Genomic DNA, 56,503 nt, shown 5'->3' with positions numbered 1-56,503 from the left:
TCTGCTCAGGCGGCCTGTACGTGGCGCAGCCAGCAACCATACCGGCCAGCGTCAATGGGACTACCCATTCGAGTGCTTTCTTTAACATGTTGCGCTCCTTTGTTTTAGGGTTGTCGTTTTAATGCAGAAACATCTCTGCAAACACTTGATTTCCAAGGGGATATAAGCGTCATTGGACATAACGCGGGACGGTCCCGCAGAACTATAAACCGAAGCAGGAGACGCCCCATGAAACAGGTAAAAAACAGCGACGACGCCAGAACGGCCTACAAAAAGCGCCAGGACAACATTGCCGAGTACATCCAGCGGATTCAGCAGAAGCTGGCCGCAGATGCCGGGCAATCGAATATCAACTGGGCGCACGTCGGGTCGCTCGGGCATGTCGAAGAGCTGCTCCAGCAGATCGATGAGTTTCTGGGTTAAGCCACCGGCTTCACAAACAAAGGAGTTAATGCCATGACAGAAATGACCATTCATGAAACCACAGCCGCCTTCATCAACCATCTTCGGGAGAACGGCAAAAAGGAGCGGACGCTCTACACCTACCGGAAGGACCTCGATCTCATCGAGGGATATATCGGCAAGGACAAGAAGCTTCAGGAGCTGCGTATCACGCAGGTTGGAAAGTTTCTCAAATGCGATGCGCTGCTGAAGCTCGGAAACGGCAATGCCCGGGCCGAAAGAACCGTCGCCAAGACCATCCGAGTGTTCCGGATGATGCTGGTATGGGCCAAGGATTCCGGATTTATCGATGAGCTGCCGCTGCCCAAGAGCACCCCGATGGGACACAGCAAGCAGACGGAGGTGACCGATGCCGAACAGCAGTGATCGACTGGAAACGGCCATAGAGCGGTTCTGTGCCCACCTGTCGGCCGAAAACAAAGCAGCCGGGACTGTGACCGCATACCGTCGTGATCTGCGACTGGTGGCCTGTGTGGCCGAATCCTTCCAGCCCGGGCTCTGCTGCCAAGATGTGACACCCGGCCTGCTGGACCGGGCTTTATCCTCGCCAGAGCTTTTGACCACGGATTCGGGAGCAAGGTCACCGGCATCGGTGCATCGGTTGAAAGCGGCGGTCCGTTCCTTCTTCACATGGACTACCGATGCCGGGCTTACAACTGAAAACCCGGCCCGGTCGGTTCGCATGAAAAGGCTGGCACAGAAGCCGCCGGTGTTTCTTACAGCTTCAGAAAAGAAGGCATTGCTGAAAGAGGTAAAAGGCCGCACGGGCTTTGCCGGAATGCGGGACCGGGTCATGATCGAAGTCCTGCTCGGCACCGGCATCCGCATCGGTGAGCTCGAGGCGCTGGACACGGACGATATCGATCTCGATGCAAAGCACCTGAGAGTCAGAGCCAAAGGGAATGTGGTGCAGGTCAAGTTCATAAAAACCGACCTCCGCATCCTGCTGAAAAGATATTTGAAAGAACGATCCCGGCAAAGCACAGCGCCATGCAACGCACTGTTTCTATCCAATAGAGGAACACGTCTTTGCCAGCGGCAGATAGCCAACCGAATAGCCTTGTGGCTGAACAAAGCCGGTATTGAAAAGAACCTGACTCCGCATGGTCTGCGGCATACCTTTGCAACCCACCTTTACGGGGCCACCAGCGACCTGCTTGTCGTGCAGAGGGCGCTGGGGCACCGGGATATTTCAACGACCCAGATTTACACTCACCTTGTCGATGGTCAGCTCGAGGATGCTCTTGAAAGGCTGTAGCACCAGCGTTGACCTGAACATCCGGAGCGGCTCCTGCTGCTCCTTTTTCGTTCCCGGGCCGCATATTAAAATTGCGGCATATGCCGTTATGCGCGAACAAGGCCATACAGGCCACTTTGGGATTTATGGCGTTATGTGCGCATAAGCCAATAAAGTTGATTTTCTTATGTATGGTCTTATGCGCATAGGATTGGAGGGAACCGATGCTGAACCGATGGTTCGCACCTTTCATTTGAGAAATTTTACTTAACTGAAATTTCCGGGAACACGTCTTATCTGAAATTCCTGTCATCTTGAGCCTCCATAACTGCCTAATCCTTCGCGCTCTTTCTTTTTGAGGCTCTGGTGTTATCTGAACTTTTTTTCGGCTTTTTCACGGAAGCGGTCTTCTGGGCGGCGGCTTCACTCACTTTTTCAAGAAGAGCGGAGGCCCATTCGGCAGGAGACGTCTGCGGACCTTTCGGCTCCTCACCCTCACGGGCAATCTTGGTGGTCTTGAGATCCTTCATGTGGCAGCGGATCATCCGGTCGAGACTTTCGGCTGCCTGTGTGTTTCCTTCGATCTGTGCCCGGACCAGCTTTACCGAGTAGATGCCCACAAGCTCGACCTGCAGGAAATCGCTGGATTTGTTGAACTGAAAGTCCTCATGTAGCTTTTCGATGATGCTGTCGAACATGACCTTTTCTTCCGGAGTCAGGCAGCGGTCGGCAAAGATGCCATGCTTGAGCGTGCGAAGGTTTCCTTCTTTAGCTCCCGCTTTGCTCTTTGCCTGATCATGGTCCGTCCGGCCCTCATTCCGATGCCAGCGATCCAGATTCTGTTCGTCTTTTTTTGTAACGCCCAAGGCTCATCTCCGGTTTATCAATTTTGTTTCCAAATTTCGGGGTTCGGGGCGGAAGGCAGATTTAGCCCGTTTTCCCGCACCTCAAGCCTTACATACCGGAAGAGTCCTCAACCTGTCGGGCGTCGGTTTCTTTTCTGTGGTCCGCGAGGATCTGATTGACCCGGCGACGTGTGATACCGGCGAGGCTGGCAATTTCATCGGTTTCTATTCCCTGACTTTTCAGGGCGATAACCAGCTGCCTGCGTTCCTTGTAAAAACTGCCCGGCGCTGGAATCCAAAGAATGCCGGAATGGTACTTCTGCACCTCCTTGAGCATCTCTCTCGGCAGGATGTGTTCGGCATTGGCGTATTTCTTAATGCTCATGGTTACTCTCCACTTTCTTCAACCACGGCTGCGAAACATCCGGGTTGTGAAACCTGAGCGTGCTGGGACGCGGTGTATCCGGGCTGTGGATGATTTCGATATATCTTTCCGTCACGGCACCGATCTTCCGGTCACCGCCGACAAAGCAGACCAGCCCGTAGTCCTGACCACAGGGGAAGCGGTATCGTCCCTGATTCTGGTATAGCCTGGCTTCAGACCATTTCTGGGACATGGCTTCCTCCTTGATGGCATCAACTTTGGCCAATGCGTCGGAGCAGACCTGCTCTATACAATTCCAAGCTTCGTTTGGCGGATAAATCCAGTTGTTCTTGGGAGGTTCTGCAGGTTTCTCGGGGTTTGCCGGAACATGACGGGGAGGCTGGTAATTCTGTGGGCTGAGTTGACGGGATGCCTGCTGTAAATCTTCCTTGCCGAATTTCTGAACCGCGTATTCCTGAAGCGGGTTGAACCTGCTTTTCAGGCTTTCCCATGTTGATTCAGAAAGCTTACCGGCTTTGAAAGCGGACTGGGCTGCCAGCATCCGTGAACGGAGCCATGCAAAATACTCCGGCTCGAGACGTCGATAAATTTTGCCATTGTATTCAACGTCGCTGGCGGACGTGACGGCCCACTCGAATTGTGCGGTGTCCAGATCGGTGGATACAAAAAGATCGGGCTCCGGTGTGCTGCTGTCATTTTCAGCAGGCGGAGCAGCTTGTTGGGAAGGCTCACACACAGGGGAATCAAGATGCGTGAGCATGGTTTGTAAAAGACTCATGGGTGACCTCCGGAAGTTCGGGTTTATTTTTCTTCCCGTTACTTACCGGAGCCGGAGCCTGAGTGTCGGATGGTAGAAAGCGTAGAAAGGGGTTTCTACGCCCAGAGACCTTTCTACACCCCCTTTCTACATCTCTTAACAGTAGTAATAACAGTTAGTTATATATTTTTTTGTAGAAAGTGTAGAAAGGTATAGAAATATTACTCACACATAGCCCGTTTTTTTCAGGTATGCCTTCATCCCATGATTTGAAAAAATGAACAGTAAGGGGGAGTAACCTCTGAAACCTTTCTACACTTTCTACGCTTGCCTCGTAACGCTATAAATATCAGCGACTTGCGCTGTAGAAAGGTGCTCTTTGGACATTCTACATTGTAGAAAGGTCTTTCTACACCGGCGGCCTTTGTAACGATTTTTGCAGCAAACCACCGGTTTCTAATCGTTTTTGCATCGGGATAATGATTTTTGCTGGAGTGACCGTGGATATAAACGAAAAAGCCCGCAGAGGTGAATCCACGGGCTTGACTGGGTGAAAGTATGAAGGGCGAAGTCTATTCGAATGTTTGGATGGTATAGAGCTTGGTTCCGTATCGTTTCTGGCTGATGACAACATCGAATCCGGCCTCGCGGATGGTTTCAAGGTCGTTGGCAAAGCGCTGGGCAAACTGCCTCGATGAATCCATTTCAAAGCGCAGACCGAAATCTCTGGCCACACGTTTGAGCGCCACGAACAGCTCCCGGGACAATACCTCCTTGAGGCAGCCGTCTTCTTCGAGCTGCACCTGATAGCGGGCAACAAACTCCTGAATGTGGTCCACCCGGCGATCGTTGTACATATCTTTCCGGTCGGACTCCACGGCTGTTCGCCATGCTTTGAACAATGTCGAGAGCGCCGTTGCGGTGTGATTGGAATCCCGGGCGGTTTCACGACTGGTCTGGTTGATGGTCTGGATCTGCTGCTTGAAAGCCGGTGCCAGCGTCGACATTCCCTGTTCGATCTGATCCTGAGATGATCCGGCCAGCAGCATCAGATACATCAGGCTGAGATATTCGTTGCAGCGTCGTTTGTCATGGTTGCCAAGGGCCTCGTGCAATAGCTTCATCGCCTGTGTCCGCATGCCGTCCTTCATCATCGCCAGCACCTCGCTGGTCCGTTTCATCAGAGCGGAAATGATCAGGTCCCGGTTGCGCTGCAGGGCGGCAATCACATCCGACTCAATGAAACAGTCGTTGCCCTGATTGCCAATATCGAAATTGATCACAAAGCTGCGGGACTGGATTTCGGACAGCTCTCCGCACAACGGCTCGATGCCGGTGGTATTGAGCAGGCATTTGGTCCGCTCGGTCACGGTTTCACTGTCGGTGCCGCTCTTGCGTTTCTCTTTGGCAATGCCGGTAATACTGGTCAGCATGAAAGTGGTCAGGTCCTCAGTCATCTGCTTGACTTCGATGTTGTCGAGAACGATGAGCGGATTCTGGGAACCGTCGGTGTAGTTGGCAGCATCGGTGGCTTTCTTGTGCTGGGGCTCACCGTAAAGCAGCGCCGAAATCAGCTTACTGGCCGTGGTCTTACCCGAACCGGCCGATCCTTCAAAACGGGTCATAGGTCGGGTTCCGGAAAAATCGATCAGCAGAAAACAGGTCAGCCAGGACAGAATCAGAAAGCGGTCACCCTGCGAACAGGTCATATTGTTGATCAGGAGATCGACCAGCAGCTTGTCGGCTTCCTCCGGTGCGGCGTCTTTCAGAAACTTCAACGGCTTCATCTTGCGGGAACCGTCGAGAATGATTCCGTCGGCGTTCCCACCATTTTTCAGGATCTCGATGCCGTCGGGTGTGATTCGGGCAATCTCATGATCCTGATTGTTCAGGTTGAAGTAGACCGTAAAATTGGAAATATCCGTATGCAGCCACGAGAAATGGTCGCGGACCTGACCACGAATCATCGCCAGACTCGGCAATACCTCGAAAAAGGTGCGGCCGCCGTTGGATGTCGGAACCATGCCAGTGTGCTTGTAGAGCATGGCTGCATACTGCCTTTTGCGTCCGCGATCGGGTGAATCCATCCAGTAGATGGAGTTGTCGAAATACATAAACGGCTCGCCGGTCTGGGTGTGAAAAAACTGGGCACCGTTGGCGGTAAACCAGTCATAGGCCGCTTCGGCTGCGGCGGTATAATCCGGAGCACCGTTTTCCAGCTCCGTATCGATCAGCACTTCATCGACCCGGGCGCGACAGGAACCGGGCGGTGATCCGCTGAGACGTTTGGCTTTCTTCTTTTCCTTTTTGGCGTTGTCCCGTCGGTTCTGCTGAACAGATCGCACCTGTTCCTTGAGGGTCGCCATTGAAACCGCTTTACCCAGCCGCTCCTGAACCAGTTTCAGCAGACGGCTTTGCTCCAGCGGTGAATGCGCCGAAATTTCGGCCAGAACCGGCTCGAGCTGGCGGTTTCTCTCTTCCTCCGGGGCATCCTCGGGCAGACTTTGAATGCCGAACTCAACCGGCGTACAGGCCGCAGAAAGCAGCTCCTCAAACTCGGCCTTGCCATTACCGGATGCAAAGAAATCGTTCACATCGATCTTGGCGTTGGCCAGCAATGTTTCAGCTTCCCGGATCTCCTCGGAAGAGTGGCCTTCGAGTAATTTGGCCAGCTCCCGGGGACCAACGGCCGTCGTCAGGTTGAACCGTTCCTGCAGTTCCTGACGTGCCTGCTGCTGGGGGTCATTCAGAGGAATGGTAACCAGCTTCGTATCAATCTTGTGTTCGGCCAGCGTGCGAGCAGTCTGCAAGGCTCCCTTAAGCCCGGCCTCCGAGATTTCATTGTCCTGACAGATATAGACGGTCTTGAGCCCGCGCATCTTCGGGACCAGACGCTCCCAGTCTGCGGCCCTGATTCTTACCGTCACAGGAGAGAGCGCCGGGAAACCCTGTTGCATCAGAGCGATGCAATCGGTCACGCCTTCGGTAATGATGATGTGGTCGGGCTTACCCAGCAGGCAGTCCTCATTGAACAGCACCGCATTATTGATGAACCGGGCGACATAAGGACGCTGATGTTCATCGTGAACCGGCAGCTTCTTGTACTTTCCCTGTTCCCAGTTTACGTCCGGAGTCCACGGAGTCTTGCGGCCGATCATGAACACCACGCGGCCACGACTCCAGTATGGAAAGATGATTCGTTTTTCAAAAAACGGATTCAATCCATCCTGACTGGTCGGGCGAAAAGCTCCTGTGGCGGAAAGCTCCCGTTTGCTGAAGCCATGCTCGCCGGATCGGAGGGCTGCAATGACACCGGACTCATTGTCGGCAAAACCGATCAACAGGTCGTCGATGGTCTCATCGCTGATGGCGTATTTTTCTTTCAGCCAGGTCAGCGCCTCCTGATTTTCTTTGAGCCGCTGGTGATAGAAGCGGGCCAGCTCGGTCAGGGCATCTTTGACCCGGATCTCAAACGAGCGATCATTCTCCGTCTGCTCCAAGCGTTCCTGCGTGAGGCCGTAACGCGACAACGGCGGCATCCCGGCTTTCCCTGCAAGAAAATCACGGGCCTGCCGATGGCTGTCGGGCATGGGACCGGATTGCCCGGCGGTGACCGTACCCGATTGAATAAACTCAACGAGCTGGAGGACATCACCACCCACACCGCAGCCGAAACAATACCAGCCCTGTTTGTCGAGCATCACATGAAGTGAGCGATGGGACTGACTCTGGTGATGCGGGCAATCGCACTGGAGCCGCTGCCGGGATTCCTGTGTGATCCTTCCGGCCAGAAGATCCCTTGCCACATCTCCGATATCGAGCTCGGTTATCAGGCGGTAGTATTCTCTGACATTATCTGAACCGCCCATGCTCATAATGCCCCCGCACAAGCTGACTGCTCTTCAGGGCAATTCACATTGTTCAACAAAATGGAGAGAAAGGTCTTACGGTCATCCACCTGACATTTCCTGGCGCAATTACGGATACCCCAGCGGTCACCCAGCACAATCGCCGTCTTGCGGGCACGGGTCACGCCGGTGTACAGCAGATTGCGGTGATGCATGAAGGAGTGCGCCTTATGGACCACCACGACAGCGCAGGGAAATTCCGATCCTTGGGTTTTGTGGATCGTCAGCGCATAGGCCAGCTGGATGTCCTGAAGGTTCGGTGAGCCTTTTTCAATCTCAACCGCCACACCCTCGAAATTAATCAGAAGCGTGCCGTTGGGCAGCACATCGACCACATGACCGATGGCACCGTTCATGACGTTCAGGTCATAGTTGTTGCGGGTCTGAATGACCTTGTCGTGTTTCAAAAATGGCGACCGGCGGCCGGGCTGTGTTTCCGGAACGCTCACATTCCAGAGACGCTTTTGGATAAGCCGCTGCAAATCTTCATTGAGTGACTTGGTTCCCAGCGGCCCTTTGTGCGTCGGGGTCAACACCTGCACATCCTTGATCAGATCAAAGCCAAGGGCATCAAGCCGCTTGTCAAAGAGATCCAGCAGGAAATTGCGGGCGGCACCCGGGTCGGTGAACTGATCCGCCAGATACCAGTCCCGGCATCCCTGTGTGCTGGCGTCGCTGGTCTTTCTGACTTCACCCTTGAGGATGGCGGTGCTGTTTTCCTTTAGCACACCGGCCTGCCTGACCACCTTATCCAGAATGACCGAGGGGATGGCATTGGAGTGAATCAGATCCCGAAGGATATTTCCAGGTCCGACCGGCGGTAGCTGGTTATGGTCTCCCACAATGACAATGGCCGTTCTGGCAAAGTCGACCGCATTGAACAGGTGCCACGCCAACGGAACATCCACCATGGAAAATTCATCGATGATCAGCATGTCGGCATCGATGGGATTGTTGCTGTCCTTTGAAAAGGATTTGCCGTCATAACCAAGCAGGCGATGGATGGTGGTTCCGGTGCGACCGCTCACTTCCTCGAGCCTTTTGGCGGCTTTGCCTGTCGGAGCGGATAGAACCACCTCCAGATCGCACTCTTCACATACTGCGTTGATGACCGATACGGTGTAGCTCTTACCCGATCCGGCTCCACCGGATATGAGGCTGATGGAATGCTGCAAAGCAGAGTGAACCGCTTCGAGCTGCTTTTCATTGAGCGTTTCTGCCTGACGCAGAATCAGCTTCTGCAGGTTGCGGGTTGATTTGAAATGAGGATTCGGAGCATCCGCCTTGGTGAAAATAGCGGCGATGTCCTGTTCCATTTTCAGGATATCGGAAAGCGCCACCAGAAAACGTCCCGCATGGGATTCACAGGAGAGCAGTCCTTCACTGATCAGGTTGTCCAGCGACGCTTCGATACGAATGCGGCTGTCCAGATTATCCATCACCAAAAGCAGGTTGGACTGATCAACAAGGTCCTCGTACTCGACCCAGCAGTTTCCCTGATCCAGCGCCTCGTGCATGCAATATTGAATTCCAGCACGGATTCGTGGAGTGTGGTCTTTTGGCGTGCCCAGTTTGCGGGCAATCTTGTCGACCTTCTTGAAGCCGAATCCTCGCAATTCCCGGATGAGGATGTAAGGATCAGCTTTTAGGATCTCCAGACAGTTGCCGCCCAGCTTTTCGACCAATGTGGTTACCTGATGATGGGTCAACCCAAAGGCGGATAGCCATGCAAGGACGGCATTGACGCTGTGGTTTTTGCACCATTCATCCTTCAGGCGATTGGCGGCATCGAGGGAGATTCTGGCTTTTGATGCGATGAGCTCCGGGGATTCAATCAGAGTCTCCTCAAATGAATCGCCGAACTCTTCGACAATAAGGCGGGCTTTGGCAGGGCCAATCCCTTTGATATCCGGGTGATTGGCCAGATAGTGAATCAATCCTTCCGGGTTCAGATCAAGATCGTGCTCCATGGCATCGACCTTGAACTGACGACCATATTTCGGATGGGTGGCCCACGTCCCCAAAAGGACCACGGGCTGGTTTTCACGGGCAAACAGGTTTCCGGCAAACTGAATTTCATCTCCTGTGGAGGTGAGTAAACGGCCTGCAGAAAACTTTGGCCCGGCATAATAAACTCTCTCTATTCTTCCCCGGAGTTTTGCCGGGGAGTTTGTTTTTCTTGGCATTGAGCGAACCTCCGGTGAAAGCGCATTAAAAACTCTTCAACAAACCGGCAGGCTGCCTGACGGTCTGAACAGAAATAAACGGGCACACCGAAGTCGATGATGATGGAGGCAATGGTTCCTATGAGGGCGTTTGGATGGGCGTCGCTCTGGTAACAGGCACCGAGAACATCCCGGTAATTGGCCTCAACGACGACACAGGCCACGTCATAATGCCGGAGCTTTTCCAGCTCCTTGTGAAAACGCTTGCGGCCTCGGATGACAGTGGAAACAAAATCCGCCATGGACTTCCTTTCCACCGCCACCCGGGTCTCGAATCCCTCGATGGAGTAATCTCCCGCCGGGAGGGCCTTGCGGATTGATGCAATAGATTCCGAATCAAATCCGTAAGGCTCCTGTTCTCGGGTATCAACGACAACGGTAACCATGCCCATCCTCAAAACGGAATCATGTCGTCTACGTCGTGACCGGCCGACGGTGCTGCGGCATCTTCATCTGAAAGCACTATCCGGCGGTTGAAGTAGATGTTCTCGAATTCGTTTTTCGTGCGCTTGGTCACCTCGAGTCCGACATCCAGAAGGGTTTCCAGTTTGCCCGGGAGGTCCGAAAGCTTGTCAATCTGCAGGCCGCAGGTATAGAGATCCTGCTTGAGCCATTTCACATTGTCCTTGCTGGCAATGACGTTGTTACGCCAGAGCAGACGGCCTTTATGGGTGGGACCCAGAATCTTCAGCGCCCACTTGAGCATGGGATTACCGGAAGTTTCCGAGCGGGTCAGTTCCACGCGATCGACCTTGACCTGATATTTCCCGTCGGGAACAGCTTCAAAGTCCTTTTCTTCAACATCCGCAGAAACGAAATCATCGTCGAACTGCGCGAGGTCCATGGTGTCATCGTTATTCCAACTCATTGTCATTACTCCTTGTTTTGAGGTTTAGCCGTTGTGGCTGGCTCCGACTTAGTCCGGGCGGCACTCACCGCTGAACCGGCAGCCGTTTGATTGAAAGCTTTCAGGAAGGTCGGGAAATCCAGAGGGATCATCTCCGGAAGTCGGCCGGTTCGATCTCCAGCGTCGTAATTGGGGCTTGGCTTGGTGCGCATCACCCGCTGATACATGGGCTTGCCGTCGTCACCGGTTTTCATGTCCAGATCACAGAACAGGATCAGGTCCACCAGACCGGTGACCAGCTTGCGGGCCTTGTCCGGCAGGGTCGGCACGATGCGTGTGTGCTTCCCGGTGCGCGTTTCGATGTCACGCTCATGGGAATGGGAAATGAGGATCAGGCCGTATGGCAGAAATGCCAACTTGTTGAGAACACGCTGAAACTCATTATTGATGAGGGCATAGCCTTTGCCGTAGCCGAGGTCGGACTCGTGCTCGATCTTGAACTTCTTGCAGACATAATCCGCACACATGCGGTAGGCGTTATCCACCGTATCGATAACGATGGTCTTGAAGTCGTGTTTGCCTTCGGCAATCTCGGCACACGCCTGCAGAAGGTCGTCCCAGCAGGTAATGGGCGCTTCGAACACTTCGAGGGCATTCAGGCCCGGTTCCGTGGCGAGAAACAGGGCGTTTTCCGCGTGGGAGCACCAAGTGCTCTTGCCAATTTTGCTTGGACCGTAAACCAGTGCGGTCAGGTCATTCAGGCTTGCTTTCGGTTTGGTTTTGCTTTTCGGAAGCATGATTTATCTCCTTGTATGGTTTGGGTTAAAAAACAGGGGCAGCGTCTTCACTTGCTCCATCCCGCAGCTCTTCGTGCGGGAGCACCCGTTGGTAATGGTTTTCAATGACGTTGGGGTTCTCACCGCTCCGGCACAGCGGGAAGTAGGGACAGGCGTGTCCATACTGAAAACAGAAGGCCGTATTGCGGTAGAAGGTGTTGCGGCGGCGGGCATCCAGCATGGCTTTGGATAGTTCCCAAAGCTCACTGCGCAGCTCGTCGAATTGATCGCGGGAGATGTAGAGCACCTCCCGGTGAAACATGCCGGGTTCGAGGTATTTGTCTTTGAGGCGCTGCTGAAAGGCATCATCCTGCTCGGGCATCTTGCGTTTGGCACTGCTCTTGCCGGTTTTGGATTTTGCGATCAGCTCGGCTCGACGGGATTCAAATTCAGCTTCCGTTTCACCTTTGCTCTGGCGTAGCTTGGCCTTGACCAGCACGTTGTAGATGATGCCGGAGATGTGGATGCCGAGGGTCTGTTCCAGATACCACGCATAAATGATGATCTGAAAATCAGTCCAAAGGCGCTCCAGATAACCGGCATCGATTTGTGAGGCGGTCTTATGTTCCAGAAGGAAATACTGCCCATCCTGTTTGACCAGGCCGTCCACCTTGCCAGCCAGCACGAAGCTTCTGGAAGCCGCATTGGTATCCGGGTTGATGATGGGGCCTTCGAAGGTCTTCTCCAGAGCGACCACATCAAAGTCCTCGACCGGATAATGCTCCACGTATGAACTCATCATTGCGGTGGCGAGATGCCAGTCGGCAAGCTGGTGATCATCCTGTGCCCGGTTGGCATAGACCTGATCGATGTGTTCGAGAACTTTTTCGAGGTCCCGCTGGCCATGCCAGATTTCAAGGCAGTCGTGAATGACCGATCCGAAAGCCAGGTTGTGATCCCGCTCCAGAGGAGCAAGGTCCCTCAGGTAGCGGTATTCACAAGCCTTGCGGCAGTTGCGGAAGAGCCGCCACATGGAATAAGTGGTGGTCATCATTTCGCTCATACCGTCACCTCCATTGCTGAAGGCGCTTTTGCATTACAGGCACATCCGCCACCGGCAGGTTCACGGTCGATCATTACTGCACGCTCGCCGTATTCCTTGGTGGCGAATCCGGTAAAGATGCTCGCCAGATCACCGCCGACTTTGGTCGCGGCATCGATCTGACAGGTGCGATTCTGTTTATCCAGATTGAAGCGGGATTCCATCCTCACTCTGGAGTGTCCATACATGCTTTCCACAGCCAGCAACGCCAGCATGAAGGTGTCTTCCAAGTCCTGAGCCGGGACCGACTGATCAAAGCGATACTTGTAAGTTTCCATTGTTAATCTCCTGTTGTTTCTCAGGTTTTCTGTTTACCGAGGCCCCGGTCGTCCGCTTCATGCGGCACGATGCTTACTTACCGGAACCCCGGGCGATGCGTCGGTCGATCAGAGGTATTCTTCCAATCCGCCGTCCCGGAATGCGTCCCTCAGCTTGGTCAATTGTCCGTAGAGGGTGCTGCGCGGAACGCCCATCTCTCTTGCAATTTCAGCCATGTTGCTCGACTGCAGTTTTTCGCAGAGCTCCTGCAGATCTACAGGTAGTGCGGCAATGACCCGCTCGACATCGAAGCGGATATCGTTTTGCCGTTGCTCGATGGTTTCCTTGCCGTGGTGTCCCATCTGTCCCTCACTTGAAACCTGCTCGATGCGCTCTGCCGAATCATTGTCACCGCCCGGAATGGGGTCGTTGAGAGTGTTGAAGCATTTGCGCCAGTCTCTGCATTGAGCGAAGCGAGCTTCAAGAATGGTTGAAATCCGCCGCTCCACGATGCGAGTCATGAAGGTTGTTTTCTTCCCCTTGGCAGGGTTGAAGTGCTTCATTCTGCCCAACAGGTCGATCATCAGTTCCTGCTCAAGATCCTGCCGATCGTCTTCTGTCAGTCCGGCTTTACCCACCAGTTGTCTTGCCTTGTGCCGAATAAGGTCTGCGGCATACCCATCAATGCCTTCATAAGAATTTCGATAAAACATTTGGTCCTCCTCGGAGCGAGGAGGAGCACCGCGTGGGTGTCGGCACGGGCCGGAAACAGAGGACGGAACTGATCCAACAAGCGGAGTGTCGCAGGTTCGCCTTTTCTGCCACCTGCCGTGCTGTTAAACACACGGTCAGGTTTGGCTCGGCGACACCCACAACAGCCTCCGCCTTGCGTCCAGCTTGTTGTCGAAGTGTCTAAATTTTCAGTTTGTTATGCAGCCCGTTCCTCGATACGAATCAGGAATGGCAGCCCATGCTTAATTTCAAGATGACGGATGATTCCATCGCCCATGCCGGTAAGGTGTTCGAGTAGAGCGAGCACTTCCTGCTTCAGGGTGAAGTCATCCTTTTCCAGCTCCGGGCGGGTACCGTTCTGGCCGCCCAGTTTGATTTCACGCTCGATAATTGTGTCTGCGGTGAGTTCGGGATTGCCGCCAACAACTGGAATGTTGGAAATGCGCCCGAAGTTGATTTGCTGCATCAGCTCGATGAGCTTTTGCTGCTGTCCGTTTAGTGATGTCTTCTTTATCTGGTTCATGCCGAACCTCCTTTGCTAAGGACCTCCCGGAAGACAGGTCCGGCATGCTTAATCCGGGTGAGGTCGTGAACGTTTTTGTGTTCACCAGACCTGTCACCCTTCTTTGGCGAAATTTCGTTGGACCACTGAAATTTCACTCGATATAGATGCGCTTGGATTGGCTAATGCGTTGAGTTTGAGGGGGATTTAATTGGATGAGACGGGGAAATATTTTTTAACTTTTTTTGCCACCCCTCAGTGAAATTTCGTTGGACTCACTCGTCAGGGCATAAAAAAAGCCGACACGAAGGTCGGCTGTTTGGGATGGTGGTTTATGGGATAGCGATCAGCAGAATCCAAAGAACGTTCGCTGCTCACTCCAGTCGAGCGGGAATGTTTTCACCAGCTTTGACAGTGAGAGTCCGCTGGGCTCTTCACCGTTAATGATGGCTTCGACAATGTCCGGGGCGAGAGTGGTCAGCTTCAGGGTTCTGGCCACGTAGGATGAATCCACATCGAGATCCCTTGCCAGTTCGCTGATAGACTTTATCTCGCCGCTCTCAAGGATGTCCGCCCATGAATAGGCTCTGGCCAGTGACTGAACGATGGCTGTTTGAACCGTTTCCGGCATCCCTTCATTTTCACCGTCCAGCGTGTCCGGAGTGAACACCATTTTCCGGCCGCGCATTCTTCGTATGAACATGGGGATATGGATGTGCAGATTCCCGCTGTCAGAAAGTTTGATAGTTGGTTTAATTTTTTTCATCAGCTGTTACCCCTTTCCCTGACTTCACAGGCCAGACCGGCCAGCTCGGTGACAAGGTTTGTGAGGCCGTTGGTTTTCAGTTCCATGTCGATTCCTGTCTCCCGGATCTCGATGGTTTCCACCAGAAGCTGGATCAGCCGGTTGCGCTCGAGGGGGAACAGATCCTCCCAGAAGGTTTCTACGCTTTGAAAAGCTTCGGATACATCACCTTCGGAAATCTGCTCCGTATCGATAACCCTCAACCGTGCTGATACGTTGGTGAGCTGCTTGGTCAAATCGACGGCCTGCTGGTTGACCAAGGGCAGTCGGTTATTCCGGTCGGGATCATCATTGTCGGGCGACATCAGCTTCAGGGCTTCCTGCCTGATGCTCTGCAGTGATTGTTCGAGTTCCTTTTTCTGGCTCTGCAGGCGCTCGCGCTCTTCCGCCTCGATTTCTCTGGCGGCAAAGTAGGTCTTAGCCACCAAGGTCGGTGTCCTGAATACCGCTCCCAGCTGACCAAGCACCACCGATTCGATGTCTCCGGCAGGAACCCGCTTCAAGGGGCACCGGCTGACAGCGCGTTTGGTATCCTTTTCACATATATAATAGGAGTAGCGCCGGTCGCCTTTGTTGGTATAGGTGATGCCCATGGCACTGTCGCAGTGGCCACACCGGATCACTCCGCTCAGGGGCGAGACCATTTTCACCCGGGCCTTGCTCATCTTGGTTCGATTGTTTTCCGAGAGGAGCGCCTGAACCTTGTCCCAAGTGTTCTGGTCAATCAGGGCATCATGCTCCGCCGGATAGTTTTTGCCTTTGTAGGCAATCTCCCCGATATAGAGCCTGTTGTTGAGAAGGCGGTAGACCTGAGCCGTGTTCCATTCGGTACCGATCCGCTCCTTGCCCTTTTTGGTAGTCCATGACTTGGTTTTGTATCCTTGCTCGTTGAGCTCCTGCGCCACCTTCTTTGCCGATCCCACCTGCGTGTATCGCCTGAAGATGAGTTTCACCAGCGGAGCCTCGCTCTGGTTGATCAGCAGTTTTTTGTTTTCCCGGTCCACGTCGTAACCGAGTACCGCAGGTCCACCACAGTATTTGCCCCGGCGTTTTGCAGCGGCCACCTTGTCCCGGATACGCTCGCCGATGACCTCTCGTTCGTACTGGGCAAAGGTGATCAGGATTCCCAGAAACATGCGGCCCGTCGAGTCGGTGGTGCTGAAGTGCTGGGTGACGGATACAAAGCTCACTTCCTTTTCATTGAAGAGCTCAATCATCTTCATGAAGTCCAGCAGGGAGCGGGACAATCGGTCGATCTTGTAAACGACGATGACATCGATCTTACCGGCATCGATATCCGCCAGCAGTCTCTGCAGTGCCGGACGTTCCATAGTGCCGCCGGAAAAGCCGCCGTCATCGTACCGGTAAGGGATGGCCTTCCATCCCTGCAGCTTCTGACTTTCGATGTAAGCTTCACCTGCCTCCCTCTGGGCATCGAGTGAATTGAACTCCTGATCCAGACCTTCCTCGTGGCTTTTGCGGGTATAGATGGCACAGCGGAGTGTTTTGCGCTGGCCATTTTGAGTGTTGTTATTGTTAAGCATTCGGACCACCTTCCTTTTTTCTGTGACTGTTCTTCAGGCCGAAAAAGATCTTGCCGTTCCAGCGGGTGCCTGTGATTTCCCTCGCTATGGCGCTCAGAGACCTGAAGATGCGGCCGTCGTATTCAAAGCCGCTTTCCCGGGCGATCACCTCATAGCGCTGGTCGTTCCAGATCCGGACAAATCGGGTGCCCGGCAGGATGGCCTCCTGTGATTTTCGTTCTTCCGGAATCTTGCGGATGACCGTTGCCACCGGATCTGTCTCGGCAACTTTCTTCAGGTGGGATTTGGCCTGCTCGGACAGGCCGCCGTAAAAGAGCTCCTGAATCCGGTGTGCCAGCCGTTTAACCAGAAACTGCTTTTTGTACTGGGGTGGCTCGGTTCCATAAAGGTCCAGCCATTTCTCTCTGAGCTGATCAAGGCTCATGTTCTGGAGCGTTGCCAATTGCCTCAACACCGAGGTCTTGGTCGGCTCCGTTTTTTTGTTTTTCAAGTCACTCATTTTCAACTCCTTATATTCGATTACAGGACTCGGTTGTCATGAATGACGCTCTTTCTCGCAGAAGAATCAAGTCCTTCTCTGAAGGTTCCCGAAGAATCTGCAATATTCTTTAAGTTGTTGGCATTATTGGCTTTACGATACCGACTCCTGAGTGCGGCAATGGCCAGAATGGCGGCAATGGAATCCATCCGCTGCTCCGGTGTAATACCTTCAGCATCCGGTAATTGGGCGTCGGTCAACTGGTTTGAGTAAGGGTTTTCGGGTGCTAATTCCACATCAAGCATAAGGGCCTCCGTTGGGCCGGTGCTGATGAGGGAAGCTGCGGGTGCCAAAAACAAAAGGCGGTTGGGATGCGCGTTTTTCAGCACCCACAACCGCCTCTGCCTGGCATCCGGCCAATTGTCTGGTTTCTAACTCATGTCCGAAGCGAATCTTCGGAACTATCGGAGGTTACTTACCGAGAGGGACTTCAATCCGTCGGAAATTTTATTTATAAGATTTCTTGACCTTATGGACGTAAGGTCGTATATTTGCATGTTATTCGGCCCAAACTGGGGCTCTCTGTCTTTTTATAAGGAAGGAGTACGCTATGGGCAGAAACAGAGAAGACGACATTACGCCGTTGCAGCAGGAAACACTTGATGAAATATGCCGGTACGTTTCAGCCAAAGGGTATCCGCCGACGGTTAAAGAAATGAGCGAAACATTTGAAATCAGTCACGCCAGCGTGCATGACCGGATCAACCAGCTGGTTCGCAAAGGTTATTTGAAAAGAGAGGAAGGTAAGGCTCGCGGTCTGACCGTAACCAAGCATCCTCAGACAAACGCGGTCGCCCTTGTGGCGGTTCCGATTGTCGGCACGGTTGCAGCCGGTCATCCGATTTTCGCTCAGGAAAACATTATGGGCGAGGTTCTGGTGGAAGCATCCGTTGTCGGATCAGGTAAGTGCTTTGCCTTGTACACACAGGGCGACAGTATGATCGATGCCGGAATAAATGACGGCGACCTGATCATTGTGAGGCGTCAGCCAATTGCCGAGGACGGTGATATCGTTATTGCTCTGCTTGACGATGAAGCCACGGTCAAAAGGCTGAAAATTGATAATGAGCTCATCGAGCTGGTCCCGGAGAACCCGAGACTGAAACCAATCAGGGTCAAACCTGAGGATGAATTGAGGATTCTCGGCAAAGTGGTGGGCCGTAAACGAATTTGAGAGAACACTATGTAAGGACAGCTATAAGCTAAAAAAACAGGAGAAATTAATGGCAACTTTAAACCTTCGCCGCTTTTCGAAGCCGGAAATGCTCCGGAAGATCGACCGGAGCCATCTGATCACATTTTTTGAGCCCTACACCGAATATCTATCCGGGCGAGGGATAGAGTTGCCATTGGCAGCCGCAGAAAACGGACTGGACTATACAGTCATGAGTAACGTGCTGCTGAACCCGAACACCAGCACACCACCTGAGATGTCGGAAGCCCTCTATTACATTAACGAGATGTCGACTCCTGAGGGTTTCGACCTGATACAGGAGGCCATTGCCGACACCGAGATCGATGTCAGTATCTCCGAAGATGCCGCTTACGGTGACCTGGCTCTGCAGGTCTGGGTTCAGGACCGCAATATCATCGAGCGTCTCCATGCCGAGCAGTTCCTGTTTCGCCCCCGCTCATTTGAATATTTCAAATGCACCCGAGAAACCATTCCGGACTTTGAAGAACCGAGCGAAGAAACCATCGCCGCCCTCGAAGCGGATCTGGATGAATGGTTTGCCAAGAAGCGCCGGGGCCGGGCTTCAAAGGTATTCATCTATGTGAAAGAGGATTTTGTCTGGTTCCTTGTCCGTCATGGAGAGCCCTTCGCTCGGGAATCAATCATCAAGGACGGTGAATCCAAAAGTCTGTTCTATCGGCCGGAAAAATATGACGTGATTGTTTACAACCCGGAGAATGGTGAGATCCGGATGAACGCACGCTCCAAGGGGGAAAAGGAACTGTACCGCACCAAATTTGGCCTTCATCTTTTTGGTGACAGCGAGTTTTTCGATGGCAAAAGCAAATTCACTTTGGAGCCGTTGAGGGAGTCTGGTTCAGCTTCCATCCTCTGTGATGATATTGAAGGGATCGATTGGGTGCGCCTCAAGGAGTTCCAGATCTTCCGTGGCGGAACACATAAAGAGATCGAAATCCGCAAAGCCGAGGACATCTTTGCATCACTGGAAGAACGAGATCGCAGCATCCCCAATGGCGGCCGATTGAGCAAAGCCAGCTTCCAGATCAAGTTTGCCGACTCCAAAACACCACGAACCGTCACACTCAGCTCCGGCAACCGGGCTCAATTCAAACGGGATGATGATGCTGAAGTTCTGGAAAAATGGCTGATTCGCCGTGGATTTGTCATTTCCGGCTCGGAGGATAATGGTGAGTGAAACCCGGCTCTGGCAATTTTTAGAAGAGCACCCGAAGCAGAATGCCCCGTGGTGTGAGTGGCAGGATGCGTTTGGTGGTTGGGACTCCTTCAGTGGATTTGAAACGAAGTTCCTGCAGCTAACCAATCAGCGTGCGTCTGCGGTCAATTGCAAAACCGACTGTGGACAGGGCTGCCCCAGAAAAGTTGTCGAGCATGCCGCCGATGATATTGCTGCGGTGTGCCCTGAGCGGGAAGAGAAGCCTTACGGCCTGAACAAGAGGGATGTGCTGGTCTATACATTAAACCGGTCATCGTTCCAAAAAAGCATCTGTGCCGGGCTTGGAATCACACGGAATGACAATTCGCTGGACGGCATTCCCGGTGTTTTCCGTCTCGGTGATTATACACCGACCGCCGGTTTCAATTTTCCGGTTTACCTGACCTTCAAGAGTGACCCGGACGAACTTCTCGAAAGCGTCAGGAATATCAGTCTGCTTGGACATGACCCTTATGCGCTGATCATTCCAACCCGCAAGCAGCTGACACCCCGAACCGAAGACCTGCTGAGTCGGAGTGGTTCAAAATGTATCGTACTGAGCGAGGAATTTTCCATTCAAGCCAATGGCAGCCTGAAAGCTCTCAGATCGGCAGCTGATGTATTTACAACCTTTCAGGCAGGTGTGCCTGAGCCGGATTCGGGAGGCATGGTCCATTTCGAGACACCTGCCGGTATCAGCTGGAGCGGCATCACCATCAAGTTTACTGACGGCCATACCGTTTCCATCCGCACGACCAAATCACACGGTCGATATAACTACACCCAGATGGGGTTGGCAAATTCAAGAAACGGGAACCCGACTGTTCACTGGGCGCTTTTGAAGGATTTTGCAGAAAACCGAGGCACTATTGATAGCACAAGCCCCAAGGACACACCGTTCCATCACATGCCCAAGCGGAAGCAAGATTTGTCAAAAAAGCTGCGTGAGTTTTTCCGGCTGACAGGCGACCCGATCGAATACCTGAAGGAAGAAGGCTGCTACCAATGCCTTTTCACAATCAAGCCCGAGGGGGATGACGACTCAACCTATATCAACGAGGATGCGCTCTATGAATAAAGTCAGACCGTCGGCGGAGCAGTTGTCCATGTATCTGGAGCGGTGGGATTCATTGGACAATTATGTACTGCAGGAGAGCAGCCTCAGAAAACTGTTCGCGGAGACGTATCCCCGAAATGTCGATATGGATGATGTCCTGATCAAGGTCTGCTCGTTGAACGATTTTTACAGCACGAACATTTTTTCACCATTCACCGTTGCCAAGCACATAGTTGATTTGGATATCGACCACCGCCTCGCAAATCGGGATCAGACTCTGGTGAACGATATTGCCGTGGTTAAGGTTAACGGTCAGAAGACCATCAATTTTTATTCATTTGCCACCAAGTACTGCAGCCACCATTTCCCGGAGGACTATCCGATCTATGACAGCTTTGTGGAAAAGATGCTCATGCACTTCAAGCGGGTGGATAAATTCTATAAGTTCAAGAAGGACGACCTGAAGCACTATCCGACATACCACGCAATTCTGATGGAGTTCAGCAGGTTCTATGGGCTGGAAGGCTTCACCCTCAAAGAGGTCGACAAATACCTCTGGCAGGCGGGCAAAGAATACTTTCCCAAGCAGTACTGACCGCTGGAAATCCGAATAAATATCACTTCCCGAAACCTGCGAGAGACTTTTGGTTTGTGAAAACGGGTGGTTTGACCCGACCATTTGATGTCTTAACACAACTCAAAAATACCGCCATTTGGCTAAATGCTTAATTTGAAAGGATATCTGTAACCGGACGCGTATCGGACCCTGTCCGAAGAAAACAGAGAATACCGCCCCAAACAGAGAATGAACGTGGGGAGAATGGAAAGAATCGGGTGGCTGGAGAGAGGTTCCGGAAAGATGTCAAAACGGTCGAAACCCTTTGAATACAAAGGGAAAAAGAAAACCCGTCACCCCAGAGAATCACTCTGGAGAGACGGGTTGTCATTTTTAAAATGGTGGAGGTCTCCGGAGTCGAACCGGTTGTCAGGTCGCGAAAGGTGTTGGTAAAATCCGCCCCGTGGCGCTGCATGCAGCCGAGCAGTTCCTCCGCTAGGGCGCCGTCAGCCGCTTCCGCATTCAACAATCCCAGTTTGGCCCGCATGCCCTGCAACCAGTAGCGGCGGAAGGTGTCCGAAAATCCGGAGATGGCCTCGTTGGCGATCGATAGGGCTTTCTGGGCATCATCGTGAATCAGCGGCAACAGCGTCTCGGCAAACCGGGCCAGGTTCCACTGGGCGATCTGTGGCTGGCGGCCATAGGCATAGCGGCCGTTGTGATCGATAGAGCTGAAGACGGTGTTCGGATCGTAAGCGTCCATGAACGCGCATGGGCCATAGTCGATGGTTTCGCCGCAAAGGGAAATGTTGTCCGTGTTCATGACGCCGTGGATGAAACCCACCAGCAGCCAGCGCGCCACCAGGCATGCCTGCCGTTCCATGACAGCTTCCAGCAGGGATAGATAGGGATTGTCGGCCGCGGCCAGATCCGGAAAGTGGCGACGGATGGTGTAATCGGCCAGCGTCCGAACCCCGTTGGGGATACCCCTGGCCGCAGCATACTCGAAGGTACCCACGCGGATGTGGCTGGCCGCCGTGCGGGTGAGAACCGCCCCCGGCAAGGCGGTTTCACGGAACACCTGTTCACCGGTGGTCACCACCGCAAGACTGCGGGTCGTCGGTATGCCCAGGGCGTGCAGCGCCTCGCTGATGATGTATTCCCGAAGCATCGGCCCCAACGCCGCCCGGCCGTCGCCCTGCCGCGAAAAAGGTGTCCGGCCGGATCCTTTGTACTGGATGTCGAAGCGATCCCCTTGCGGTGTCACCTGCTCGCCCAACAATATCGCGCGCCCATCGCCCAACATGGTAAAACCGCCGAATTGATGCCCCGCATAGGCCTGAGCGAGCGGCTCGGACCCCTCGGGGATCCTGTTGCCCGCAAAGACGGCCGCGCCTTCGTCCCCCTCCAGGGCAGCGGGGTTCAGCCCCAAAGATTGCGCCAGCACTGTGTTGAACACCACCATTTTCGGCATGCGTACCGCTTCAGGATTCAGCCGGACATAGAACGCCTCCGGCAATCGTGCATAGCTGTTATCGAAATTCCACCCTACGCCCGTGTGGCTTTTCTCGATCTTGGCATCCATAAATCTCCTAATCTTCGATAAGTGAATCGAATACCAAACATTGGAACAGGACACCCTCAGGTCAAGAGCAAACCCGCACAAAGGCCCCCTTCGGGATAGGCGCGGGTCCCGTCAACGCCCGCGCCCAACGTCGCAAAAACGAGACACCAACAAGTGCGGCGTCGCGATTGTGGTATGTATTTGATCCCCAACTTCCGCTGGACAAAGGTCCCGATCCGCGCAACGCCTGGAAACGCAAAGGGATTCACGCCCCCTTGCAATGGCGCGGGATTACGGCACAAGCCTTGCTCTCCTGAAAAGGCAAAGCGAGACCGTACCGATTACCACGGATAACACCGGCACCGTCCAACCCATGTCAGGTGCCGGCAAACCGGAACAAGGAACACAGCGGCATGAAAATATCCATTTGCGGCAAAGGGGGCAGCGGCAAAAGCACGGTGACCGCTCTTCTGGCAGAGCAGGCGTTACGAAAAAATCTATCGGTGCTGGTCATCGATGCCGACGATTCCAATGTCGGCCTGGCGCGGATGCTCGGCTTCGATCATCCACCCGAGCCGCTGATGGAACTGGTGGGCGGCAAAAGCAAAATCAAGGAGAAGATGGGCCAGGGAAACCTGATGACCCAAAATCAGATCCAAACAACGGACATCGCACCCGAGTTCAAGCAACACCGCGATGGCCTCACCCTGGTGGGGATCGGCAAAATTCACCAGGCCCTGGAGGGCTGCGCCTGTCCGATGGGCGTTTTGACCCGTGAATTTCTCAAAAAACTCACCCTGGGCCCCCGGGAAATCGCCCTCATCGATATGGAAGCCGGCGTGGAGCACTTCGGCCGCGGCATCGACGAGGCCATCGATCGGGTCCTGGTGATCGTCGAACCCTCCTTCGATTCACTGCAGACCGCCACCAAAATAAGAACAATGGCCACCGCCATGGGCAAAAAAGTGGCCGCCATCGTGAACAAATCACCTTCGGCGGAGTTGTCCCAAAAGATCAAAACCCAACTGGTCATGGCCGACATCGATGTCATCGGGGACCTGCCCCAGGATCCGACGGTCTTCGAGGCGTGCCTATCGGGCCGCATTCCCGACCAGGGAGAAGCCCTCGATGCAGCCAATCAGGTGCTGCAACGCGTATTGACGTTCTGACGGCTCGCGATCACCTCCGCCACCGGGACCAAGGAGCATTTTATGTGCCTGAGCACCGCCTACCTGAATTCAGACGGAACACGCCGGGAAGTCATGAAGGATGTGGCCCGCATCGAAGCCGTCGACGGCGGCGTGTGGCTGATCAATCTGTTCGACGAGCGCCAATTCGTTGAAAACAGCACCGTGCGCACCATCGACCTGGTCAACGACCACACGGTGATCCTCGAGCGCACGGAGACGAACGCCGGCACATAAAGCCACCAGGACGCCACATACCACCCCATCCGGTATCGCAGGGCATGGCGACCCACAGCAGGTGGTATCCTGGATACCATTCCACTGGGGGTGCCCGCAGCAGCCGCAAAAGGCCGGATGTCTCCCGCCGACGCAACCTTCATCCAGCCTGATCATCCGCACTGCCCCACCTGCCGTCGGCCCCATCACCACGGAAAATCATCGTTGTCCCGGCCCCACGTCTTGGCCGCATTGGGTTATGATCCGGTCTATGATATGGATTTCATAAACGGCAACGATGGACCATGGATTGCACCAGGGCGGCCGACACCGGCCGAATGAAAGGCGGCACACAATGAAAACCGGACGCAACGATCCCTGTCCCTGCGGCAGCGGAAAAAAATTCAAAAAATGCTGTATCCACAAAGCGGTCATACCGGCGGAGACAGTGCACTATCGACGCTTGTCCGAAGCCCACGATCGGCTGATTGAACGCATGTCCGATTTCGCCGAACGGAAAATCGGCGGTCCCGCGATGTCATTGGCATTGAACGAGTTCATGAACTGGCCTGAAACGGACGAAGGCTTCGACAGCGATGAGATCGAACGGATCGCGCCGATCTTCTGGCCCTGGTTCCTGTTCAACTGGGAGTATGAGGCCGATGCGGAAGATGATCCGGAATTTCAACTGGATCTGCCGGAAGAGACCACCATTGCCGAAATGTTCCGGGAGGCCCGTGGCGAAAAACTCGATTCCCTGGAACTGCGCGTGCTCGACGCCATCAATCGCGAACCCTACAGTTTCTGGGATGTGCGCCACGTCGAAAAGGGGCAGGGCATGACCCTGCACGACATGCTGCGGGACTTTCAAATCAATGTCGTGGAACGCGCGGGGTCTGAATTCCTGCGACCCGGCGATGCGATTTTCGGACGCGCGGTGGGCATCGACGGCGTGGGCATGCTGTTCGGCCTCGGCCCCTCCATGATCCCCCCGGACCGCAAGCCGCACATCATCCAGATTCGCAAATTCCTGCAACGAAGCGAATACCCGATCACCAATGAAACCCTCTGGGAGCATGACATCGAGATTCGCGATCTTTACTTCCAACTCGCACACGCTCAGCACACCCCACCACGCATGACCAACACCGACGGCGATCCCTTGGAATTTCACAAGCTGGTTTTCGAAGTGGATTCCGCCGACGAGGCCTTCACAAAGCTCCAGACCCTTTGCGTAACCCAATCTGCCGCAGAGCTGGCGGCCGACGCCGAGCGTGATGCAGCCGGCCGGGTCACACGCGCCGAAATCCCCTGGGACCGTTCCGGGCACAAGGCCAGTGCCGCATTGCCCAACACCTTGCTGGGCCACATCCGGATTCAAGGGCGCCGCATCACCGCGGAAGTCAACTCGGCCGAAAGGGCCGCGACCCTGCGCCATGAAATCGAAACCCGATTGGGCACCGCCGCGCGTTTCAAACTCGACGAAATCCAGGACATGGAGGCCATGATGGCCTCCATGAACGCCGGCGGCTCCGGAGCCCCGCAAAGCGCCGCAGAGCAGGAAGCGTTGATGCAGATGCCCGAGGTCCAGGACCAATTGAAACAATTCATCACCCAGCATTGGACCACCTGGGTGGATCATCCGTTACCGGCACTGGGCGGCCTGACACCCCGCGAAGCGGTCAAAACCAAGGAAGGACGCGAGTCGGTCGATGCCCTTTTGCAAAGCGCGGAAAGGGCCGATGGCACCGACCCCCTGACTGCCCGGGCCAACCGCGAAGGCACCCGACTAGCCAGAGAAATACTCGGATTGAAGCCGCAGGAGGAATAGAAGGATGGCATTGGCGACGATATGGGCGGGCCGCACCGGGGGCTACCCGAGCTGTTCCTTTCCAGCCGCCGCACCGTCGCCAATCCCGTTTTCAAATGGAGTGCCGGGGAGCTGAACACTGCCGGCTCAAGAAACCACCAGAAGACGAAATCCCTATCCGGCGTTCCAAAACGCTTAATCAAACCTCAAACGCCCAACCACCTCGTAACCGCCATCCCCGGTCAACGCCAGCACCACGCCCTCCCCGGACAATACCCCGATGCCGGCAATGCCGGAAATATTGACGAAGTGGGTCACCAGCACGATCAACTCGCCGTCCGGGGGCTGTCGCGCCAGAAAAGCCCGCAGATCGGCCAGGGCCGATTCAGCCGCCTCCGGCTTATTGAAAAATGAATTCAAAGCGGCCAAATCGGTCACCGGGCCAAGACCGATAAGTTGCGCGGTCTCGCGGCTGCGGCACCACTGACTTGAATACACCCGCGCCGACATGACGCCTCCGGCACGAAGCCAAGTGCCGATCCGGCGCGCTTGCGCCCTGCCCTGGTCGTCAAGATTGCGCTGGGTCGTGCAATCTCCGATCGTAAAACCGTCCGGATCTCCGGTGCCGGGCGCATGGGCGTGGCGTATCATCAACACATGCCCGCCGGTTTTGATCCTATCCATCAATTCATTACCGGCGGCGGCATCGGCGCCGGCAAAAACAGGTATTAGCAACGAAAGGCAAATCAAGGCGCAACACCATTTACGCAATTTCATTGTTCACCTCATAAAGTGAAATTCAACGCCTTCGGCATGAAGGTTGACAGAAAGGTCCGGAACCCGCCATGATTGCATCATAACATCAAAGCCCGTGAAAGGTAGCATCTCCCATGGCCTTGAGAAAACGCAGCCCATATCGTTCCTTCGTCAGCTACATCGACAAGAGCCGCACCTATTACGAAGCCCACGGATATCAACAGCCATACACCTGGGCCGTTCATGACCAGGCACCCTTCACGCCGCCCCCCAAACCCCTGTCGGAGTGCAGGGTGGGCCTTGCAACCACCGCCTCGATGGTCGATTTGGGCGAAGGCGTTGAAAGCCTGATGAGAGAGCGGGGTCTAGAAATGCGGTGTCGCCCGCTTCCTGTTCACCGATTTTCCCCTGGGCAATCCCTGCGGAAAGCACGGGGATGTGGAAATGCAACGTACCGTCTTGGGGCTCGCACTCGACATGCTGGAGCGCGCCTGGTCGCCCTGCACCACCGTGCGAGCGCCCTTCACCTGGTCGGATGATCGATGGCGGCAAAAATTCATGCGCGTCGATGACGCCAACCGGGAGGCACTGGCCCGCGCCGGAGAGGAGCGACGGCGCTTGCAGGAGCGCATGAAACCGGGAAAGCCTTAAAATAGAAAAGGAGATTACACCATGAAAGTTCTAGTGACTTATTTCAGTCAAAGTGGGAATACGGAAAAGATCGCCGAAGCCATCCGGGAAGAAGCATCCCAAGCAAATCAGGCCGATTTGAAGAAACTGGAGGATGTCGCCGTTGCTGATTTGGCGGGATATGATTTCATTTTCATCGGTTCCCCCCTGCATGCCGCAAATCTGGCCGCACCGGTCAAAGCGTTTCTAAAGGAAATACAAGGCGTACCAGGACAAAAAATGGCCGGTTTCATAACGCATTTCGCCCCCGCCTATCCGGACCAGGATATGGATGCTTTTACAGAGCCGATCAAAACGATTTGCAAAGAAAAGGGTATCGAATACAAGGGCTGTTTTGATTGCCAGGGCGCACTGATCGAATCATTGCACGCAGCAGTACAGAAAAAACTGAATGCATCGGACGAGCAGTGGGCGGATATGATTCAGCAGATGACCGGTCACCCCAACAAAGAAGACATGGAAAGCGCCAAAGCATTTGCCAGAAAAGTTTTGGCTGGCTAAATACCCCATTGAGCGCGCCGCAAAGAAAACAACTTCGCATTTCAGGCGCCCGGATGCGGGTCGGGTAGGTTTGATCAGCGGATTCAAAACCGGAGGCATAGCGTCCTGTTCCGAGGATTTTGAATCCGCTGATCGGGCCAAGACGGCCGGAAACAGGGACACATAAAATATAAGGGTGTCCCGCTTCACATAGGCTTTGTTTGGCAACAGATCAAGTGTTGAACTTTCACATGCACCTGCTATTTTCTCCGATATCTTACGGGGCGGGTTTTCTTCTCGATGATACCATCTTCAACAGCCCGTTTGAGCCAGTCTTCGATATGCCCCTTGCGCACATCCAGTTGTTCAGCCAATTCAGCAGCCGAGACCCAATCCGCCGCAGCCCTCAATATCACCGGCCGCACAATGTCATATATCATCGGCAATCCCTTGGATTCATAATCCTCCGGCGCCGGGTGCGCATCGGGCGGATGGCTTTCCGTAACCTCCGGATAGGCACGCGGTTCCTCCTTGACCATATCCACCTCAACCGGTTGGACATCACCGCCGAAGAGCGACTGCTGCACCGGCGTCCGATTCTTTTGCGACGTTCCCTTTGCCTGGGAAAGCAGACTTTTCAAATTTGTATCCCAGGGCGGCTGGGGAAATGGTCGTGCACCCAGGTCCATCAACTCGCGGTTGCCCTGGGGCACATCGTCCGCCATGCGCACAAACAAGGGCCGGACGCTTGTCCGCTTCAGCTCTTCGGTCGCCCCGGCCCAGGTTCCGCCTTTTTTGACCTCCGCACTGATGATCAAGGCGAAATCGGAAAGCGCGTAGATATACTTATTGCGGCCCATGGCATTACCCACGTTGAAACGGGAATCGGGATGAAAGGGCGATACCAACGCCAAACGTTTCTCCCGGATGCCGGTCCGATATTTACGCGCCAGTGCGGTTTTTTGGAGGCTGTCGGCCAACACCCCCACCACCTTGCCGCCCGCCTCCAGGGCGCTGAGCATGGCCGTCTGATCCACTCCCCGGGCGCCTCCGGAGACCACGGGCAGACCATCCCGGGCACAAGCCCGGGCCGCCATTCGGGTAAATGCTTCACCCTCGGCATCCACATTGCGCGACCCCACAATAGCCAAGCCCCCCAGATTGAGCAGGCCGCTATCGCCCACCCCAAACAGCACCGGCGGCGCCTGGCGTCCCAGATGCTTTTTGAGTCGCTGGGGGTACACCACATCACTGCGACAGACAATCCAGATGCCATTGTGGGTCCACTTTTCCACCACCAGCGCCATGGCTGCCCCGCGACCCAGCAAATGCTGGATGCGGTGGCCGTCGATCTGCAAAGACCCGTCCATGGCCAGGCGGTCTATCGGCGATGCCAATAGATCGGCCGGCCGCATCTTGCGGTCCACCATCCAGTCGGCCAAACGGTTGTATTCAGCCAGGCTCAGGGGCTTTTCCGCATTTACGCCCTTATCGCCGCTGAAACGGCCGCACAGCAGCAAAATGGCTTTGGCATCTTCGGTGAGATATTCCATATGCGTCACCATGAATCAGGCGCCCCCTGGCGAACTGACGGCCAAGGCCACGGGAAACACCGCCGGGCACCCGGCCCGTTTCAACAGCGCGCCGACGACCGTAAAGGTCCAGCGCGAGTCGACCAAATCATCCACCAACAGCGCCGGCCCATCCGGCATCAGGGTTTCCTCGACCTCGAACACCCCATCCAAATTCCGGGCTTGTGAAAAACTGTTTTGCATCTCTTTCTGGGGCCTATTTCCTTTTGTTTTATGAACGCAGGGCACAAAAGGTATTCCCAGCCGCGCGGCCAGGCGCTGGGCAAAATCAGGGACCAGTTGCGCGGTTTTCGGATTCAACGATGGCACACAGGCCAGCCATCGCGGCAGCGGATTGGGCCGCCATGCCTCTTCGATCATCCCGGCGCAGGCTGCCACCAGGTCATCGCTGAATCGGCCATGCTCGAACTTGCCTTGCCGAACCATCTCACCCCAACCGGCATCCCCCCACAGACACAGGGCCCGACCCTCCTCGACCCTCTGTTTTAGTGTGATGGTACCTGAAAAACCGAATTCTGGAAATGCCCCGGCACCGGGCCACCGTTTACGCGGATCGATCACCTGGTAACTGCGGCGCAGAAACAGGGCGGCCGCATTGGCCAGGTCGGCATCCACAGCTGTGGGCAAAAGAGGCTGCCCTTCGCAGTTTGCGCACTTGCCGCAAAGGCCGGCGTGGGGGTCGTCCAGCGCATTGGCCAGATAATGCATCAGGCATTCACGCGTTTGCATATACTCCAGCATCACCTGCTGCTCTGCACGCCGCAGCGCGCATAACTTCTCGATGGCCGCCTGGTCCAGAACATAGTCGATGGGGGTGGCAAACCACCTGCTACCCTGCTTGACTATCGGTGCCGGCGACTCTACCGAAAGGTACTTAATGGTCTTGGCGATCTCCCCCTTCCTGAGGTTCACGCGCTGCTCCAACATGGTCATGGTCAGACCATCCTCGGCGTCATTGAGTGCCGCCAGCACCTGGTCCACATGCACCTGGGGTGGAAAGGCATTGCGAATAAAAAAGTGGGTGATATCCGAATCCTCATGGCCGCCAAGAAGAACCCCGAAGGCCGAATCCAATCCCCGTGCGGCCCGGCCCACCTGCTGGTAATAGTGCACCACCGACCCCGGCCGCTGGAAGTGAATGACGAATCCCAGATCCGGTTTATCGAATCCCATGCCGAGGGCCACGGTAGCCACCAGGGCTTTGATTTGGTTGTCGAGCAGCCGGGTCTCCAGTTCCTCTCGATCTTCCACACCGGCATGGTAGGCCCAGGCCTCGATATGGTTCTGCCTGAGCCACAGGGCCACTCGTTCGGCATCGCGTTGGGTCAAGGTGTAAACGATGCCGCTGCCCGGAATGCGCGGTATTTGATGGGCCAGCCAGGCCATGCGGGCCGCCGGGTTAGGCATCCAGATATTTTGCAGCCGTAAGGATTCGCGGACCAAAGGACCCCGCACGACCTGCAGATTGCCCAGCTGGGCCGCCACATCACGGACCACGCGGTCATTGGCAGTGGCCGTGGTGGCCAATACAGGGATGTTGCCCGGCAAGGCCAGCAGCACGCGAACGATGCGTCGATAGTCGGGCCTGAAATCGTGCCCCCAATCCGAGATGCAGTGGGCTTCATCCACCACGAACAGACCGATCTTGTCCGCCACCGGCAGCAGGACACCTTCGCGGAAATCGTCATTGGCCAGCCGTTCGGGGGAAATCAGCAGAATATCCACGCGACCATCATGCAACTGCTGCTGCACCGTCTCCCAATCCTCGCGGTTCGATGAATTTATGGTGGCCGCCCGAATGCCGATGCGTTCAGCCGCCTGAATCTGGTTTCGCATCAAAGACAGCAAGGGAGAGATCAAAAGTGCCGCTCCGGCCCCCTGGTCCCGTAGCAAGCGGGTAGCCAAAAAATATACCATGCTCTTACCCCAGCCCGTGCGCTGCACCACCAACAGACGGCGGTGGCGCAGCAAGCCTTCAATGCACACCCATTGGCCATCCCTGAAATCGGCAGCCGGATCGGCCAAGGCCTGCTGCAGGAGTTCCTGTGCCTTTTTTTTCATTCCATCCCCGCTTCGCTGATGGCTTTCCCGTCATTTACCCTTTTGAGGTTCGGCAGCCTCGCAGATTTACTACAAGTAATGGGCTGTGGCAATGGACAGATCGGTTATGCGGGACTCTGACCCGGTCCAGCTAAATACTATATACCAAATGGGTCCAATCGTATTCGCCGGCCATAACTAGTCTCGATCCTGTTTTCGTTCAGCGGCGATGATCTGGTTGACCCGGCGGGTGGTCACACCGGCGAGGTTGGAGATCTCCTGGCTGCTGATCCCCTGCAGATGAAGGGCAAGCACCAGGTCGCGGCGCTCTCGGTAAAACCGGCTCGGTGCGGGGCCCCAGAGAATCCCGGTGTAGTGCTTTTGGATCTGCTCGAAGAGTTCCTCGGGCAGGACATCCTTGGCGTTGGCGTAGCGTTTCTTTTTCTTCACGTCTCAATCCTCCACTTTCTTCATCCACGGCTGCGGTACGTCCGGGTTGTAGAACCGCAGCGTGCTGGGACGCCCGGACTTCGGCCCGTGGACAATTTCGATAAAACGCTCGGTGACCTCGCCAATCTCCTGATCGCCATCGACGAAACAGACCAGGCCGTAGTCCTCGCCGCAGGGAAACCGGAACCGGCCCTGGTTCTGATATAGGCGTGCCTCGGACCAACCCTTGGCCATGGCCTCCTCACTGATGGCGTCGACCTTGGCGACTGCCTGGGAAGTCACCGGCTGCTTACATTTCCAAGCTTGGTTGCCGGGATAAATCCAGTCCTTTCTGGGAACTTCGACGGGTTTCTCCTGGGGCTCGGGACGAAGCGCGGGTGACCGGTAACTCTTCTGGGAAAAAGAGTGCAGGACCTCCTGCAGGCTATCCTTGCCGAACTCCCGGATGGCCAGCTCCTGCAGGGCGTTGAATCGCTGCCGCAGCGTGTTCCAGGCATCCTCGGGGAGCTTTCCGGCCTTGTGCGCGGCTTGGGCGGTAACCATGCGGGAACGCAGCCAGGCAAAGTATTCAGGCGACAGACGACGACACAGCGTGCCGTTGACCTCCCTGTCTTCAGGCCAGTCACGGGCGTCCTCGATCTCGTGGACGTCGAGCCCGGTGGAGACATAGATGGCGGGTTGCGGTGGTAATGATGGAATTTCACATCCTGCCGAGGCGTCCTGCCCTCGCAATCACCGCAAAGGCCATGAAAGCCTTGTCTGGCAAGGGTTTGGCGTGCGGTGGTCATCCACCGCAAGGGACAGCGGTGTTCACCGCACCACCGTAAAAGAAAAGGACGCCCGAGAGCAAAACCAGACGCAAAGGTATTGTCGGTTGTACGAAGGTATCCAGTTTAGTTGGTAGCGAGGAATGTGCTACCCACTCACACTTGTTGACTGTTGGCGCAGGGTCATGATGTCTCGTACCGGTGGTGCGCCATATAGGCGACTGTATTCACGACTGAACTGTGATGGACTTTCGTAGCCAACTTGAAATGCAGCGGAGGCGGCATCAATGTGTTCTGTCAACATCAGTCTCCGCGCTTCTTGTAACCGCAGTTGCTTCTGGTACTGAAGTGGGCTAAGTGCCGTCATGCTACGAAAATGGTGATGAAAGGTTGATTTACCCATATTGGCCATTTCAGATAGTTCATCGACCCGTAATGGCTGTGAGAAATTTGCTTTTAGCCACAATACGGCTCGAGCAACCTGTTGGCTTTGGGTGCCCGTTACTGCAAGCCGGCGCAATATAGCCCCCTGTTCCCCCACCAGTAATCGATAAAAAATCTCACGCTGTATGACAGGCGACAATATTGGAATATCTTGTTTTTGGTCAAGCAAGTCCACTATCCGCTGAAAAGCATTTAGTAATGGTACTGTCAATTCCCCAGTAGCCATGCCTCGGTCTGTTTTCTGTGTACGTGGTGGGGGGAGTTGGCTGTCCGCCATTAGATGAGAAATATCGCTATAATCAAAAGTCAATCTGAGGCCCAGGTATGGTTTCTCCTGGCTAGCCTCGATTACCTGTGCAATTACGGGTAAGTGTAACCCAGATAATAAATAGTGGTTTTCATCGTATACGTATGTGTCATCCCCCAGCAATACCCGTTTAGCCCCCTGAGCAATCAAGCAGACACTCGGTTCGTACATCCCTGTGAGCGGCTCGGAGGGCTCTGTTTTTCGATAGAGCGACAACCCTGGAACCGCCGTTGTACGCAACTCTCCATTTTCAGTTAAACGGGCAATGCTGTTCGCCAAACCGTTCATGGCGAAACTCAACACATTATCCTTTGTTTTCATTGATTTGCCTCCATATTTTGGCCTTGATATCCGCCTATGATACTTACCAAATCGTAATACATCAATGATTTTTTACCGGCCCTTAGAGGAATAGGCAATGATTCGACAGGATTGGTCTACCTGTTTTTTGTGCATGTTGCTAATTTAAGGCCATGAACGAAACAGCACCCTTAGCAAGGAGATGAATATGGAAAAACGTAAACTGGGAAACAGCAATCTTGAAGTCACAGTCATTGGTTTCGGTTGCATGGGGTTGAGCTATGGCTACGGTCCGGCCACGGACAAAAAAGATGGGATTGCGTTGATTCGCGCAGCCGTTGAGCGTGGGGTGACCTTCTTTGATACGGCTGAGGTCTACGGGCCGTTCACCAACGAGGAATTGGTCGGTGAGGCCCTTGCGCCGATTCGTGACCAGGTCGTGATTGCCACGAAATTCGGTTTTACCTTTGGCGACGACGGCAAGCAGCAAATCTTGAACAGTAGGCCGGAGCATATCAAACAGGTCGCCGAAGCAAGCCTAAAGCGTTTGAGGACAGACGTCATCGACCTGTATTACCAGCACCGTGTCGACCCCAATGTGCCAATTGAAGACGTTGCCGGGGCAGTGCGCGACCTGATCCAGGAAGGAAAGGTAAAGCATTTTGGATTGTCCGAAGCTGGAGCAGAAACAATTCGCCGTGCTCACCAGGTTCAACCGGTTACCGCTCTTCAGAGTGAGTATTCTCTCTGGTGGCGCGAGCCTGAGAAAGACATTTTGCCGACTCTTGAAGAACTCGGGATTGGTTTTGTGCCCTTCAGCCCTCTTGGAAAGGGCTTTCTGACCGGCGCAATCAATGAGGAAACAAAATTTTCCGAAAATGATTTTCGAAACATCGTGCCGCGTTTTTCACTTGAGGCCCGTAAGGCCAATCAGGCGTTAGTCGATTTGCTTGGGAAAATTGCAGCCAGCAAACAGGCAACCCGTGCGCAGGTTGCAATTGCTTGGATTCTTGCACAAAAGCCCTGGATTGTTCCGATTCCCGGAACCACTAAGCTTCACCGTCTGGAGGAGAACATCGGTGGTGCTGCCGTCGAGTTGACAACCGAGGACTTGCGCGAAATCGAGAGCGCGACGGCTAAAATCAAAATTCAAGGGGCTCGCTACCCAGAGGCCCTGCAAAAGCGGGTCGGTCGTTAAACGGCGGCACAGCAACAAGGAGTAGATATCATGAGCAACAACATCAAAGGAAAAGTCGTGGTCATTACTGGCGCAAGCAGCGGGCTGGGTGAGGCAACCGCCCGGTTTCTCTCGGCCCAGGGCGCAAGCGTCGTTCTGGGTGCGCGGCGTGTCGAGCGCCTCCAAGCCCTGACAGAAGAGTTGAACCAGAACGGCGGCAATGCCTTAGCCATCGCTACGAACGTTACCGACCCCGACCAGGTCAAGCGACTGGTCGATGCGGCCGTTCAGACCTACGGGCGCATCGATGTCATCATCAACAATGCCGGGCTGATGCCGCTCTCGCTGCTCGAACGGCTCAAGGTCGACGACTGGAACCAGATGATCGACGTCAATATAAAGGGGGTGCTGTACGGCATTTCTGCGGCGCTTCCGTATATTAAGGAACAGAAGAGCGGACATGTCATCAACGTCTCTTCGGTGGCCGGGCACAAGGTCAGTCCCGGCAGCGCAGTCTATTCGGCCACCAAACATGCAGTTCGGGTACTGTCTGAAGGACTCCGCCAAGAGGCAAAACCCTACACAACATCCGAACGACAGTCATCTCGCCGGGTGCCGTCGCCACCGAGCTGCCCGGTAGTGTCACCGAGTCCGACGTTGCCGACAATATTCGTAATTTCTACGACGAGTATGCAATCCCGGTCGATTCCTTTGCGCAGGCGGTCGCCTTTGCTATGTGCCAACCGGACGAGGTGGATATCAACGAGATCCTGTACCGGCCGACGGCTCAGGTATTGTAAATGGCCTGCTTGGATCAACTGAATATACATCTGGATGCCGAAGTATTACAAAAAAGCCAATATAAAAGGAGAACGAGATGTCTAGTTTGAAAATCGCAATATCACTATTGGCAACAATTATCACTCTTTCAGGAGGAGCAGCCATGGCTGCAGACTACAAAAGCAATCCATTTTCACTGACCTACGAAGGTGCGATTACCGAAAATGTCAAAGGGAAAGTCAATATCCATCCGGTCACTTACAAACTGAATGGTCTCGATATTTCCGCCAATGTTTACACCCCGGCGAACTATGACCCCAGTCACAAATATCCGGCCGTGGTGGTGGCTCACCCCAATGGTGGCGTGAAAGAGCAGGTTGCCGGGCTGTATGCACAACGTCTGACCGAACAGGGATATATCACCATCGCTGCGGATGCGGCGTATCAGGGGGCCAGCGGCGGGGTGCCGCGCAATGTGGATAAGCCAGCCAACCGAATTGAAGATATTCATGGCATGGCTGATTTTATCACTCAGTACGCCGGGGTCGATGCCAACCAGTTGGCTTTACTTGGAATCTGTGGCGGTGGTGGCTATTCCTTAAAAGCGGCCCAAACTGACAAGCGATTTAAAACGGTAGCGACTTTAAGCATGTTCAATTCTGGTCGGGTGAGACGCAACGGCTATATGGACTCGCAAATGTCCACCATCCAGGATCGTTTGCAGCAAGCATCAGACGCCCGCGCACAAGAAGCGGCCGGCGGCGAGATACTCTATGCCGGCGATGCCAAGCTGACAGATGAACAAATCGCCAAGCTGCCGTTTGATCTCTATCGTGAAGGGTTCGGGTACTACGGCAAGACGCACGCACACCCGAATTCAAAGTTTCGGTACACCATGAGCAGTCTGCTCGATCTGATGAGATTTGATGCCGCCAGCAATATGGACCTGATCAACCAGCCGTTACTGATGATGGCAGGGGCCAAGGCCGATTCCCTGTACATGACCCTGGATGCTTTCAAGGAAGCGCACAGTTCCAAAGATAAAGAGCTGTTTATGATCGCTGGTGCAACCCACATCGAAACCTATTGGAAGCCGCAATATGTGGACCAGGCCATGGGCAAATTGACCGAGTTCTTCGGCAGGACGCTGAAGTAAGGAGCTGAACCATGAAGAAGAAAACCTTTCGTAGCTTAATCGTTGCGCTCACGCTGATATTGGTCAGCTTGAGCTTCTCCGCCGGTGCCGTCGCCCAGAGTAGTGGCAAACTTGAACCGCTGGTCATTCAGCAGCAAGGCAGTTTTGCCGTTGGTGGAACGGTCATCAGCACACCAGGCACCTTTAACCCGAACAAGCCGTTTGAACCGGCCGGGCAAACCCTGCACGGCGACCATGCCTACGTGTTTTACCAGAAGCCGGTAAACGCCCGCAAATATCCCCTCACCTTCCTGCACGGAGCCGGACAGTTTTCCAAAACCTGGGAAAGCACGCCCGACGGTCGTGAGGGATTTCAAAACATCTTCCTGCGGCGCAATTTCAGCGTTTACCTGCTCGACCAGTCCCGCCGCGGTGGCGCCGGGCGCAGTACCGTGGCCATGAACCTTACACCGAATACGGATGAGCAGATGTGGTTCCAGCAATTTCGCCTTGGCGTATGGCCCGATTTCTATCCGGGAGTGCAGTTTCCGAAGGACGAGGAATCCCTGAACCAGTACTTCCGCCAGATGACGCCCAACACCGGCCCGTTCGACATGGATGTGATATCCGACGCCATCGCGGCGTTGTACGCCAGGACCGGACCGGGAATCCTGGTCACACACTCCCAGGGCGGCGGGCCAGGCTGGGCTTCCGTTATGAAAAGCCCGAACATCAAAGCCGTGGTGACCTATGAATCGGGCAGCGGCTTTCCCTTTCCTGACAACGAGGTTCCCGCGCCCATTCCCAACGGGTTCAACAAACAACTCGAAGCCTATGGCGTTCCGATGGATGACTTCAAAAAGCTGACCCGGATTCCCATCGTCGTCTACTACGGTGACAATATCCCCAACACCCGCCACGAAAATCCCGCCCTGGATTACTGGTACGCCGCTGTTCAAATGGCGGAAAAATGGGCCGAGACGGTCAACAAACACGGCGGAGACGTGACAGTCGTGCACCTGCCCAAGGTTGGGATCAAGGGCAACACGCATTTTCCGTTCTCGGATCTGAACAATGTTGAGGTCGCGGATCATTTATCCGCCTGGTTGGCAAAGAAAGGGCTGGATTAGGGCTTGCAGCGTGGAATTTAAGCCGAGCGAACAAGAGCAACCTATTTCATCCCAGCAAGAGTATGGAGCAATGAGCAGATCGATATTCATCCTGATGCTATTTCTGACCTGTTTCACGGGTGGTGTCGCCATGGCGGAAGCAAAGACAGGCGCATCCTTGGGTACAAAAGGAAACGGGCAAGGACGTTATGCCCATCTTACGACCGCTGATTCGGTTCGTGACATCGTGGAGCATCCGGCTTTTAAAAGCTTCAGTCAGCTCATCCTGCCGACAGAGCAAGACACTCGTTACCTCGATACGCCGCTCAGCAATGTCCGCTCGCTCATGCCTTACCACGGCCACGTGAACCCCGACACCGTTGTCGGGGCGCTGAACCGTATGATTGATGATGTCAACGACGGCAAGGCTGTTTTCTACGACTTCTACGCCGAACAGCAAAAGCGGGACGACCCCGCAAAAGAGAACACCGGACTCTTCTTCTATGGGGGCGAAAAGGGGGCACCGTTTGCCATTGTCTGTCCTGGCGGAGGGTTTTCCTATGTCGGCTCTCTGCATGAAGGATTTCCGCTTGCTTTGGAAATCAGCAAAAAGAAGTACAACGCCTTTGTCATAAGATACCGCATCGGTAGCCAGCAAAAGGCGACGGAGGACCTGGCGGCGGCTATAACCTATATCTTCGAGAATGCGGAAGCACTCGGGGTCAGCACGGCCGGTTACTCACTATGGGGCGGCTCTGCCGGAGCCAGGATGGTTGGCAATATCGCCTTTAGCGGAGTCGCCGCGTATAAGGGCGACGATCTGCCGAAACCGTCAACCGCTGTTATCGCCTATACCGGCCAGTCCAGTTTCTCTGAAGATTTTCCGCCGACATTTATGACAACCAGCGCAAATGACGGTATTGCAAATGTCTTGTCTGTCGACAGACGCGTCAAGAATCTGCGTGAAGCCGGAGTTGAGGTCGAATATCGACGCTATAGAACGGCCGGTCACGGTTTCGGGCTAGGCACAGGCACAGACGCCGAAGGATGGCTGGATCTTGCGGTTCAGTTCTGGGAAAAACATTTGAACCCATCAATCAGTCACTGACTGGCGACATAAAAAGGAAAGAACATGAAAAAATACGCAAAAACTATCACGACATTGATGATTGTACTGGTCTCTATTGTGAGCTTTTCTCAAGCACAGGCTGATGAAAACAAAACCTTGACCACCAAAGAGAAAGGAATCATTCCCATCGCCGCTTTCACGGCAACGGGAAATTTACCGCAGCTGGAAACCGCCCTTACTGAGGGGTTGAACGCCGGTCTGACAATTAATGAAATCAAGGAAATACTGGTGCACTCCTATGCCTATGCCGGTTTCCCCCGCGCCCTTAACGGCATCAATACCTTTATGGCGGTGCTGGATCAGCGCCGGGAGCAGGGAATAAGCGACACCCCAGGTAAAGAAGCAAGTCCCTTGCCTGCCGATTTTGATCGAAATGCCTATGGCCATCAGGTTCGGAACGCCCTTGTCGGTAGGGATATTTCAAACCGTACCAGCGGGTATGCGGTATTTACGCCCGTTATTGATCAGTTTTTAGTGGAGCACCTGTTTGCCGAGATTTTTGTCAGAGATGTTCTCACACATCAGGAACGTCAACTGGTGACTATCAGTATTCTGGCCGCGAAGACAGGGACAGAACCCCAGCTACGATCCCATTTCGGAGTTTCCATGAACGTAGGGTGGAGCAAATCCCAGCTCGCTGATTTTATCCAAGTGCTGGAACAAAAAGTCAGTGTAGAGACAGCTCAAAGAGCCGCTGACACACTCAACGATCTCCTGGGTATCAACCTTCCTGAGAGTCGGAATCCATCCGTCAAGGTCATCAAAAATCAAGCACCGACAAAAGGCTCGGAGGATTATTTCACCGGCAATGTCACTGTCGAATCGAGGTTTTCTTCAGAAACATCTGACAGCTATCGCGGCGGAATCGTGAATTTCGAACCCAGGGCACGCACCGCATGGCATACCCATCCTTTCGGACAGACTTTGATCGTTATTTCCGGGCGGGGACTGGTGCAATCTGAAGGAGATGCCATACAGGAAATTCTGCCAGGAGACGTGGTCTGGATTCCAGCAAATGAGCGCCATTGGCACGGTGCTGCGCCGGATAGCCCTATGTCGCATGTGGCAATTTCCGATCCCATGAATGGTTCTACCGTGGAGTGGATGGAACATGTCAGCGATGAGCAATACGCCAGCAGGTCATCCTTTAAAAACGAGGAAGAAAAACCATGAAAACGATCTTGTTTACAACTGTGATCCTCGCTGCGTTGGCGTGTAGCACCATCGGCTTCGGCAAAGAAGCAAAGGGAAACGAGACTGAACTAAAAAGCAATCCAGAAAGCCTCACAACTGTTTCTGGAAAGAAAACCTTGATTGTCTACTTCTCCATGCCGGAGACCACCGACCCCAACAAAATGACCACCGATGAGGACAACAGCGTCGTGGTTATCGACGGCAAGGTGTTGGGCAACACCCAGTACATGGCCTATGTAATTCAGAAGACCACTGGGGCGGACATCTTCCGCATCGAGCCGGTGACCCCCTATCCCACCAATCATGCGACACTGGTCGATCTGGCAGAGGACGAAAAGGATGCAAACGCCCTCCCAGCCATTGCGGAGCAGATTGAAAACTTCGCGCAGTACGACACGGTCTTCATCGGCTATCCCATCTGGTGGCGCGATATGCCCATGATTCTGTATACCTTCTTTGAGGGATACGACTTCGCTGGAAAAACCATTGTGCCTTTCAGCACCCACGGCAGCAGCAGATTCGCCAGAACGCCTAAGACGATCCAGCAGCTGGAGCCGGAAACGAATGGAGGCGTATGGGGGACGGGCGTACGGGGGACGTACGGGGCGTACGGGGGACGTACGGGGGACGGACGTACGGGGGACGTACGTCATTTATGCAGATCCGCAACGACAAGAAGAAAACCAACTTCTATCGCTTTTCAATTTTCCGATCTACATCATGATAGAACAATCAGCAGCTGCATGTGCTTGCAACTGAATTCGCTGGTTGGAAAAGAAGCTCAGATTGCCACCATTTTATACATGAATGGTCCTTGAAGGTCGAGCAGCTTATCGCTAATCTAATAATGCCCATTTCCAAAAAACCTGTATCGAATTTGGTGTCAATTCCGGCGATATGTAAAAGCAGGTTCTCACAGAAAGGATCCTCGGCGAGGACAATGCTCCCGCCCATAGCCTGTTCCGGCTGCAATTTTTCAAAGCGCCGGCCGATGTGATCTTGCCAGGCATAAGGGGGCTGGGCTTATTGCTCATCGACAAGGCCGGGGGCTACTTACTGTACCGGTCATCAGCCGGCGCTATCCCCGGGAGCATCTATGCGGGCTTCTCTTGGCATACGGGATTTGTAGTAGGAATGGACCTCGAGGTCGATAACTGTATATCTTAGTACGTCCCCCCCTTTCCGCGACGATGCGTTTCCGGATAGCGGTGCGGAAGGCGTCAAAGGCCCGACTCAATTCGATCTCCCTGGGATCCAGGTCCAGAGAAAGCGCCTTGGGGGCATGGCGGGTGCAAAACTTGGGCGGCTGGGTGCGGGCGTTGATGTCCCGCTTGAGCCGGCGCAGCACAATCTGCTCCACCTGTTTGCGTTCCGCCGGCTTAAGGTTGTCGGTCTGGCTGAACCGCACCGGGTCGAGGATCTCCAGCAGCCCGGTGAAACAGCGGGTGTGCCCGTTGTGGGGGGAGTCGCACTCAGAAAGAGCCGGTGTTCGAACTGGGGGGCCAGCAGGCGCAGCATGCGGCACAAGTCGCTGTCATCGCCAAAGGCGGACGGCATCAGATTGTGACATTCACCCACGATGAGCAGGTTCCAGGGCAGGTGCGGCGAGCCTTCCGGGGTCCGGCAAGCGGAAAGGAACTGCTTGAGTACATCCTCCTGGCGCAAATAGTGATAGGAAGCAATGATGCGGCTGTACGCGCGCCAGGGGTTGGCATCCATGCCCAGCCGTTTGCGCAGATGGTGGGTCTCCGCCCGGTCCACCAGATTGAAGTTCAAAGCGAATTTTTCCCACATTTCATCACGCCATTGCAGGCGCAGGGAGGCCGGGGTCAGAATCAAGACCCGTTGTATCCGCGGGCGAATCAACAGTTCACTGAGGATCAATCCGGCCTCGATGGTCTTGCCGAGCCCTACGTCATCGGCAATGAGCAGGTTGACCCGGGGCATGAGCAATGCCTTTAGCAACGGCACCAGCTGAAAGTCCTCGACCTGGACCGCCCCATGAAAGGGGCTTGAAATCGGTGCTCGTGCATGCCGGCCGTCAGGATCGACAAAGTGGATTGTGGCGGTCCAACGAGCAGCCCGCAACAGCGCGTCGAGATCCTGGCAGGGCATGGGATCCGCAGAATGGATAGCTGGAAGGGCCGTCGGTTCCAGAAGGGTTCGCCGGGACTCCAATTCCCAGAGAAGCTGTTCGGAAGACGGACGTTGATCATCCTTGTAGTCGATGTCGACCAGATGCAACCGGCCTTGGTTTCCGTCAAACGGCGCAACCGCCGCGATTACGCCGCGCCGGTTGCGAACTGTGGCGAACATGCCGAAACGTGGGTTGGATGAAACGCTCTCCGTGAAACTCATGTCCAGTTTCTTCATGCCACAGGTTTAGGTGAAACGGAGCATCATGGCAGTCCACTCTCAGAGCGATGATCGTGCACAACAGGGCGCTGTCGCGTCTTCTCATGTGCTGCGCATCGCGGCACTCGGGGATGGTGGTGCGGCCTGAAATAGGCCTGAAGTGCACTCATACACCGTATAGGTGTTTTTGTCGACCTCGGAACAGCCATCCTTCAGAGTGACCATTATTATTCGACATGAGCCTGCGATACCCATAGACTATGGGTATCGTAGGCTCATGTACAAACGCCTTGGAGAACTATTCAGGACTGAACGAAAGCTCTTGTTTCATGACATCCATGACGGGCTTGATATGTTCAAGTAATATACTTCTGAATAGCGCCATTTTATCGATCGCGTATCCGGTCAGGTCTTCCGGCAACGATTCGATATTAACGCCGTCGCGTTCCAGTTCAATTCTGCATGACACAGCCGCTGGCAACTGCTCCCATTTTAATTTGGTTTGCATGGCATGTTCGATTTCTTCGCGTTTTTCTGAAATCAAACGAAAAAAAACTTCATTCTTTTCACTGCGATGACCCTGATCGTTTGCAAAATCAATGTAAAGCTCGATAACGAAGCGGCTCATACTTTTAAATGCCCATTGAAATGCAAGCCCGCCATATCCGCTAGGAATGGCGCACCAATTTTGTGTCGGACCTTTTGAAGCGTTCGTGATGCCAGGGTATTTGCTTTTGAATGTATCCAATAGATTCTGCCAAAAATTCTGGTAAGCGAGCAATTTTTGCGATGGCGCACTCCCGTCTCCGCGAGTACGATTTTTCGTATAATCGTTTGGTTTTACGATAATATCAAAATATGGGGCCGGCAAGGAATTATCGACCTTAAACAACTTAACCTCCACGCCAAAAAATGACCATCCATCCTTGGATTGATTGTTCAGCCACTCAAGCGCCGCAATGTGTTCGTCCCGCATCCGCTTGCTGATCCATATTCCGATTCCCGTTTTTGGGAATTGGGCCAGATAGGTCAACAATTGTCCAAGGTGGCTGTGGTCTGTGACTTCCAATTGATTCTCAATAGCCACCGGTCTATCATTGGTCAAGTCATGGGCCAAAATGTCCAATCTGAATTTACCGACGGTGTATTCATTACAGCGATGTTCGAGATCAATACCGATTTCTTCACCCAGAAGTTCCAAGTTGTTCGCCAACCAAGTTGTGAAATCCCTGGCTTCGTGTTCCCATACGGTTTTCAAATCATCCACTTTGCTCAATGTGCCAACTTGATTCATTGTCAATGATTCCTTTGCGTTTGAAAGATCTGTAATATGGCCTATTATGCTATTCTTTATTACTCTTCCGAATTAATACATCCATTCTCGATACCCATCGATCGAAAAGGTTTTCCTGTTACCCAAAGCAAATGTACAATGCGCTGAATTTCAGATTCTTGCCCGTTTTTCATAATGAAGGGAAACCCTTTGGCAAATTCGATTCCTAGCGCATACGCATCGCATTCAGGGCATATCGGAATAAAGGCGCTTTTCCCTTTTATTCGCCTTTGACTGACCGAATGAAACTTCGGTGCAAGAAAGTCGATGATGTGTTGCAGCGTTTCACGCTTAATCTTGACGATCTCCGTTTCGCAAATCGGGCACGGCTCACCGAATCGAACCTGCTTGCCGGTCGCGGTTTTGTCATTCTTGCCGACCGGGGCCGTGCGTTGATTGCGTTGCGCCTCCTTCTGTTGGATGAACCCTGCAAGCAACACCCCGTCTTCCGTGAGTTCATACCCGGCCATGGTCCACCGGATGACATCCTGCATCACCAAACTCTCCAGGGCCTTGGGGTTCCAATAGCGCTGCATGCTTTCGGGCATGCACGTGCCGCCTTCGTATGTGGCAAGGATCAGCCGTTCATTTTTGGATAGCGAGCGCACCCAATCCGCGATTTCCGCCTCGGTCATCAATCGTATTTTCTCCAAGCTTGAATTGTCGGACCATCATTAAATCGATCAGCGCCGGACCGCAGCCTCGGTCAGGATGCAACACGCGATTTCCGCCCGGAAATCGCCGGTTCCGAAGCCTCTTCCAGCGCACCGCCGTATTGCTCCAGCGCCTGCTGCAAACTCTGCCGCACATCCTGCTTCAACTCCTCCGGCGCCAGCACCACCGCTTCGGGGCCGAGGCTCAAGACCCACTGGCGGATCTCGTCCAGGCCGGCTACGCTGAAGCTGATCTCGATGCCGCCGTCGATCAGCTTTTGAATCTGCTGGCTCTTGTGCCACACCTTTTCTTCCACCCAGCGGGCCCACGCCGGGCTGATGCGGATGATCACCGCCTGCAACGCCTCCTGCATCACCTTGAAGCTGTTGCGGATGTAGGCGTCGAAGGAAAAATCCGCCGGGATTTCGAAGCGGTCATCGGTCAGGTGCAGCATGTTGATCCGGTCCACGACAAAGGTGCGCACCTCGTCGCGCAGGTGGCAGTGGCCGATCAGGTAGATGGTGTCGTCGTAGAACCAGATCTTGTAAGGATCCACCCGCCGGCTGGTGCGCTGGTTGCTGCGCAGGGACCAGTAGCCCAGTTCCAATGTTCTTCCGTCGGCGACCGCCTGGTTGATCCGGCCGATCACCTCGGAAAAGCGGCCGTAGTTCTTGCATGGGCCGCCGCCCATCCGGTAGGCGGCGCGGATGCGGTCCAGGTAGGCCAGGGTTTCGGGCGGCAGCATGGCCCGGATCTTTTCCAGCACGCTTTGCTGGGAGGACTGAAAAACGGTTCCCTGGAACACATCGAGCAGATCGCCGCCCAGGTGCAAACAGAGCAGTTCGGTCAGGGTGAAGGGCTCGGGGATCTTGAAGCGGTAATCCTCCATGAGACGCCAGCGGCTGGCCTTGCCCTCTTTTTCGGTGTAGAGCGGAAAGCCGGCCAGTTGCAGGTCATAGAGGTCCCGGTAGGCGGTGCGCAGGGACACCGCGCTGGTTTCCGCGATCCGGGCGGCGGTCATTCCGTTTTTGGCCGACTCCAGTTGTCGCAGGACGCGCCACTGTCTGGATAGTTGATCACCTCTCATCATACCCCGCAGCATACCACCCCACTTTGTCGGATGGGGTCAATTGTCCCGCCGGTTTTTCCGCCGCGGCGATTTTATGGATAGGCCGCTCGGCGGCGCAACCCCCGACGGCGGCGGCATTGACAGGCTTGATTCTGTTTTCGGGATGAAAAAAGACGCGAGACGCAATGATATTGACTGCTCTGACGGTTTGCAAAGTAGTGCGCGCCGCATGACCTTCCAAGGCGCCTGGCCGCATGGCGGCTTCAAATGTGGTGGTACCTCGCTTCACCTGAACCCCGGCTCGATGTATCCGTGATTTGGTCTGTCATCGGCCGGTGGCTTGATTTCTTGAGGATTATTCATCGAGAACAGCGCGGTTCATACCGGGGCCATTTTGTAGACGCGGTCGCAGCGCGGAATAGCGCGCAGTGCCTCCGGTTTAGCATCCGCTGAGCAAACCCATCCGACCCGAATCCGGCCGCTTGAAATGCCAACTAGTCTTTTCGCAAGCCCTTAGTGGGCAATGATCTGGGCGGATGTTACTTACGGAACCCCCACCGTTCAAGCTTCTTGATCGTCCTGCGGCAACCGGCCGTAGCTCTCCACGGCCTCGGCCATCATCTTGGCGATGCTTTCCATGTGGCGGCGGACTTCGGCGCTGTCGCGGCCGGGATAATTGCGGAAGGTGATGAGTATGCCGTTCAACGCGGCGAAATAGGTATGGGCCAGAGCACGTTTGTGGCGGCCGGCACCGCAATGGCCCAGGACACGTTCGAACAGGTCCAGGACGGAGCGAGCGGCTGTGTTGAGTTTTTCCAGTGGTTTACCGCTCAAACGACCGTCGAGCATAAAGTGGGTCATCATTCGGAAATAGTGATCGTTTTCGGCTAGAAAGGAAATGAATTCGTGGCCGAAGGCGGTGAGATTGGTGATCTCGCCCTTTGAAATACGCGCGTCCACGCGCGCGATAATCTGCCGGGTGCCGACTACGAACGCTTCCACAAAAAGGGTCTGCTGGTCCGGAAAATACCGGTACAGAGAAGAAACAGCGATACCGGCTTCTTTGGCGATATCGCGCATGCTCACCGTCTCGAAAGGTTTGTGGCTGTAGACCCGTTCGGCAGCGGCGATGATGATTTGCTGACGTTCCCGGCGCTCCTTTTTGCGCAGATGAGCGAATGTGGTGACTGCGGTTGTCATGTCGGCATGCGTTCTATGGGTTGTCGTGAGGGCGGTCCGGACAGGACGTGGCCTGTTTGTTCCGGTCCCTGCCCCCATTATTATGTCTGTTTCATTATCCCTGTTTTTCCACCATGGCGGCCGCCACATCTTGATAGGCGTGGAAGAGCCGGTGGCAGAACCGATCCCAGCGTGCGCAGACTTCCAATGCGTCCGGGCTCATTTCAAAAAGACCGGGACCGGAAAGAATCCCCTTGATCTCCTGTTGCAGCTCCTTTACCAGATCCTCGGGCGCTCCCGCAAGGATGTTGGCGACAAAGACTTCCGGCGCATACCAGGAAGAGGCGCTCAACAGGTCCCTGTGAATCTGGGCCAGCAACACGTTGCGCGGCCCTTCCCACAGTTCGTTGACCGCGGCGTCCCGATAAAGGCGTGGCAGGGCGGAAAAATCCTCCATCACCCCATGCCCGCCGAATAGGCTCATGGCCAGGCGCAGAGCGTCGGGGGCATCGAAGCTGGTGGCCATTTTCTGGAGCATGATCAACTCGCGGATGTTGAAGCGCCGTTGCTTCAGATCGTCGGTATCCTGTGCATCGGGTGCAGCGGCAAGGCCGCCGGGCAAGGACAGGATGTCGGCATTGAGGCGAAAGGCGCCGGCCAGGGTGCGTTTGGCGGCCTTTTCGATGGTGGCCAACTGGCCGGCCACCATGGGCATGCGGCCGATGGGAAAGCCGAAGGCCTCCCGAAAATCGCAGTATCGCGCCGCCTCGCGCCAGGCGCGCATCATGCTGGCGGCGCCGGACAGACCGACGGTGAGCCGCGAGTAGGTGAGCACGATGCCGACCATGTTGGCCAGGCCGCGTTCCAGCGGCCCCACCGGGTAGGCCAGGGCCCCGTCGAGGGTCAGCTCCGCGGTGGTCAGCTCGCTGGTGCCCATCTTCCACTTGATGCGATCGATGGTGAAATGGTTGCGCCGCTCGCGCGCCTTGTCACCCGGCAGCCAGGAGGGCATAACAAATAGGCCGACCTGTTCGGAGCCCGCGGGCTTGGCCGTCACCATGGCATAGTCGGCATGGGTGGCCGAGCAGAAGAACTTGGTCCCGTAGAGGCGCCAATGGCCGTTTTCCTGTCGCGCCTCGAGCAGGTTGGCCTTGACGTCCGAGCCGCCCTGGATTTCCGACAGGTATTGGGCGCCGATGCCGAAACGTCCGTCCCGGCCCTCCTTGCAGTGGGCCAGTATGGACTGGATCTCGGGTGTTTCGGCAAAGCGCTCCAGCACCGCCACCATCCCTTCAGTGCAGGTCAACGGACAGGAGATGCAGGCTTCGCCGTTCTGGTAGATCAGATACATCTTGATGAAGCGCACCCACGGGTGGGTCTTGTCCGCGAAGAGCGCTTCGCCGAACACCTCCTGTTCCATCACCTCGGTTTCATGGGGCCGCACGATGCGGTCGATGCGGTTGCCGTGGCCGTCGTAGTGCATCATCCAGGGACGCTTCTCGGGCCAGGCAATGGATTCGGCCATTTTCCGCCAGCGAAAAGAAACCTTGCCGGAAATCTCGCGGGCGGCGGCATCGACCTCGGCGGCATGGGCGCCGGTGAACACGCGCACCGCCTTTTGCGCGAAGGGGTCTTGCGCGTAGTAATCGCAGTTTTCGCGCCATGCGAGAAAATCGTCGAACCCATAGGGGTTTGCAGCGTTGGGGTAACTCATGTCGTCTCCTATAAAATTTAGGCCGGGTATCACGGCTTGGTTGCTTATTGGACCAGCTGTTCCCGCAGCTGGTGTTTCAAGATCTTGCCGGTGGCGTTTTTGGGCAGCGCTTCGACGAACAGCACCTCCTTGACGCATTTGAAACCGGCCATTTGCTCACGGCGGCGAAGCGATTGACCCGCGCGTTGGCTTCCTTGAAGGTGAAACGTTACTGGGCCCCCAGGCAGCCTTCCAGGTTGGGAGTGAGAAGCGCGCGGTTTGCCATTATTTGACCGGTGTTGATACGCATGCGAACCCTCCTCTTTGATAGTGATTCATAGTCTCGATTGCGAACAATGTTCTGTTATAGGCACTATTGTTCTCGGCTGTCAATCAGGGCATGCGAAAAAGGCACAACAACTGTGACCTCATCTGTCAAACAAGGATGTTATAAAGGGGACAATTACCAATCGTTACCCATCCGACATCAACAAGGAGCGCGGCGTGTACCTGGATCTTCAATTGAAAAAGAAACAGATGAAGGAAATCACCAAGGCCAAGGGGGTCCTGTACGGGCTCGCCATCGGGGATGCCCTGGGATGGCCGACTGAGTTTTTGAAACTGGACCAAATCAAGTCCCGGTACGGCCCCCAAGGGATCACAGAGCTGCCGGACCCCGCCCTATTCACCGACGACACCCAGATGAGCATCGCCGTGGCCAGGGCCCTGCTGCTTTCCGGGGAAAAGGACATCGATGACATCATGGCCGCCCTGCGTGAGGAATTCATCCAGTGGCTGCACGCCCCCGACAACAACCGGGCACCCGGCAATGCGTGCCTACAGGGGGTGGCCAACCTCGAGAGGGGCATCCACTGGTCTCGAAGCGGCGTACCCCGTTCCAAAGGCTGCGGCTCCGCCATGCGCGCGGCCCCCATCGGCTACTTGTACCAGCATGACCCGCAAAAGTTGAAATCAACGGCCAGTGCGTCCGGCATCTGCACCCACGGCCATCCAACCGCCGATGCGGCCTGCATCGGCGCCGCGTACCTGGTGAAACTGGCGCTGGATGGAACCGACCCCCAACAGGTGGTCCCCGAGCTGTTGGCCTTCACCGCGGGGATCTCCGCTGAGTTCGACCGGGCGATCCTGAAAATCAACCGATGCCTGGCCTGGGAGGATTCGCACAAGGCCTTGTCTCATCTGGGTGAAGGGTGGGTCGGCGAAGAGGCGGTGGCCTTGGCCCTGTACTGTTTTCTGCGGCACCCGGAGGATTACCGCGCGGTGGTCACCCTTGGCGCCAACACCAACGGCGATTCGGATTCCATCGCCTGCATCGCCGGCGCCATCAGCGGCGCCTATCTGGGGGTGTCGGCCATACCGCCGGATTGGATCCGGAAGATTGAAAAGTCCGATTATCTGGGGAACTTGGCCGATGGCCTGGCCAGGAAGAAAGGTTTCTTCCTATGAATCCCGACACAGCCTTTTCCGCTTCGACAAGCGCCTTCCCGAAGCCACTTCGGGTTCACTGATTGTGCGGTTTACGATTCCTGCCATCCAATATCTCAAGGAACGCCATCAGGTCCGTCATGCCTTGGGGAAGACTTTCTCCTTTCGGCCTTAGCAGCGCCTTCCAGAAGCACTCCTTTTCGGCAACCGCATACACATGGGGGCCGTATTCTTCATGGGATTTGTCCGGCAGTATTATGCCGCGCTTCTTCCCAAGGGCATGGAGCAGGCGGTCTGCAATGCTCCGTTTTGGTCTTTTGATCGTCATGAGGTCACCTTCCACATCCTGTCTTCCAACGCCTATGCCGGCTGGGTTTCCGGCGGCGCCAGCGAAATGATCCAGTCATCCAGGTTCACGGATTCATGGTTGCCATCATGGCTGAGACTGAACAGCAGGTCTTCCTGGCGCGGCTGGCCGAAGACCATCCGGTAGAGCGCCAAGCCCTTTTTGAGCCGCTTGAGCTTCCCGACTTCCCTGCTGTACGGCAGCAGCGGAATACGTCGCTCCACGCGTGCAGTGCCTTCTTCGAAAATCCAATACGGGATGAGATCGGAGTGCCCGTTGGTTTTGCCGTGGGCTGCGATCTCGAAAAGGGTTTGCCATGGATCGTCGTCATGGCGATGTCCGGATAGTGCCGCCAATCCATATCGCTGCGCAATGTTCTTTCTGACCGCGTGCCCTTTGTATCGATGGACCCGGCCTTCGCGTTGTTCCAGGTCGACCGGGTTGGCGGGCAGGTTCCAATGCACCACGGCATGACACCATGTGTGGAAATCCAAGCCTTCCTGACCGATAGAGGTGGAGGCCAGTACAAAAGGGCGAAACGGCGAGTTGAAGGCGTCGCGGAGCGTATCGGCACGCACGAGGGCCTTGTCGTTGTCGTCCCGGATATCTCCGAAACGAAGGGCGAAACGGCAGCGGGTGTGGAAGGGGTCGATGGCGAAACCCTTTCCCGATCGTTTGATTTCGTCAATTCTCATGGGAGCGGTGCGCAAGGACAGAACCGATTGAATGCATGCGGCCACCCCGGCAACCCGTTCGGACGGCGAATGCCCCTGGAGCCCCAACGACTCCTTGAGCACATGCACGTATTCGTCGAGAACGGCTTGCAGATTGCCGTCGATGCCGTATTGAAGCGCCAAGCGCCAGTAGGAGTCCTCGCCGGCGCCGCGCAGCATGGCGATCGTCTCGGGCATGTTGAAGAGTGTGCGGAAACCGGAGGCGATCCGGGCGGCGGCGGACAGCAGCCCCGTATCGGCGGGTTCCAACCCGGGCCCGATGCGGCGCAGGGCTCTCAGGGCACACACGCCCGGGCCGGCCAGGGCAAGGTCGCACAGTACATCCGCGAGGTCGTGCGGCCGGGGGCCGAAGGTCATCTTGCCCTCCGCCGCATGGACCAGCAGATCGATATGATCTTTGAAGCGGGTACCTGGCGCATGGTCCGGTGTTGCGGCGCGCCAGCCCGAATCACGCCTGCACCAGTCAAGGAGGCCATTGCCTGCATCGAGGAGTATGGGCGCCGCCCAGTACCATCTTTCGTCGGCGCGCAAACCCGGTCCGGCAGCCGGCAAACGCTGGAGGAGACTGCGGCAAATCGCCTTGACCTCCGCTCTCAACGCCGCAACGGACAATGGCCCGCCCCCGCGCCCCCGCGCCACCTCCAGGGGGTCGATCCGGGCGGCAAGGGTCGGCGACGGCAACAGCCAGGCAACAACCGGCATCCCGGTCAACCGGCCGTTGCTCTCCCTGAAATCGAGCAACCGCGACGCCTTCCAGCCGAACCTGGCGGCAGGTTTATATCCGTTGACCATGCGCCGCTCCGCCTCATACGAGCAGATACTCGCCACCGCGTCGGGAACGGCACTCCAGGACGAGAACACCAGCGCCTTGGTCAAGCCCTCCTTGCCTTGAAAAACACTGCCGGGCGCGGCGTAGGGCATGGAAGGCGGCATCCACAGCAGTTGCCACATGCCCTTTTCGATCGTGTCTTCAAACAGCACGCGCATCCGCGGATTGGCCGGATCCAGCGGGCTGTAGGTTTCAAAACGATCCTTTCGCAGCAACGCGCCATTGGCCGATGAGAGGGCGCCGCGGAGAGCGTCCGGGGGCGCGTCCAACTGCGTATCCAACTTGCGCCTGAGGTCATAGTGCTTTAAAAAATTGACCAGGTAGGGAACGGACTTCCAATATTCCATCGGTTCCCCGGCATTGACGCTACATGCCACCTTGTCGGCCATCGCAGCGTTTTGAAGGTCCCACGGCTTGAGCGGCGCCGGCTGTTCCGTTTCGCGCAGCATCGCGTTGTGATCCCGCGTGGTGGCGACCCGCTCGGTACGGCACATGACCTCGAGCAGTGCGTTCTCGATTTGCGTTTTCTTGCCGGAAAGGCCCGCCGAACCCGAAAAGCAGCCGTGAAGGGCGGTGCGATGAGCGGACAATAGATATTTTACCTCGTCGACCCTGTCCTGGTCGTTGTACAGAAAATTCAGGGTTCTGATGAAATCCGGATAATGGTCGTCTTCTTCCGTTTCCTGATCGAGGGTGAACATCTTGTAGGGCGTCGCGGACAGGAGCAAAACGCGCACATCGGGCTGCGCGAAGAGCGCGCCGGCCAGAAAGGAGGCGTCATCCCCCGCATCCAGCAAATCCTTGAAACGCTGAAACTCATCGAGAATGACCAGGCTGGGGCGCAATGCGGAAAGACAGGCCAAGGCCAACTTGCTCCTGAGTTTTCCGATCAAATCGTAGCGCATCTCACCGTCCTCGAGAGGAATCCTGCTGTAATCGCGATAGCGGGCGAAGCGTTCGCAACACTCCTTCAGATCCGCGTACAGGTCCGGATCGCCGAGAACGGCCTTGCGAAAGGCCCTGGACAGGTCCGGGTCCAAATTTTCAGCGAGCAGACCTTCGGCCGTGGCGCGCCAGCGCTCTTTGCCGGAGGTCGCCTGCAACAGGTTGCGCAGGCCTGCGCGCAACCGTGTTCGTCGCCGACCATGGGCCAAGGGCAGGTCGTAGAGCATTCGGTACAGAATGGCCCTCTCGTCGGCGTGGCCGCCCCGGCTGCGAAAGTGGTCGAAGGCGGTACCGGGCGTCAGGCTGATGAAGTTCACCTTGTTGTGCCGCAGCGACCGAACCTGTTTGGGAAGATAGGTCAGCCGCGTGGCGATGGAAAAACCGTCGCTGTCACTGACATTGAGCCGATTGACGTTCTGCTTGGCGATCGCGGCATTGGAGCAGATGTAGATCACGTCGAACCGCTCCACCCGGTCCTGCAAGTGTTCAAGGGTTTTGGCAATGACGCCCCTGGCGACAAGGGTTTTTCCAAGGCCGACCTCATCGGCGATCAGAAAGCGCGACGTCCCGTTTGCGCCGTGGAAGCGCCGGAACACATATTCAACGGTTTTTCTCTGAAAATCTTTCAGCCCGGCCAAGGCGGGGGCTGCCGAATAGTGTTTGTCGGGCATCACACCCCTCCCACCGCGGTCTCGAATACCGACCAGAGCTTCAAAAAGCGCTCCGGGACAACGGCATTGCGGGTGTCCCGGGACAGCTCGCGCACCAACCCGGAAATTTCGCTGAGCCGCTCCGGGTATCGGCTGAAGGCGCGGGTCAGCTCCTCCAGCAGCGGGACATCCTCCCCTTCCGCCATGCGCAACAACCATTTGGCCGGCCCGGTACCGCTGCCGGCACCGAAAAGAGCGCCGGCCGCATCATTGCCCAGCAAGAGCAACAAGTAGCGGATGAAGCCTTCCTGATTGCGGATCATGGTTTGTAAAATGGCGGCATTGCGCTCATCCGGAAGCCCTGTGACCGGAAGGTTCAACACAAAACGGGCCGACACATCCGGATGGCGGGTGGTGAGCGCGAACGCAATCAGGCCCGTTGCGGACGATGCGGAAAACGCGCCAAGTGCGATCCCCCCGTCCACCTCACCCGCCGGAAGGTTCACCGCCAAATCGGAAAGGACGGTGATCGGCCAGACCGCGGCACTCACAATGCCGTCCAGGGGCGGTATCCGCCCGGAAAGCGTCAAGGCCCACAAATCGTCTTTCAGCGCCGCAGCGCAGGTGATGGAGAGTTCCGCTTCGGATATACTGCGGCGCGCCGCCTCCACACACTCCTCGGCCTCCTGTTTTTCGCTATCCCCCTCGGAATCCCCGGCACAATCGAAGGTCACAAGATATTCCCCCAGGCCGTAATCCCCGAGAAGCGCATCGATGCCGCCGACTTTGCTTCTCCGGCCGACCAAGCCAACCAGAATCTCGATGTTGTTCGAGGCCTGGAAGGCGGCGTTGGTCGCATTGGCCGACCCCATGACCAGGTGGGTGAAATCGGTGTAGTGGCGCGTCTCGAACAAGTAGGCCTTTGCATGAAGACCGGTAGCCCGAGGATGATCGGCCGGGTTGAGGGCCTCGCCATCCTCGGTTTCCGCCGCCTCGTCCAGGTGGAGGCACTGTGAAAAGAGGGCCAGGGTCTCCTTATGAAGGCCGGACAACGTCTCCGGCCTGGAGATCAGGGCAACCGGCGCCTTGGTTTCCTTTACCAAGGAGCGAAGCGCCTCGTCGGCGCAAAAGGGTGAGATCACGGCCATGCGATTGGCCGGCGGCGGGCGCCATTCATACCCCTTGGTGCCCGGCAGGTAAAAGGCCAGCTCGCCGAAGCCCTCGGGCAGCTCCCACACGACGCGATGCAACTCCTCGGAAAACCGGTGCGCTTGCGCCTGCCGGGCCTTGTCCATGGCCCCGGTGGCCAGCTCCGGCAGCGTTTTAAAGAAATGGGCCAGCGGCTTGTTCTGTGCGGCTTTACGCCTGCCGATGGCGCCCTCGAGCTGCAGCGACAGGTCCCAGGATGGATCGGTGGTCATGTTTCTGGTTAAGACCACCAGCCGGTACATTGCGCCCCTGCCATCGGGATCGACGAAACGAATGGCCCAAATTTTCGGGTGAAAAACGCCCCCCTTGGGTGCCCCCACCTCGATGACCATGCCTTCCAAATAGCCGAACAGAGGATTGGGCTTGGCCACCCGGGGGACTTGAATCCGCCCTTTCTGCACATAAACGGAAATTGCCTTGGCGTACCGGCGCATGGCCTCCAGAACCGAGAGGGGATCGGGATCCCCCTGGCCGTCGGCCGCCATCAATGCCAGGTAAACCGGGGTTTCGAGCAGCAATGCCGGGTCCATTGAAAAGGTCGTTGCCAGCGCCTCGTCAAACACCATTCCCGGCGGAGGCGTCAAGGCGGATGTATAGAGGCTGCGGGCGCTTGGATTCAGCATCATGCCCTCCTGTGCAATCCCTGGTGGAGGTCCTGCAGAAGGACCTTTACGTTCGGCCAGCGATACACCAGCCTGCCGACACCGGAATACCCGCCCCACTGTTCGAGCGCCCGCCGGTTGCGGAATCGGGACCGGGCGCCCTTGAGCGCCATCTCCCTGGTTTCAATGAGGCGCATCGCTTCGGCATTCGAAAGGAGATCCGCGGGCGCTTTGCGGGTGTGCTCAATCCACTGCCGGACAAAAGCGCGCGTCCGGGGGGTGATGGCATGGCCGTGGTCAACGGTCAACGCCCAAAGACGATCGATCGACCAGGCGCGGATCTCGCCCAGAGGAACGGTTGCAGCCCATTGATCGAAGCGTGCCTGGTGCTCGGCAACAAGGCCGTCCTGGCTGCGAAGCCTGGCGAGCAGGATGTTGTAGGACAGCGCCGCGCTGTGCATCACCCCGGAAAAGAGCCGCGCATGCGTCAGCAGCTCTTGGTGCTGCTTGGAAAAGCGGCCGAAATCCGGATGCGCCCAGGGCGCTGCGCTGTCGGCGGGCGCGCAGTGCAATGCCAGATAGGACAACAGGCTGCCGGGGCAGGCCACACGGATGCGGTCCCGGATGAATTCGGCCTCTTCCCGGGAGAGTGCGAAATCCGCCCTGGCCGGATAATCATCGGGTGGAGCGGGTAAGCGCGGGTGCCAACTCAGCGCATCCCTTCTGCGCTCGACATCGATGTCGTCGCCGCGCGCCTTGGCATCCTTTTCGTAAAGAAGCAAAGCATTCCGCCGGCGGTGGGTTTCTTCGATGCGCCGGTGATACTCATCCTGCGAAAAGGGCGTCATCCGTATGCCCCAGATGCCGAGACCGGCCCAATAAACAGAGCTGGGCAACCGCTTGAGTTTCTTGCCGGCATTTTTGCCGAAAACCCCGGCCTGATCACCGGAATCCATCAACGGCTGAACCAGGTCCCTCTCCTGCTTGTCCGCCTGAACCGCAAACTGCTTCGCCGTCAAACGCCTCTTTTCCAGGGCATCATACATCCATGGCACGAAAAGCATGTAGCGCAGACGTGTCTGGATGGTGCTTGTGCCGGGAAACAACTGGTCGGCGAAGCTGTCGCGCACGGCGCCAAGCCCGAGCTCGTCACGACTCTCCTTTTCCTGAAACAGGGAGAGAATGCGAAGGGTGCGCTCGCGCGCTTTCGCGTCGTGGTCGATCCATGCCAGAATGGAAGGCATTTTACTTGTTCTTCCCCGGTGCAATGCACCACATGAAGGACTGCACGTCGATCATGTCTCGCGGATGCATATCCATCATGGTCAACTCACTCCAGAGATATCGAGCGAAATCCTGCAGACAGGAGTAGGTCAACCAATTCAATT

Annotated in this window: 55 protein-coding genes (1 of these 55 cut by a window edge); 21 read left to right on the top strand and 34 right to left on the bottom strand. The window is 55.6% G+C overall.

The features are described 5' to 3' along the window. Window positions 1-88, bottom strand: partial view of a hypothetical protein gene (locus MRX98_RS12550; RefSeq protein ID WP_246908980.1) — the 5' end (the start) only. It extends 185 nt beyond the left edge of the window; only the first 88 of its 273 coding nucleotides appear in the window; its start codon is at window positions 86-88; the stop codon falls past the left edge of the window. A 140-nt stretch (window positions 89-228) separates the two neighbouring features. Here MRX98_RS12550 and MRX98_RS12545 point away from each other — a divergent pair, with 140 nt between their 5' ends. From MRX98_RS12545 to MRX98_RS12535, 3 genes are read left to right on the top strand one after another with little or no spacing between them, the layout of a single operon-like run. Continuing rightward, window positions 229-423: a hypothetical protein gene (locus tag MRX98_RS12545; protein ID WP_246908978.1), complete on the top strand. Its 195-nt coding sequence runs from the start codon at window positions 229-231 to the stop codon at window positions 421-423. A 33-nt stretch (window positions 424-456) separates the two neighbouring features. Further along, a complete protein-coding gene (locus MRX98_RS12540) occupies window positions 457-828 on the top strand; it encodes a hypothetical protein (protein WP_246908976.1) in 372 nt (123 codons plus the stop codon). After that, the gene (locus MRX98_RS12535; protein ID WP_246908957.1) at window positions 812-1,720 is read left to right on the top strand and encodes a tyrosine-type recombinase/integrase; all 909 of its coding nucleotides are present in this window, start codon (window positions 812-814) and stop codon (window positions 1,718-1,720) included. Before MRX98_RS12540 ends, MRX98_RS12535 begins: the two co-directional genes overlap by 17 nt. Before the next feature lie 311 nt (window positions 1,721-2,031). Here the strand turns inward: MRX98_RS12535 and MRX98_RS12530 are convergent, their stop codons facing one another. The 16 genes from MRX98_RS12530 to MRX98_RS12455 all read right to left on the bottom strand — a co-directional run bounded on the left by MRX98_RS12530 (window position 2,032) and on the right by MRX98_RS12455 (window position 17,168). Then, window positions 2,032-2,565, bottom strand: a complete 534-nt coding sequence (locus MRX98_RS12530; RefSeq protein ID WP_028315197.1) for a hypothetical protein — start codon at window positions 2,563-2,565, stop codon at window positions 2,032-2,034. An 88-nt stretch (window positions 2,566-2,653) separates the two neighbouring features. Next, entirely contained in the window at window positions 2,654-2,929 is a 276-nt protein-coding gene (locus MRX98_RS12525; protein WP_246908944.1) for a hypothetical protein, read from the bottom strand. Beyond that, window positions 2,919-3,707, bottom strand: coding sequence for a hypothetical protein (locus MRX98_RS12520; protein ID WP_246908942.1), 789 nt, complete (start codon window positions 3,705-3,707; stop codon window positions 2,919-2,921). The genes MRX98_RS12525 and MRX98_RS12520 overlap by 11 nt, the downstream gene beginning before the upstream one ends. Before the next feature lie 551 nt (window positions 3,708-4,258). Beyond that, on the bottom strand, window positions 4,259-7,561 hold the full coding sequence (locus MRX98_RS12515; RefSeq protein ID WP_246908939.1) for a CHC2 zinc finger domain-containing protein: 3,303 nt from the start codon (window positions 7,559-7,561) through the stop codon (window positions 4,259-4,261). After that, on the bottom strand, window positions 7,558-9,780 hold the full coding sequence (gene recD2, locus MRX98_RS12510; RefSeq protein WP_246908937.1) for an SF1B family DNA helicase RecD2: 2,223 nt from the start codon (window positions 9,778-9,780) through the stop codon (window positions 7,558-7,560). Before recD2 ends, MRX98_RS12515 begins: the two co-directional genes overlap by 4 nt. Beyond that, window positions 9,735-10,205 carry an ERCC4 domain-containing protein gene (locus MRX98_RS12505; RefSeq protein ID WP_246908935.1) on the bottom strand — a complete coding sequence of 157 codons (471 nt, stop codon included), beginning with the start codon at window positions 10,203-10,205 and terminating at the stop codon, window positions 9,735-9,737. Before MRX98_RS12505 ends, recD2 begins: the two co-directional genes overlap by 46 nt. Window positions 10,206-10,213: 8 nt before the next feature. After that, complete coding sequence (locus tag MRX98_RS12500) at window positions 10,214-10,687, bottom strand: DUF669 domain-containing protein (protein ID WP_246908933.1); 474 nt, start codon at window positions 10,685-10,687, stop codon at window positions 10,214-10,216. Between the two features lie 5 nt (window positions 10,688-10,692). Continuing rightward, window positions 10,693-11,463, bottom strand: a complete 771-nt coding sequence (locus MRX98_RS12495; RefSeq protein ID WP_246908932.1) for an ATP-binding protein — start codon at window positions 11,461-11,463, stop codon at window positions 10,693-10,695. 25 nt (window positions 11,464-11,488) lie between these two features. Beyond that, complete coding sequence (locus tag MRX98_RS12490; RefSeq protein WP_246908929.1) at window positions 11,489-12,505, bottom strand: PD-(D/E)XK nuclease family protein; 1,017 nt, start codon at window positions 12,503-12,505, stop codon at window positions 11,489-11,491. Then, the gene (locus tag MRX98_RS12485) at window positions 12,502-12,822 is read right to left on the bottom strand and encodes a hypothetical protein (protein ID WP_246908927.1); all 321 of its coding nucleotides are present in this window, start codon (window positions 12,820-12,822) and stop codon (window positions 12,502-12,504) included. The genes MRX98_RS12490 and MRX98_RS12485 overlap by 4 nt, the downstream gene beginning before the upstream one ends. Before the next feature lie 108 nt (window positions 12,823-12,930). Beyond that, entirely contained in the window at window positions 12,931-13,515 is a 585-nt protein-coding gene (locus MRX98_RS12480; protein ID WP_246908925.1) for a sigma-70 family RNA polymerase sigma factor, read from the bottom strand. 215 nt (window positions 13,516-13,730) lie between these two features. Beyond that, complete coding sequence (locus MRX98_RS12475; RefSeq protein ID WP_246908918.1) at window positions 13,731-14,057, bottom strand: hypothetical protein; 327 nt, start codon at window positions 14,055-14,057, stop codon at window positions 13,731-13,733. 325 nt (window positions 14,058-14,382) lie between these two features. Next, the gene (locus MRX98_RS12470) at window positions 14,383-14,802 is read right to left on the bottom strand and encodes a hypothetical protein (protein ID WP_246908912.1); all 420 of its coding nucleotides are present in this window, start codon (window positions 14,800-14,802) and stop codon (window positions 14,383-14,385) included. Then, window positions 14,802-16,385, bottom strand: a complete 1,584-nt coding sequence (locus MRX98_RS12465) for a recombinase family protein (protein ID WP_246908910.1) — start codon at window positions 16,383-16,385, stop codon at window positions 14,802-14,804. The genes MRX98_RS12470 and MRX98_RS12465 overlap by 1 nt, the downstream gene beginning before the upstream one ends. Continuing rightward, window positions 16,378-16,884 (bottom strand): DUF2924 domain-containing protein, encoded by a 507-nt coding sequence (locus MRX98_RS12460; protein WP_246908908.1) that lies wholly within the window; start codon window positions 16,882-16,884, stop codon window positions 16,378-16,380. Before MRX98_RS12460 ends, MRX98_RS12465 begins: the two co-directional genes overlap by 8 nt. Window positions 16,885-16,904: 20 nt before the next feature. After that, window positions 16,905-17,168, bottom strand: coding sequence for a hypothetical protein (locus MRX98_RS12455; protein WP_246908906.1), 264 nt, complete (start codon window positions 17,166-17,168; stop codon window positions 16,905-16,907). A gap of 305 nt (window positions 17,169-17,473) precedes the next feature. Here MRX98_RS12455 and lexA point away from each other — a divergent pair, with 305 nt between their 5' ends. From lexA to MRX98_RS12435, 4 genes are read left to right on the top strand one after another with little or no spacing between them, the layout of a single operon-like run. Further along, window positions 17,474-18,097 (top strand): transcriptional repressor LexA, encoded by a 624-nt coding sequence (lexA, locus tag MRX98_RS12450; protein ID WP_246908904.1) that lies wholly within the window; start codon window positions 17,474-17,476, stop codon window positions 18,095-18,097. 49 nt (window positions 18,098-18,146) lie between these two features. After that, window positions 18,147-19,313, top strand: coding sequence for a hypothetical protein (locus MRX98_RS12445; protein WP_246908896.1), 1,167 nt, complete (start codon window positions 18,147-18,149; stop codon window positions 19,311-19,313). After that, window positions 19,303-20,409 (top strand): hypothetical protein, encoded by a 1,107-nt coding sequence (locus MRX98_RS12440; protein ID WP_246908894.1) that lies wholly within the window; start codon window positions 19,303-19,305, stop codon window positions 20,407-20,409. The genes MRX98_RS12445 and MRX98_RS12440 overlap by 11 nt, the downstream gene beginning before the upstream one ends. Next, a complete protein-coding gene (locus MRX98_RS12435) occupies window positions 20,402-20,983 on the top strand; it encodes a hypothetical protein (protein ID WP_246908892.1) in 582 nt (193 codons plus the stop codon). Before MRX98_RS12440 ends, MRX98_RS12435 begins: the two co-directional genes overlap by 8 nt. A 130-nt stretch (window positions 20,984-21,113) precedes the next feature. On the opposite strand, the gene MRX98_RS12430 is transcribed toward MRX98_RS12435, so the two are convergent. Next, window positions 21,114-22,610: a protein adenylyltransferase SelO gene (locus tag MRX98_RS12430; RefSeq protein WP_246908885.1), complete on the bottom strand. Its 1,497-nt coding sequence runs from the start codon at window positions 22,608-22,610 to the stop codon at window positions 21,114-21,116. A gap of 311 nt (window positions 22,611-22,921) precedes the next feature. Here MRX98_RS12430 and MRX98_RS12425 point away from each other — a divergent pair, with 311 nt between their 5' ends. The 3 genes from MRX98_RS12425 to MRX98_RS12415 all read left to right on the top strand — a co-directional run bounded on the left by MRX98_RS12425 (window position 22,922) and on the right by MRX98_RS12415 (window position 25,742). Then, a complete protein-coding gene (locus MRX98_RS12425; RefSeq protein ID WP_246908883.1) occupies window positions 22,922-23,677 on the top strand; it encodes an ATP-binding protein in 756 nt (251 codons plus the stop codon). A gap of 42 nt (window positions 23,678-23,719) precedes the next feature. Beyond that, on the top strand, window positions 23,720-23,932 hold the full coding sequence (locus MRX98_RS12420) for a CooT family nickel-binding protein (RefSeq protein ID WP_246908881.1): 213 nt from the start codon (window positions 23,720-23,722) through the stop codon (window positions 23,930-23,932). A gap of 334 nt (window positions 23,933-24,266) precedes the next feature. Continuing rightward, window positions 24,267-25,742: a YecA family protein gene (locus MRX98_RS12415; protein WP_246908879.1), complete on the top strand. Its 1,476-nt coding sequence runs from the start codon at window positions 24,267-24,269 to the stop codon at window positions 25,740-25,742. 174 nt (window positions 25,743-25,916) lie between these two features. Here MRX98_RS12415 and MRX98_RS12410 read toward each other — a convergent pair whose 3' ends face one another. Further along, window positions 25,917-26,405, bottom strand: a complete 489-nt coding sequence (locus MRX98_RS12410) for a histidine phosphatase family protein (RefSeq protein ID WP_246908877.1) — start codon at window positions 26,403-26,405, stop codon at window positions 25,917-25,919. 516 nt (window positions 26,406-26,921) lie between these two features. Between MRX98_RS12410 and MRX98_RS12405 the strand changes: the two genes are divergently transcribed. After that, a complete protein-coding gene (locus MRX98_RS12405) occupies window positions 26,922-27,128 on the top strand; it encodes a hypothetical protein (RefSeq protein ID WP_246908874.1) in 207 nt (68 codons plus the stop codon). Between the two features lie 21 nt (window positions 27,129-27,149). Further along, entirely contained in the window at window positions 27,150-27,668 is a 519-nt protein-coding gene (locus tag MRX98_RS12400; RefSeq protein WP_246908866.1) for a flavodoxin family protein, read from the top strand. Between the two features lie 239 nt (window positions 27,669-27,907). On the opposite strand, the gene MRX98_RS12395 is transcribed toward MRX98_RS12400, so the two are convergent. From MRX98_RS12395 to MRX98_RS12375, 5 genes are all read right to left on the bottom strand, one after another. Then, window positions 27,908-29,200 (bottom strand): DNA-processing protein DprA, encoded by a 1,293-nt coding sequence (locus tag MRX98_RS12395; protein ID WP_246908864.1) that lies wholly within the window; start codon window positions 29,198-29,200, stop codon window positions 27,908-27,910. A gap of 15 nt (window positions 29,201-29,215) precedes the next feature. After that, on the bottom strand, window positions 29,216-31,300 hold the full coding sequence (locus MRX98_RS12390) for a RecQ family ATP-dependent DNA helicase (RefSeq protein ID WP_246908818.1): 2,085 nt from the start codon (window positions 31,298-31,300) through the stop codon (window positions 29,216-29,218). A 177-nt stretch (window positions 31,301-31,477) separates the two neighbouring features. After that, window positions 31,478-31,729, bottom strand: a complete 252-nt coding sequence (locus tag MRX98_RS12385) for a hypothetical protein (protein ID WP_246908816.1) — start codon at window positions 31,727-31,729, stop codon at window positions 31,478-31,480. A 3-nt stretch (window positions 31,730-31,732) separates the two neighbouring features. Further along, window positions 31,733-32,461: a hypothetical protein gene (locus tag MRX98_RS12380; RefSeq protein ID WP_246908813.1), complete on the bottom strand. Its 729-nt coding sequence runs from the start codon at window positions 32,459-32,461 to the stop codon at window positions 31,733-31,735. Between the two features lie 183 nt (window positions 32,462-32,644). Beyond that, window positions 32,645-33,568 (bottom strand): AraC family transcriptional regulator, encoded by a 924-nt coding sequence (locus MRX98_RS12375; RefSeq protein WP_246908811.1) that lies wholly within the window; start codon window positions 33,566-33,568, stop codon window positions 32,645-32,647. Between the two features lie 187 nt (window positions 33,569-33,755). Here MRX98_RS12375 and MRX98_RS12370 point away from each other — a divergent pair, with 187 nt between their 5' ends. The 7 genes from MRX98_RS12370 to MRX98_RS12340 are packed head-to-tail and all read left to right on the top strand — an operon-like array spanning window position 33,756 to window position 40,889. Continuing rightward, window positions 33,756-34,745, top strand: coding sequence for an aldo/keto reductase (locus tag MRX98_RS12370; protein WP_246908809.1), 990 nt, complete (start codon window positions 33,756-33,758; stop codon window positions 34,743-34,745). Window positions 34,746-34,775: 30 nt separating this feature from the next. Continuing rightward, window positions 34,776-35,546, top strand: coding sequence for an SDR family oxidoreductase (locus tag MRX98_RS12365; RefSeq protein WP_246908807.1), 771 nt, complete (start codon window positions 34,776-34,778; stop codon window positions 35,544-35,546). Between the two features lie 55 nt (window positions 35,547-35,601). Next, window positions 35,602-36,660, top strand: a complete 1,059-nt coding sequence (locus MRX98_RS12360) for an alpha/beta hydrolase (protein ID WP_246908805.1) — start codon at window positions 35,602-35,604, stop codon at window positions 36,658-36,660. A gap of 11 nt (window positions 36,661-36,671) precedes the next feature. Continuing rightward, on the top strand, window positions 36,672-37,769 hold the full coding sequence (locus tag MRX98_RS12355; protein ID WP_246908803.1) for an alpha/beta hydrolase: 1,098 nt from the start codon (window positions 36,672-36,674) through the stop codon (window positions 37,767-37,769). Window positions 37,770-37,779: 10 nt separating this feature from the next. Continuing rightward, window positions 37,780-38,856 (top strand): alpha/beta hydrolase, encoded by a 1,077-nt coding sequence (locus MRX98_RS12350; RefSeq protein WP_246908801.1) that lies wholly within the window; start codon window positions 37,780-37,782, stop codon window positions 38,854-38,856. Window positions 38,857-38,880: 24 nt separating this feature from the next. After that, a complete protein-coding gene (locus tag MRX98_RS12345; protein ID WP_246908794.1) occupies window positions 38,881-40,050 on the top strand; it encodes a (R)-mandelonitrile lyase in 1,170 nt (389 codons plus the stop codon). Then, window positions 40,047-40,889: a flavodoxin gene (locus MRX98_RS12340; RefSeq protein WP_246908787.1), complete on the top strand. Its 843-nt coding sequence runs from the start codon at window positions 40,047-40,049 to the stop codon at window positions 40,887-40,889. The genes MRX98_RS12345 and MRX98_RS12340 overlap by 4 nt, the downstream gene beginning before the upstream one ends. A 415-nt stretch (window positions 40,890-41,304) precedes the next feature. Here MRX98_RS12340 and MRX98_RS12335 read toward each other — a convergent pair whose 3' ends face one another. The 4 genes from MRX98_RS12335 to MRX98_RS12320 all read right to left on the bottom strand — a co-directional run bounded on the left by MRX98_RS12335 (window position 41,305) and on the right by MRX98_RS12320 (window position 45,503). Then, complete coding sequence (locus MRX98_RS12335) at window positions 41,305-42,444, bottom strand: SNF2-related protein (protein WP_246908779.1); 1,140 nt, start codon at window positions 42,442-42,444, stop codon at window positions 41,305-41,307. A 280-nt stretch (window positions 42,445-42,724) separates the two neighbouring features. Beyond that, the gene (locus MRX98_RS12330; RefSeq protein ID WP_246908777.1) at window positions 42,725-43,720 is read right to left on the bottom strand and encodes a DUF4268 domain-containing protein; all 996 of its coding nucleotides are present in this window, start codon (window positions 43,718-43,720) and stop codon (window positions 42,725-42,727) included. A gap of 59 nt (window positions 43,721-43,779) precedes the next feature. Continuing rightward, window positions 43,780-44,394, bottom strand: coding sequence for a hypothetical protein (locus MRX98_RS12325; RefSeq protein ID WP_246908775.1), 615 nt, complete (start codon window positions 44,392-44,394; stop codon window positions 43,780-43,782). A gap of 71 nt (window positions 44,395-44,465) precedes the next feature. Continuing rightward, the gene (locus MRX98_RS12320; protein WP_246908773.1) at window positions 44,466-45,503 is read right to left on the bottom strand and encodes a helix-turn-helix transcriptional regulator; all 1,038 of its coding nucleotides are present in this window, start codon (window positions 45,501-45,503) and stop codon (window positions 44,466-44,468) included. A gap of 73 nt (window positions 45,504-45,576) precedes the next feature. Here MRX98_RS12320 and MRX98_RS12315 point away from each other — a divergent pair, with 73 nt between their 5' ends. Continuing rightward, the gene (locus MRX98_RS12315) at window positions 45,577-45,798 is read left to right on the top strand and encodes a hypothetical protein (RefSeq protein ID WP_246908771.1); all 222 of its coding nucleotides are present in this window, start codon (window positions 45,577-45,579) and stop codon (window positions 45,796-45,798) included. A gap of 245 nt (window positions 45,799-46,043) precedes the next feature. Here MRX98_RS12315 and MRX98_RS12310 read toward each other — a convergent pair whose 3' ends face one another. Both MRX98_RS12310 and MRX98_RS12305 read right to left on the bottom strand, forming a co-directional pair. Continuing rightward, entirely contained in the window at window positions 46,044-46,682 is a 639-nt protein-coding gene (locus tag MRX98_RS12310) for a TetR/AcrR family transcriptional regulator (RefSeq protein WP_246908769.1), read from the bottom strand. Between the two features lie 94 nt (window positions 46,683-46,776). After that, the gene (locus MRX98_RS12305; protein ID WP_246908762.1) at window positions 46,777-48,375 is read right to left on the bottom strand and encodes an acyl-CoA dehydrogenase family protein; all 1,599 of its coding nucleotides are present in this window, start codon (window positions 48,373-48,375) and stop codon (window positions 46,777-46,779) included. Between the two features lie 483 nt (window positions 48,376-48,858). Here MRX98_RS12305 and MRX98_RS12300 point away from each other — a divergent pair, with 483 nt between their 5' ends. Next, on the top strand, window positions 48,859-49,821 hold the full coding sequence (locus MRX98_RS12300; RefSeq protein ID WP_246908760.1) for an ADP-ribosylglycohydrolase family protein: 963 nt from the start codon (window positions 48,859-48,861) through the stop codon (window positions 49,819-49,821). Between the two features lie 55 nt (window positions 49,822-49,876). Here the strand turns inward: MRX98_RS12300 and MRX98_RS12295 are convergent, their stop codons facing one another. Genes MRX98_RS12295 through MRX98_RS12280 form a run of 4 tightly spaced genes read right to left on the bottom strand, consistent with a single transcriptional unit; the run spans window position 49,877 to window position 56,359 of the window. Next, window positions 49,877-50,128 carry a hypothetical protein gene (locus MRX98_RS12295; RefSeq protein ID WP_246908752.1) on the bottom strand — a complete coding sequence of 84 codons (252 nt, stop codon included), beginning with the start codon at window positions 50,126-50,128 and terminating at the stop codon, window positions 49,877-49,879. 32 nt (window positions 50,129-50,160) lie between these two features. Next, window positions 50,161-53,325 carry a DEAD/DEAH box helicase gene (locus MRX98_RS12290; protein WP_246908751.1) on the bottom strand — a complete coding sequence of 1,055 codons (3,165 nt, stop codon included), beginning with the start codon at window positions 53,323-53,325 and terminating at the stop codon, window positions 50,161-50,163. Continuing rightward, window positions 53,325-55,139 carry a phospholipase D family protein gene (locus tag MRX98_RS12285; RefSeq protein WP_246908749.1) on the bottom strand — a complete coding sequence of 605 codons (1,815 nt, stop codon included), beginning with the start codon at window positions 55,137-55,139 and terminating at the stop codon, window positions 53,325-53,327. Before MRX98_RS12285 ends, MRX98_RS12290 begins: the two co-directional genes overlap by 1 nt. Beyond that, window positions 55,136-56,359 (bottom strand): DUF6361 family protein, encoded by a 1,224-nt coding sequence (locus MRX98_RS12280; RefSeq protein ID WP_246908747.1) that lies wholly within the window; start codon window positions 56,357-56,359, stop codon window positions 55,136-55,138. Before MRX98_RS12280 ends, MRX98_RS12285 begins: the two co-directional genes overlap by 4 nt. Window positions 56,360-56,503 lie beyond the last annotated feature (144 nt).

This window comes from Desulfatitalea alkaliphila (assembly GCF_022968795.1).
Classification (GTDB): Bacteria; Desulfobacterota; Desulfobacteria; order Desulfobacterales; family Desulfosarcinaceae; genus Desulfatitalea; species Desulfatitalea alkaliphila.
The sequence above is the reverse complement of the archived record's forward strand: the minus strand, read 5'-3'. Positions and strand labels throughout refer to the sequence as shown.

Excerpts from the sequence above, each read along its gene's own strand:
- MRX98_RS12475 (WP_246908918.1), bottom strand. The coding sequence starts at position 14,057 with ATGAACCAGATAAAGAAGACATCACTAAACGGACAGCAGCAAAAGCTC.
- MRX98_RS12470 (WP_246908912.1), bottom strand. The coding sequence starts at position 14,802 with ATGAAAAAAATTAAACCAACTATCAAACTTTCTGACAGCGGGAATCTG.
- MRX98_RS12495 (WP_246908932.1), bottom strand. The coding sequence starts at position 11,463 with ATGCTTCCGAAAAGCAAAACCAAACCGAAAGCAAGCCTGAATGACCTG.
- MRX98_RS12480 (WP_246908925.1), bottom strand. The coding sequence starts at position 13,515 with ATGTTTTATCGAAATTCTTATGAAGGCATTGATGGGTATGCCGCAGAC.
- MRX98_RS12515 (WP_246908939.1), bottom strand. The coding sequence starts at position 7,561 with ATGAGCATGGGCGGTTCAGATAATGTCAGAGAATACTACCGCCTGATA.
- MRX98_RS12415 (WP_246908879.1), top strand. The coding sequence starts at position 24,267 with ATGAAAACCGGACGCAACGATCCCTGTCCCTGCGGCAGCGGAAAAAAA.
- MRX98_RS12525 (WP_246908944.1), bottom strand. The coding sequence starts at position 2,929 with ATGAGCATTAAGAAATACGCCAATGCCGAACACATCCTGCCGAGAGAG.
- MRX98_RS12425 (WP_246908883.1), top strand. The coding sequence starts at position 22,922 with ATGAAAATATCCATTTGCGGCAAAGGGGGCAGCGGCAAAAGCACGGTG.
- MRX98_RS12490 (WP_246908929.1), bottom strand. The coding sequence starts at position 12,505 with ATGAGCGAAATGATGACCACCACTTATTCCATGTGGCGGCTCTTCCGC.
- MRX98_RS12340 (WP_246908787.1), top strand. The coding sequence starts at position 40,047 with ATGAAAACGATCTTGTTTACAACTGTGATCCTCGCTGCGTTGGCGTGT.
- MRX98_RS12360 (WP_246908805.1), top strand. The coding sequence starts at position 35,602 with ATGTCTAGTTTGAAAATCGCAATATCACTATTGGCAACAATTATCACT.
- MRX98_RS12290 (WP_246908751.1), bottom strand. The coding sequence starts at position 53,325 with ATGCCCGACAAACACTATTCGGCAGCCCCCGCCTTGGCCGGGCTGAAA.
- MRX98_RS12320 (WP_246908773.1), bottom strand. The coding sequence starts at position 45,503 with ATGATGAGAGGTGATCAACTATCCAGACAGTGGCGCGTCCTGCGACAA.
- MRX98_RS12440 (WP_246908894.1), top strand. The coding sequence starts at position 19,303 with ATGGTGAGTGAAACCCGGCTCTGGCAATTTTTAGAAGAGCACCCGAAG.
- MRX98_RS12345 (WP_246908794.1), top strand. The coding sequence starts at position 38,881 with ATGAAAAAATACGCAAAAACTATCACGACATTGATGATTGTACTGGTC.
- MRX98_RS12410 (WP_246908877.1), bottom strand. The coding sequence starts at position 26,405 with ATGGATAGGATCAAAACCGGCGGGCATGTGTTGATGATACGCCACGCC.
- MRX98_RS12435 (WP_246908892.1), top strand. The coding sequence starts at position 20,402 with ATGAATAAAGTCAGACCGTCGGCGGAGCAGTTGTCCATGTATCTGGAG.
- MRX98_RS12365 (WP_246908807.1), top strand. The coding sequence starts at position 34,776 with ATGAGCAACAACATCAAAGGAAAAGTCGTGGTCATTACTGGCGCAAGC.
- MRX98_RS12500 (WP_246908933.1), bottom strand. The coding sequence starts at position 10,687 with ATGAGTTGGAATAACGATGACACCATGGACCTCGCGCAGTTCGACGAT.
- MRX98_RS12400 (WP_246908866.1), top strand. The coding sequence starts at position 27,150 with ATGAAAGTTCTAGTGACTTATTTCAGTCAAAGTGGGAATACGGAAAAG.
- MRX98_RS12455 (WP_246908906.1), bottom strand. The coding sequence starts at position 17,168 with ATGCTTGATGTGGAATTAGCACCCGAAAACCCTTACTCAAACCAGTTG.
- lexA (WP_246908904.1), top strand. The coding sequence starts at position 17,474 with ATGGGCAGAAACAGAGAAGACGACATTACGCCGTTGCAGCAGGAAACA.
- MRX98_RS12285 (WP_246908749.1), bottom strand. The coding sequence starts at position 55,139 with ATGATGCTGAATCCAAGCGCCCGCAGCCTCTATACATCCGCCTTGACG.
- MRX98_RS12295 (WP_246908752.1), bottom strand. The coding sequence starts at position 50,128 with ATGACGATCAAAAGACCAAAACGGAGCATTGCAGACCGCCTGCTCCAT.
- MRX98_RS12390 (WP_246908818.1), bottom strand. The coding sequence starts at position 31,300 with ATGAAAAAAAAGGCACAGGAACTCCTGCAGCAGGCCTTGGCCGATCCG.
- MRX98_RS12375 (WP_246908811.1), bottom strand. The coding sequence starts at position 33,568 with ATGAAAACAAAGGATAATGTGTTGAGTTTCGCCATGAACGGTTTGGCG.
- MRX98_RS12315 (WP_246908771.1), top strand. The coding sequence starts at position 45,577 with ATGGATAGGCCGCTCGGCGGCGCAACCCCCGACGGCGGCGGCATTGAC.
- MRX98_RS12460 (WP_246908908.1), bottom strand. The coding sequence starts at position 16,884 with ATGAGTGACTTGAAAAACAAAAAAACGGAGCCGACCAAGACCTCGGTG.
- recD2 (WP_246908937.1), bottom strand. The coding sequence starts at position 9,780 with ATGCCAAGAAAAACAAACTCCCCGGCAAAACTCCGGGGAAGAATAGAG.
- MRX98_RS12370 (WP_246908809.1), top strand. The coding sequence starts at position 33,756 with ATGGAAAAACGTAAACTGGGAAACAGCAATCTTGAAGTCACAGTCATT.
- MRX98_RS12545 (WP_246908978.1), top strand. The coding sequence starts at position 229 with ATGAAACAGGTAAAAAACAGCGACGACGCCAGAACGGCCTACAAAAAG.
- MRX98_RS12520 (WP_246908942.1), bottom strand. The coding sequence starts at position 3,707 with ATGAGTCTTTTACAAACCATGCTCACGCATCTTGATTCCCCTGTGTGT.
- MRX98_RS12355 (WP_246908803.1), top strand. The coding sequence starts at position 36,672 with ATGAAGAAGAAAACCTTTCGTAGCTTAATCGTTGCGCTCACGCTGATA.
- MRX98_RS12330 (WP_246908777.1), bottom strand. The coding sequence starts at position 43,720 with ATGAATCAAGTTGGCACATTGAGCAAAGTGGATGATTTGAAAACCGTA.
- MRX98_RS12505 (WP_246908935.1), bottom strand. The coding sequence starts at position 10,205 with ATGGTTACCGTTGTCGTTGATACCCGAGAACAGGAGCCTTACGGATTT.
- MRX98_RS12420 (WP_246908881.1), top strand. The coding sequence starts at position 23,720 with ATGTGCCTGAGCACCGCCTACCTGAATTCAGACGGAACACGCCGGGAA.
- MRX98_RS12305 (WP_246908762.1), bottom strand. The coding sequence starts at position 48,375 with ATGAGTTACCCCAACGCTGCAAACCCCTATGGGTTCGACGATTTTCTC.
- MRX98_RS12535 (WP_246908957.1), top strand. The coding sequence starts at position 812 with ATGCCGAACAGCAGTGATCGACTGGAAACGGCCATAGAGCGGTTCTGT.
- MRX98_RS12310 (WP_246908769.1), bottom strand. The coding sequence starts at position 46,682 with ATGACAACCGCAGTCACCACATTCGCTCATCTGCGCAAAAAGGAGCGC.
- MRX98_RS12405 (WP_246908874.1), top strand. The coding sequence starts at position 26,922 with ATGCAACGTACCGTCTTGGGGCTCGCACTCGACATGCTGGAGCGCGCC.
- MRX98_RS12280 (WP_246908747.1), bottom strand. The coding sequence starts at position 56,359 with ATGCCTTCCATTCTGGCATGGATCGACCACGACGCGAAAGCGCGCGAG.
- MRX98_RS12485 (WP_246908927.1), bottom strand. The coding sequence starts at position 12,822 with ATGGAAACTTACAAGTATCGCTTTGATCAGTCGGTCCCGGCTCAGGAC.
- MRX98_RS12540 (WP_246908976.1), top strand. The coding sequence starts at position 457 with ATGACAGAAATGACCATTCATGAAACCACAGCCGCCTTCATCAACCAT.
- MRX98_RS12325 (WP_246908775.1), bottom strand. The coding sequence starts at position 44,394 with ATGACCGAGGCGGAAATCGCGGATTGGGTGCGCTCGCTATCCAAAAAT.
- MRX98_RS12445 (WP_246908896.1), top strand. The coding sequence starts at position 18,147 with ATGGCAACTTTAAACCTTCGCCGCTTTTCGAAGCCGGAAATGCTCCGG.
- MRX98_RS12335 (WP_246908779.1), bottom strand. The coding sequence starts at position 42,444 with ATGAAGAAACTGGACATGAGTTTCACGGAGAGCGTTTCATCCAACCCA.
- MRX98_RS12395 (WP_246908864.1), bottom strand. The coding sequence starts at position 29,200 with ATGGAATATCTCACCGAAGATGCCAAAGCCATTTTGCTGCTGTGCGGC.
- MRX98_RS12465 (WP_246908910.1), bottom strand. The coding sequence starts at position 16,385 with ATGCTTAACAATAACAACACTCAAAATGGCCAGCGCAAAACACTCCGC.